Genomic DNA, 57,671 nt, shown 5'->3' on the forward strand with positions numbered 1-57,671 from the left:
GGTGCTGGCGCCGCTGGTGGTCGCCTGGCTGCTCGCCGTGCACCGCTGGATCAGCCGCCCCGGCCCGCTCGCCGCCGTCACCGTCGGGCTGCTGGTCGGCGGCTTCCACCTGCTGCACTCGCGTGGCCTGGTGATCGTGGCGGTGCACGCCGGGCTGGTCCTGCTGCTGTTCGTCCGCCGCCGGATCACTCCCGCCGGGGTGCTCGCGGCGCTGCTGCCGGTGCTCGCCCTGGCGCTGGTCAACGAGGCCGCCATCCGGCATCTCGGCGACACCGTCTACCTGCTGGGCAACAACCCCGGTGGCGGCACGTTCGCGGCGGTCGCCTCCGCGCACGGCGTGGTCCGCGCCAGCGCGGCCGTCACCACCCAGCTCTGGTACCTCGTGGTGATCACGTTCGGGCTGGCCGGGGTGGCCTGGGCCGCCGCCGTCCGCGAGCTGTGGCGGCCACAGCGCGGCGACGCCGTCCGCTGGACGATGGGCGTGGCCCTGGTGGTGACCGTCGGGGTGGCCGCCGGCGCGTCGGTGATCCTGGCCGGCGTCACCGGCAAGCCGTTGGACGCGATCTACGGCCGCTACGTGCAGATGCTGGCGCCGTTCTGGCTGCTGATCGGGGTGGGCGTGCTGTGTGCCGCGGAGCGTCGGGTGGTGCTGCGCCGGCTGGCCGTCGCGGCGGCGCTGCTGGTCGCTGGCGGTGCGGTGATCGCCGCCCGGCTCGCCTACGTGGCCGGTCAGGGGCACTCGCTGCGCTACGGCGGTTTCAGCGCACCGGATCTGATGGTGCTGACCGGCGGCTGGCGGGAACTGCGCCCGGTGGTCGGGACGCTCGTCGGCCTCGCCGGCTGCCTCCTGCTCCTCGCCGCGGGTTGGGCGCCCCGGCTCCGGCTGCCGATCCTCGGTGTCCTGGTGGCGGTCAACCTGGTCACGATGCAGGTGATCGAGCACCGCATCGTGCGGCCGTTCGTCGCGAGCGCCACGCCGACGCCCCAGGTGGCCGACCTCGGGGTACGCCCCGGCGAGCGGGTCTGGGCCTCGACCGGGGTGCCCTACATCCTCCGGTTCAACCTCAGCCACCAGGTGACCTGGGCCGACGTACGGTGGTTCGGCGAGGGGCGGCCGCCGGCCGCGGCGCAGGTGGTGTTCGTCCGGTGGGCGCCCGGCCAGCCGGACGACTGGGACGGCGCGGCGTACGGCTTCGTCCGGCTCGGTGGCAACCCGGAGCAGCGGTGGGCGGCCTGGCGGCGGTCCTGACCCGCCCGTCCCGATGGACATCCGCCGGTTCTGGTGAACGGCGGATGTCCATGAGGAACACGCCTCGTTAATGATTCCCGTCCAGTGCGGAAATCATCTCCGGCAATCAGCGTTGCCGGCGATCGACGCGGGCCAGGGAAATCGGGATGACGGTGATTTCCCGGCCGTCGGACAGCTCCTGTCGCGGGGTGCCCTCGACGAATCGGAAACGCCGGTTCATCTGTCGTACGACGGTATTGTGGCCGAGCACCTCGCCGTCGAGCCGGTCCAGGTGCAGCCCGTCGAAGGCGTACTCGACGGCCTCCCGCATGACCCCCAGCCAGGCGGGCAGGGTCTCGCCGCGCGCGGCCAGCCCGTCGGCGTCCAGATAGAAGCCCCAGGCACCGGTGCGCGGGCCGTCCAGCCGCAGGTCGAAGAAGGTGACCACACCGCAGGGCAGGTCGTCGTGGACGTACACCAGCACCCGCCGGGACGGGTCGTCGCGGACCGCCGACCACCACCGGGAGTGCTCCTCGGCGGTGATCTCGTGACTGGTCTTGCTGACCTGCCGATTGGTTTCCTGATTACGCCAGGACAACATCAGGTGAACGTCGTCCACCGTTGCTTCACGCAACACGTGCGTCTCGCTTTCCTAGCCGTTCATGTCGGGCTCCGGCACTTTACCCGGGCCCCACCGGGAAAGCAGTTATCCATTCCTCGGTTGTAGACTGCCGCGCATGAACGAATTGAGTCGCGCGCAGATCCGCGACCTCATGGCTCAGGTGCTGAAGAACCAGGACAAGGAGCTGCCGGCGGACGACGCGGCGCAGTTGCGGGAGATCGGCTTCCGGTCGCTCGACTTCTCCGAGTTGGCCCTGCGGGTGGAGGACGAGACGGGGGAGGAGCTCAACTTCGACGCCCCCGGCCTGCGCCGCATCGCCACCGTCGGGGACGTCCTCGACTTCCTCGTCGAGCTGCAACACCAGTGACCGTCGCTGCCCCGCGTCCCGACGCCGTCGCCCGCCCGGAGCCCGCCGGCGCCGACAACCGGCTCGTGGTGGGCGGCACCGCCATGACCTGGCGTTCGCTGCCGACACCGAGCCTGCCCGGCCCCGCGGCGGTGCTCGCCCGCTCCGCCGTGCACGCGCTCACCGCCGCGCGGCAGCACGCCGTGTACGGCACCGAGCTGCTGCTCAGCACAGTGAGCCGGGTCGACCCGGCGATGCGTGCCGAGCTGCTGGAGGCCGGGTTCACCGTCAGCGTCCTCGACGACAACGGCGTGCACCCGAGCGCGCCGGCCCGGCCGCGAGACGCCGAGCCCGGCCGGCTGTGGCTGCTGACCTCGGGCTCGACCGGGCGTCCCAAGCGGGTCGGGCACACCCTCGACACGCTGACCACGGTGCGGGCCGACCAACCCGACCGGACCTGGCTGTGCCCGTACGCCCCCGGCACGTACGCCTGGTGGCAGGTGGTCACCCTGTCGCTGACCCAGCCCGGTCAGCACCTGGTCGTGGTGGAGCCCGACGAGCTGGACGACTGGCCGACGATCGCCGCCGCGCACCGGGTCGACGCCGCCTCGGGCACCCCGACCTTCTGGCGACGCACCCTCTACCGGGACGCCGAGGCGCTCGCGCGGGTGCCGCTGCGTCAGGTCACCCTCGGCGGTGAACCGGTGGACCAGGCGATCCTGGACCAGCTCCGGGAGGTCTTCCCGCTGGCCCGGATCTCCTGGATCTACGCGTCCTCCGAGGTGGGGGCGTCCATTGTGGTGCACGACGGCCGGGCCGGGTTCCCGGTGGCCTGGTTGGACCGGGAGACGCCGGGCCGGCCCACGGTCTCCGTCGACGGGGACGAGCTGGTGGTGACCTCTCCCTACCACGGCGCCGGGCTCGGCGGTCCGGTCCGTACCGGGGACCGGGTGCAGGTGTCCGACGACCGGGTGCTGATCACCGGCCGGCTGGACTCCGACGAGATCAATGTCGGTGGCAGCAAGGTCTCCGCGGGCGTGGTCCGTGGCGTGCTCGCCGGGCACCCGGCGGTGGCCTGGGCCCGGGTGACCGGGCGTCGCGCCCCGGTGCTCGGTCGGATGGTCGTCGCCGAGGTGGTCCTCGCCGCGTCCACGGTGGACACCGACGAGGCCGCGCTGGTCCGCTGGTGCGCCGACCGGCTCCCCGAACACGCCGTGCCGCGCCGGATCCGCGTGCTGCCCGACATTCCCGTCAAGGAGACCCTGAAGAGCGATGTCTGACCCCGCCGACAACCCACTCGTCCCGCCCAGCTCCGTCGTCCTCGTCTCCGGCGGGTCCCGGGGCCTGGGCCTGGCCATCGTCACCGACCTGCTCGCCGCGGGCGTACGGGTGGCCGCGTTCGCCCGCACCGTCACCCCGGAGCTGGCGAAGCTCGCGGCCGAGCATCCCGACCGGACGCACGTCGGCGCGGTAAACGTGACCGACCTGCCGGCCGCGCAGAGTTTCGTACGCGAGGTCGAGCAGCGCCTCGGCCCGATCGACGGCATCGTCAACAACGCCGCCATGGGGCAGGACTCCCTGCACGCGCACACCGCCACCGACGACCTCGCGCGGATCATCGAGACCAACCTGACGGCCCCGTTGCAGCTGACCCGGCTGGTGATCCGCCGGATGCTCGCCAAGGGGCTGCGCGGACGGATCGTCAACATCACCTCGATCTGCGGGCAGCGTGGCTTCCCGGGCCTGGTCGCGTACTCGGCCACCAAGGGCGGCATGGACGCCGCCACCCGCTCACTGGCCCGGGAGTTGGGCGGCCGGATGCTCGTCAACTCGGTCGCCCCCGGCTTCTTCGCCTCGGAGATGTCCGCGGTGCTCGGTCCGACCCAGCTCGACCAGATCGTCCGCCGCACCCCGACCGGTCACCTCACCGAGCCGGAGGAGGTCACTCCGGTGGTGCGGATGCTGCTGCGCGAGCACACCAACATCAACGGCCAGGTCATCGTGGTGGACGGTGCCGCCTCCGTCTGACCTCGCCCAGCTGGCCCGGCCCCGTCCGGTGCCGGGCCAGCTGGCCGTCGCCGAGCGGCACCTGCGCGTCGGCGTACCCGCCGACCTGACCGACGCGACCACCCGCAGCCATCTCGACGATGGCCGCTGCGTCGGCTGGTACGGTCCACCGACACCCGGGTGGCGGGTGGCGATCGACGCGGAACGCGCCGACGCGCCGGTGCCGCCGGCGCTGGCCCGCCGGTTCGGCGTGCCGGACTTCTGGGCGCGGTGGACCCGCGCCGAGTGCCACTGCAAGCTGACCGACGTGCCGGTGGCGGTGTGGTGGCGTCGCCACGGCCTGAGCACGCCGGCCGACGGCGCGACGGTCTGGCGCACCCTCACCGTGGCCGACCTGGTGGTAACGGTCGGCTTCGCCCCCGAGCCCGCGCCGCCCCTCAAGCAACAGGACCCGCGTAAAGCCGTCGCCAGCGGTCGGTAGCCCCGGTGTGGCGGGCGCGCTGGTCGCACCGACCGCCCGGGCGGTCGGTGCGGTGGTCACCCCCTGTCGAGCTGCCCCACATCCGGGGCACGCCAAGGCCACTGATCCGCCTGAACCGTGAGTCGCGGGAGTCCGCACAGGCGGGCCTGCCCCCGCTGCCGCGATCTTGCACTTACTGCACCGACGAAAAGGCCTAAATCGCCCATAGTCCCGACTGAAAGTGCAAGATCGCGCGGATGGGGGGTGGGGTGGGGGTGGGGTGGGGGTGGGGTGGGCGCTGCCCCGTTCGCGGGGCAGGTCGACAGGCTCTTGGCACGGCTTTTCCGGGGCTGCCCGGCGGGGTCGCCCCGCAGCCTCGGTAGCGCGACGGTCAGATCAGGTTCCAGCTCAGCGGGGTGCCGCGCGGGACGTCGGTGGCGAAGGTGCGGCCGAGCACCCGGTCGATCTCCACGGGGGCCAGCCCACCGGCCGGACGGATCGAGCGGACGTTCTCCGCCGTCACCGGATCACCGGCCTTGACGTCCTCGACCACGAACAGCGAACGGCGGAACCGCAGCCCTTCCCGTTCGGCGGGGGTCGGGCCGATCGCGGTGCCGCCCAGTGCCTCGTAGGCGCGGCCGGACTCGGCGACCAGGGCCGTCAGCTCCTCCGGGTTCAGGGAGAAGTCCGAGTCCACACCGCCGTCGGCGCGGTCCAGCGTCACGTGCTTCTCGATGAAGCACGCGCCGAGCGCGACCGAGGCGACCGCCACCCCGATGCCGGGCGTGTGGTCGGAGAGCCCGACCGGCACGTCGAAGGCGCCGGCCAGCACCGGCAGCCGGCGCAGGTTGCTGTCCGCCGACGGCGCCGGATAGGACGCGGTGCAGGCGAGCAGGACGATGCCGGCCGCGCCACCGTCGCGGGCGGTGCGCACCGCGGCGTCGATCTCGGCGACCGTCGCCATTCCGGTGGAGATCACCATCGGCTTGCCGGTGCTCGCCACGAGCCGGATCAGCGGAAGGTCGACCAGCTCCGACGAAGCGATCTTGTACGCGGGCGCGTCCAGCGACTCCAGCAGCTCCACCGCCGTCGCGTCGAACGGTGACGAGAAGACGGTCAGGCCACGCTCGCAGGCCCGCTCGAAGATCGGGGCGTGCCACTCGTACGGGGTGTGCGCGCGCTCGTAGAGGCGGTACAGGTTCTCCCCGCCCCACAGCTCGTGGCCCCCGGAGATGCGGAACGCCGGGGTGTCGACGTCGATGGTGATGGTGTCCGGCCGGTACGTCTGGAGCTTCAGCGCGTGCGCGCCGCTCTCCGCCACCGCGTCGACGATGGCCAGCGCCCGGTTCAGGTCGCCGTTGTGGTTGCCGGACATCTCGGCGACCACGAAGGGTCGTGCCCCGGCACCGACCGCGTGCGGTCCGATGGTGATTGTCGCCGTCATTCCGACCTCTGCTCCTGTTGCGGTGGTGCTGTCCTGTGGTGTGGTGCTGAAGGTCACGGCAGGCGACCGCCGGCCAGCGCGTCGTGTCGTCGCGGGCTGGGCCCGGCGTCCTGGGTCGTCGCGGTCACCGCCGCTCGGCTGGGGTCCTCGTCGGTCGTGGCCGAACCGGTCTCGACACCACCCGCCGGCCCGGGGCGACGCAGTCGACCGGCGACGCGGTGAGCCTGGCGCAACGCCGAGTACGCCACCCAGTCGCCCCGCCCGACGAGGCGGTGCTTGAGTCCGGCCACGCCAGCAGGCAGCGGATAGCCGCCGCTGGGCAGGTACCGGCGGTAGTGCGCGGCGGCCCGGTGGAAGAAGTCCCGGCGCAGGTGCGGGTGCAGTCGGCCGTCGTTGCCCACCACCACCAGGTAGTGGCTGATCATCAATTGGAACAGCTCGGCCTGCAACCGCTCGTCCGGGTGCTTGCGCGCGACCCAGTCCATCAGGCGTTCGTACTGGGCGAACGCGTCGAAGTGCCGACCGCTGCGGGTGGAGGTGATCGCGCCCTGCCGACCCTGCCGGTACAGGTAGCAGACCCGGTCCAGGACGGAGATCTTCTCCGCTCCGATCAGCAGCGGGTGGCTGAACGGGATGTCCTCGTACCAGCCGGGGAAGAACCGCAGCTCCAACTCGTCCAGGAAGTCCCGGCGGACCACCTTGTTCCAGGCGGTGTGCTGCACCCGCAGCAGTCGCGGTTGGTCGGCGAGGCGCGTGACACCGGGAATTCCGCGCAGCAGGTGGCTGCTCGCGTCGACCTCCCGCCGGCCGTCCTCGTGCACCCGCAGGTGGTCGAGCATCAACACGTCGGGCTCGTGCTGGCGCAGCCGGTCCAGCACCGCCTGGATCGTGCCGGTCGGCAACCAGTCGTCGCTGTCGACGAACCAGACGTACCGGCCGGTGGCCACGTCCAGCCCGGCGTTGCGGGCCAGCCCCAGTCCGACGTTGCTGCTCAGGTGCACGACGCGGACCCCGTCGCGGCCGGCCGCGTACGAGCGCAGCATGTCGCCACAGCCGTCCGGGGAGGCGTCGTCGACGGCGATCAGCTCGACCGCGTCCGACTCGTCCGCGGGGACGTCGGCGCGGATCGACTCGAGGCACTGGTACAGGTACGCCTCGACGCCGTACACGGGCACGACGATGCTCAGCAGCGGTGCGTGCGTCGGCTGATTGACCACGCCCGCCACCTTCGACGACCCGGGTGGCCAGCCCCGGAACCTGACGTTGCGCTCGATGGTGGAGTCGCTGAACTCCCGCCGAGCGGGAGGTTAACGCCGGCCCCCGGTAGGGTGCCCCGGTGACAGTGCGCAGCTTCGGGAGCCCGGCATGACGAGCGCCGCCGCGACGCCGGCCAGCCCCGCACCGGCCACGCCCGCACCAGCCCGGCTGCCATCACTGACCGGGCTGCGCTGGATCGCCGCGCTCCTGGTCTTCGGGTTCCACGCGGGGACCATGCGGATCATCGCCGAGCCGGACTACAAGGCGGTGGTCGACGCGCTGTTCACACTGGGCCTGTCCGGGGTGCAGTTCTTCTTCATCCTCAGCGGGTTCGTGCTGGTCTGGTCGGCGCGCCCGGGAGACTCCCGGCGTACCTTCTGGCGGCGACGGTTCGCCAAGATCTACCCCAACCATCTGGTGCTGTGGGCGGCGACGCTGGTGGTGGCCTGGTGGTTCGCCGACCCGGTCCTCCCGGCGGCCGCGCTGGAGAACCTCCTGCTGTTGCAGGCCTGGGATCCCCGACCGGGCTGGTTCTACAGCATCAACACGGTGAGCTGGTCGCTCTCCTGCGAGTTCTTCTTCTACCTCTGCCTGCCACTGGCCCTGCCGCTGCTGCGCCGGGCCCGGCCCAGGGTGCTCTGGGCGCTGATCGTCGTGCTGCCGCTGCTGATCCTCGCGCTCTGGCCCGCCCAGCACCTGGTGCCGGAGGTGAGCCGCTGGTGGTTCACGCAGATCTTTCCGCCCGTACGGTCGCTGGAGTTCTGGTTGGGCGCGGTCGCGGCCGAGCTGATGCTCCGGGGCCTCTGGCGCGGCCCCGGGCTGGCGGTGGCCAGCGGGATCTTCGCGGCGACCTGGATCGCCGCCGCCCAGTGGATCGCCGCCGAGTGGTGGACCACGCTGCTCGCCGTCGCGTACCTGTTGGTGATCACCGCCGCCGCGGACGCCGACGTGCGCGGGCGGCGCTCGCCGTTGCGGTCCCGGACGCTGGTGTGGCTCGGTGAGGTCTCGTTCGCCTTCTACCTGGTCCACGTGCTGGTGATGACGAGCGTGCTGCGGTGGAGCGGCGACTGGGGCACCGGGTTCGGCGGTTGGCGCGGCCCGGCCGTGGTGTGCGGCTTCCTGGTGGGCACCCTGATCCTCGCCGCGCTGCTGCACCGCTTCGTCGAGACGCCGATGATGCGCCGACTCGCGCCGCGCCGCCCGGCCCGTCCGACGCCCGTTCCGGCGCAACGCACCCCCGACCGGCGGACCACCTACGTCGACTCGCGCTGAGACCGTCCACCCTGGTCAACGCGGTCGGCGCGGCGCGCTCCGACACGCCCGTGGCCGATGCGCCGGGCCGGTCGCGACGGTAGCGTGGTCGACGTGCTTCCGGTCGCGTTCACCTGTCCGCTGTGGTGGGTGGCGCGCTGGGCGACACGGGTGCTGACCAGCCTCGCCGTCGTCGCGGCCCTGGCGCTCGGCGCAAGCCCGGCCACGGCCGCCGGGCCGACGTCGAGCCCGCCGCCGAGCCTGAGCGTGGCGCCGACAACGGCCGCCTCCGGGCCGTCGGCGTCGGCCGGAGCGGCCACCGGGCCGTCGGCGTGGGCCGGCTGGCACGCTCTCGCGCCCGCAGCGGCGCGCCCGGCCCCGACGCCCACGGCGGAGGCCGCCGAGCGGTCCGCCGCGGCCTGGTCGGTCGACGCGCCGACGGCTCCGCCCGGCCGGAGCAGCATCGCGGCCGGGGTCCTACCGGTCCGCGCGGCCGGCGCCGACCGGCTGCCCCGCACCGACGATGCGGCCAGCCGGGCACCACGGGCGCCACCCGGGCGCTGAGCAACCGGGGCGATCGTCCCGTCTCCGCACCCTGTCGATCCACCAGCTCCGCACCCGCCGACCGGTGACCCGCCCTGGTCCGTCGGCCGGTGCGGTGGCTCCCCAGCGCACTGCTCTTCCTCCGAGGTGCCGATCATGGAGACCGTCGTTTTCTACCAGTTCGTGACCGAGGTGCCGCAGGCCGCCGCCATCTGGTCGACTCTGTTCCTGCTGACCCTGGGGCTGCTCACCGTGCTGGTCGCCCGACCGGAGCGGGAACGGCCGACTGACGACCCACCCCCGGCCGCGCCCACCGCGCGCGAGCTGGCCGAGGCCGAGGCGGCCGACCTGCGCCGGTACGCCGAGGAGGTGTCCGTCGCCGCGGCCGGCGCGGCCACGACCGCCCGCCGGCGACGCGCCGCCTGGCTGACCGCCCAGCAGCGGTTGGAGCAGGTTTGGATCGCCTACGACCAGGCGGACGCCGCCGCCCGGCGCTTCTCCGGCGCCGGCGCGCTGCCCACCCCGCGGACCCCGCACACCCCCGCCGAGTACGCCGCCCGGGAGCGCTATCTGCACCGCACGGCGATGGCGGCGTACTGGCGGGGCGATCTGACCATGGCGCAGCTCGGCGACGTGTTCGGGCACCGCGACGGTTGGGACCCCCGGCGGCACCCGGTGGAGCAGGAGGTGCTGCTCAGCCGCGTCGTCCGGGACGCGCGGCTGGCCGACTACCAGGCCGCCGCCGGTGCTGAGCGGGCCGCCTGGCGCGACGCGGAGCTGGCCGCCGAGTCCGCCCGTACCCTCGCCGAGGAGGCGTACGCGGCGGCCCGCCGGCTACGCCCCGACCCGGCGCCGGCGCGTCGGGCGGTGGCCGGGGCGGGGCGGCCAGCGGTCGCCGCACGGTGGCGTCCGGCCCGCGTGGGTTGAGCCCGATCTGTGACGTGAGCCCGACCACAGGTCGGTGAAAACGGGCGACCGACGCGATCGGCGTGATTGTTCCCGCGATTGTGGTCGTGTTTCCGGCGGCCTGTCCGGTTGTCGCCCGCAGGTGTCCGCGCAACCGCATGTCCCATTGAGTCATGTCATCGGCAATACGCGCAGAAATTGCCGCGCCAATTCGGGTTTACGCAGGTGAACCCGGCTTGGCAGGGCGTTAAACGGCCAGTAGTGTCGTGCCGTCCGATGCGGTTACCGATCGCAACAGGCGACGCCGCGTCGACCCGCTCAATCGTCTTCGACGAACCGGGGACCCATCAGTACGTCCGGGGTGAATCCGCGAGCCACGGCCCGCGGTAGGGCGATCTTCCCGCCCGAATCCGTCAGCTAACCCGGTAGGCGGTGTCGGAAGGAGTTCCCATCTCGTGCAGCACCTCTCCACCCCTCGCTTGTTTCCACGCCTCCACGGCGCGGCGGTGCTCCCGCTCACCCGTCCAGTGACGGTGAGCTGACCCCGGTCACCGCCCTTCCCGCCCGGCCGCGCCGGGCGTTCCCCTGAGCGGTTCACCATCCGCGGGCCACGGTCCGCGCGCTGGCGCCTGCCCGGAAACCGGTCCCGCCCCGGTGTGCCGCTCGCCCCCTGATCCGTGGAGGACCCCGTGAAGCACACAGTGAAGCGCCAGCTCCGCCGTCTCGCCACCGAGCGCCCCTACCAGATCGTCGCCGCCTCCGCGGCCGCCCTCGCGATCGCCACCACCGGTGGCGCCCTGCTCACCGCCGCCGACGACGCCCCCGCCGACCAGCGCGCCGCGACCACCGTCGCCGAGATGCGCAGCGACGTCGCGGCCTCCCGTGGCGACGCGCGCGACGCGTCCCCCTCGGCCAGCGCCGTGCCGAGCACCGCCGCCCCGGCCACCAGCGCCGCGTCCCCCGCCGCGAAGGCCACGAGCAACCCCGATCTCACCCGCCGGCCGACGCCGCCGAAGCCGCCCGCGACGAAGGTGCTCGACTACGACTACGAGGCGCAGAACACGTACTACAACTGCGGCCCGGCGGCCACCCGCAACGCGCTGAGCGCCACCGGTATCGAGCGCACGCAGGAGGAGCTCGGCGCCGAGCTGGGCACCACCGAAATGGGCACCAACTCGGCGTTGGACACCACCCGGGTGCTCAACGCCGAGGTGAAGGGCTCCCCGTACCGGACCCGGATGTTCGCCGGCGCGCCCAGCCCCGCGCAGATGGACCGCCTCCAGGCCGACGTCGTCAACGCGATCACCGACGGCCGGGGTGTGGTGGCGAACGTCGTCGGCGACGCCGTCGACACCGACGGTGGCTACCACTCCTACGGCGGCGGGCACTACATCGCCGTCGTCGGCTACAAGGACAACGGCCGTACCGTGCGGATCGCCGACTCGGCGAACGCCGCCGACCCGTCGTACTGGATCACCACGATCGACCTGGCCAACTGGATCGCGACCCGGGGCTACTCCGCCTGATGCGCATCCGCTGACCGCCGCGGGCGCCGTCCCCCACCGGGGGACGGCGCCCGTGCCGTCGCGGGGGATGTCACCTCTCGTACCTGTCGGTGAACCGTGGGAGACTGCGGCCGTGGTGGAGAAGACGGGTGGTCGAGGGCCGGTTCTGCTGCTCCTGCACGGCATGGGCGCGACCGGGGACGTGTGGTTGCCCTGGGCACCGTACCTGGAGCAGCGCTGGCCCGGCCGCTGGCTGGCCCCGGACCTGGCCGGTCACGGCTGGGCGCCGGCGCTGCCGTCGTACTCCTTCGAGGGGTTCGCCGGCCGGATCGCCCACGGCCTCGCCGCCGCCGACCGGCTCGTCGTGCTCGGGCACTCGCTGGGCGGGGTGGTCGGCCTCGCGCTGGCGGCCCGCACCGCCGGGGTGCCCGTCGACGCGGTGGTCGGCCTCGGCATCAAGGCACTGTGGACACCCGCCGAGCTGGACCGCGCCGCCGAGATCGCGGCCCGCCCGGTGAGCTGGTTCGCCAGCCGCACCGAGGCGGCCCGCCGCTACCTACGGGTCTCCGGCCTCACCGGGCTGATCCCACCGGACGCCCCGGTGGTGGACGCCGGCCTGCGTCAGGTCGAGGGCCGCTGGCGGCTCGCCATGGATCCGGCCGCGTTCGCCGTCGGCGCGCCGGACCTCGCCGCGCTGGTGGCCGCCGTCGACGTGCCGGTGCTGCTGGCCCGCGGCGAACACGACCCGATGGTCACCGACGAGCAGCTCAAGGAGTACGGCGCGCCGGTCGCCACGCTGCCCGGCCTCGGGCACAACGCGCACGTCGAGGACCCGGCGGCCGTGCTGGCGCTGCTCGACGCGTACCGCTGAGCGCCTAGGCCGGTGCGGGCGCGGCCAGGTCGGACGCCGGTGCCAGCTCCCGGCGGGCGGCGGTCAGGAACCCCTCGGCGTACGACTCGGCCGGGAAGTCGCCCAGGTAGCGGCGGCGGGTGGCCCAGCGGGCGTCGGCCAGCGGGTCGGTGTCCAGCAGGGCGGTCAGCACCCCGTCCAGGTTGGACAGATCGCGGCGCAGCACGTAACCCGAGCCGGCCAGCGGGAACCGCTCCACGAACCGGTCGCCCCCGTCGCCCATGTCGGTGACCGCGTACGGCTTGCCGGAGTAGAGGTAGTCCGAGATCACCCCGGACACGTCGGAGACCAGCGCGTCGGAGGCGTTGACGCACTCGGTGAGGCTCAACTCCCGGGCCGCCGTGCCCACCACGTGCGGGCGACCGGTGCGGGCCCGGTCGGCGACCAGCAGCTCGGTCAGGCGAGCCAGCTGACGGGCCGACGCCGGGTTCTGCGTGGTGTACGGGTGGGCCCGCAGGATCACCGTCGCGCCGCGCTCCAGCAGCCGGCGCAGCAGCCCCTCGGCCACCGGCAGCGAGCAGTAGTCGGCGTCGGCGTGGTGCCCGGTCCAGGTTGGCGTGTACAGCACCGTCGGGTGCGCCAGGCCACGGGCCGGCTCGGAGCGCACCTCGATCGCCTCGACCTGCGGGCGGCCCACCACGACGAACTTGTCCGCCGGGATCTGCACCCCGGCGCGGGCGTACCTGTCGATCGCCGCCGGACCGGCCACGAAGATCCGGTCGAAGATGCCCGACACCGGGTTGGCGCTGGGCGCCTTGTCGCTGTCGCCGTGGTGCAGTTGCACGTGGGTGAGCTGGGTGAACCGGATGCAGTGGCTGTTCTTCGCGCCGTGGTTGACGTAGAAGGCCACCCGCAGGCTCGGCACCAGCGCCTCGTCCATGCTCCGCAGGGTGGGGCAGTAGACCACCGGCGCGTCGGTGGCCGCGGCGATCGGCGCGAGGAACTCCGGCTCGCGCACCATCACCAGGAACGGGCGGCCGATCCGTCGCAGGTACGGCAGCCACATGGTGACCTGGTATTCCGACCCGGGCGGCGCGGAGAAGTGCAGCAGGAACTCGGGCTGGTGCCGGCGGAGCGCGCGGGCCACCGGGCTGCCCCCGCCGGTCGGCCGGAACCGTCGCCGCGCCAGGTCCAGCGCGACAGCGCCGGCCACCGCGCCGACCAGCAGGCTGGTGGCGAGCGCCACGACGGCCGGCACGGTGAACGCGGCGGCCAGGGCCAGGACGGCGAGCAGCCCGAGCACCGCGGTGCCGAGCCGGTCGGCGAGCAGCGGGGTCCAGGCTCGTACCGGCAGGTTGGCGGCCCGGATCTCCAGGTTGCCGGCGGTGCGCAGCGGCCCCACCAGCAGAACCAGCCCCACCACGACCACACCGGTGGCGACCAGCGCGGGGTCGAGCCCGTCGTCCAGCCGCCGGGCATAGCCGACCAGCACCGCCGCGGCGATCAGTGTCGTCTCCGCGACGAGGTCGGCGCCGGGACGGATCCGTTGCTCGGCGGCCGCGGCGGCCAGCGCGGCGACGGCCAGCGCCAGTCCCCAACCGCTGGCGCCGGTCAGCGCCAGCACGACGAAGGCCAGCACGGCCAGGCCGGTGGTCAGGCACCGGGCGGCCAGCTTTCGGACCAGGTCGCCGCGCATGTCGCTCCGTTCGTGGTTCCGCAGCCGCCGGTGTCAGTTCGCCGACGCCGCGCCGGCGGGCGCGTCGACGCGACCCGACCCGGCCTGCGCCGGCACGCTCGGCGTGGCCCCGTCACCGGGCGCCCGGCGTACGTCGATCACCTGACCGGTCAGGTCGGAGATCAGCACGTCCAGGGACGACTGGGCGACCGCCTCGGCGGCGAGCAGGGTGTGCTCCGGCTCCTCGCCGAAGGCCCGGGTCCGCATCGGGGTGGCGGTGCGCTCCGGGTTGATGCAGTTGACCCGGACGCCGACGTCGGCCCACTCGTCGGCGAGCGCCTGGGTGAGGTTGACCAGAGCGGCCTTGGTGGCGGAGTAGAGCGCGTACCGGGCCCGCCCCCGGGTGTACGAGCTGGAGGTGTAGAGCAGCAGTTGGCCCTTGGTCTGTTGCAGGTACGGCAGGGCCTGGCGGGCGATGGTCACCGGGCCGACGAAGTTGACGTGCAGCACCCGGTCCATGGTCTCCTCGTCCATCTCGGCGAGGGCGCCCTTCTCCAGGATGCCGGCGGTGACCACGACGTAGTCGATGCGTCCGGTGGCCTCGAAGGCGGTCGTCAGGGCCGCCTCGACGTCCTCGGCCCGCTCCACGTGGGTGCCGGTGCTGGACCGGCTGAACGGGAAGACCTGGGCGCCGTAGCGGCGGGCCAGCTCGGTCAGCTCGTGACCGATGCCGTAGCTGCCGCCGAACACCACGACGGTGCGGCCGGTCAGCTCCTCGCTGTAGCTGCGGTGGTCGGTCAGCCGGGGCGCCTGCGCCGCGGCGAGCTGGAAGAGCTTGTCCGCCAGGTGCACGTCGACCGGGTGGGTGACCTTGATGTTCTCGTCCGAACCGTCGATCACCTTGATCGGGGTGCCGGGCAGGTAACGCAGCACCACGCCGCAGTCGTCGGTGGCGGCGAAGTTCGGGTCGCCCTCGGCGATCCGGTACGCCTCCCGGATGGTGGGGGAGCGGAACGCCTGCGGGGTCTGCCCGCGGCGCAGCCGGGACCGCACCGGGATGTCGGTGATGCAGTCGTTCTCGTCCACCTGGATGATCGTGTCCGCGGACGGGATGGCCACGTCCACGGCGTCGTAGGTCCAGAGCGCGTTGACGCACTCGCGCACGATCCGGCCGCTGAGCAGCGGACGGACCGCGTCGTGGAAGAGGATGTTGCAGTCCGCCGGGCCGACCGCGTCCAGCGCGATCCGGGTGGTGGCGTTGCGGGTGTCACCGCCCTCGATCACCTTGGTGACCTTGCGCAGGCCGGCCTTCTCGACGATCTGCCGGGCGTCGTCGACGTGACCGGCGGCCATCAGCACGATGATCTCGTCGATCTCCGGCGCCGCCTCGAAGACCGCCAGGGTGTGCTCGATGATCGGCTTGCCGGCGATCTTCAGGAGCTGCTTCGGGATGCCGAGACCCAGCCGCGTCCCGGTGCCTCCGGCCAGAACCACCGCCACCGTCCGGGAGGGGCGCCACGGCTCCGGGGTCTCCGTTGCGGCGTCCGGGCCAGTGGTCTGGTCCTGCGTCATTGCCGGATCCTCACTCTCAGGAATGCGTTAACGGAAGGTTCCGCCCGAGCGGCGACGGAATGAACCTTAACGCGCGGACCGCGCCGCCCCAACGCGGGCGACGCGGTCCCGTGGCGCCGTGTCGATGCCGGACGTTCGCCGGCACTCTACTTGCTGTTCGCGTACGCCTCGTAGGCCCGGATGACCTCGTCGGTGGGCCCATCCATGCGCAGGACGCCCGATTCCAGCCAGATCGTCCGTTCGCACGTGTCGCGGACCGAGGAGAGCTGGTGGCTGACCAGGAACACCGTCCCCGCGCCCTCGCGCAGCTCCCGCACCCGTTGCTCGCTGCGCTTGCGGAAGCCCTTGTCGCCGGTGGCCAGGGCCTCGTCGATCAGCAGCACGTCGTGCTTCTTGGCGGCGGCGATGGAGAACCGCAGCCGGGCCGCCATGCCGGAGGAGTACGTCCGCATCGGCAGGCTGGCGAAGTCACCCCGCTCGTTGATCCCGGAGAACTCGATGATCCCGGCCGCCTGCCGGGCGACGTCGTCCGGATGCATGCCCATGGCCAGGCAGCCCAGGGTGACGTTGCGTTCCCCGGAGAGGTCGTTGAGCAGGGCGGCGTTCACGCCCAGCAGCGACGGCTGGCCCTGGGTGTAGATCGCGCCCCGGTTGACCGGCAGCAGGCCGGCGATGGCCCGCAGGATGGTGGACTTGCCCGAGCCGTTGGTGCCGATCAGCCCGATCGCCTCGCCCCGGTACGCGGTGAAGGAGACGCCCTTGACCGCGTGCACCTCCCGGATGTTCGGGGCGTTGGTGCGCTTGACCAGGCGGCGCAGTGCGGCCACCGGCGTGGTGCCACCGCCGGCGCCCTGGTGTACCCGGTAGATGATGTGCGCGTCGTCCACGACCACGGTCGGGATGCGCTCCTCGGTGCGGGTCGTCGTCGCGCCCGCCCCGATCGGGGCGTCGAAGTGCTCAACCACGGCCGTACTCCTGTTCGCCGCGCCAGAAGTAGATGAAACCGCCGATCCCGGCGACCAGCGCCCACCCGCCGCCGACCAGCCAGAGCTGGGTCAGCGACTCGTTGAGCAGCGGCGTCTCCTCGAGCAGCGTGTAGCGGGCCAGCTCGATGTAGACCAGCAGCGGGTTGAACTGGACCAGCGTCGTCGCCCAGCCGGGCAGCCGCTCGAACAGGCTGACGCTGTAGAGGACGCCGGAGCCGTACATCCAGGTGCGCATGATGAACGGCATGACCTGCTTGAGGTCGCTGGACTTCGCGCCCAGCCGGGCCACCACCAGCACCACGCCCGCGTTGAACACCGCCTGCAACAGCAGGGCCGGTACCAGCAGCAACCACTCCAGGGTGAGCGGCTCGCCGGTGACCAGCACGATGCCGATCAGCACCACCATCGACGCGAGCAGCTGCTGGAACTGCGTGAGCGTGGTGGACAGCGGCAGGCTGGCCCGGGGGAAGTGCAGCGCCCGGATCAGCCCCAGGTTGCTGCTGATCGACTGGGTGCCGGCCAGCACCGCGCTCTGCGTGAAGTTGAAGATGAACAGCCCGGTGGTCAAATAGGCGATGTAGTTCGGGATCTGGTTCTGTGCCAGCACCACCCCGAAGATCAGGTAGTAGACCGCCGCGTTGGTCAGCGGGGTGAGCACCTGCCAGAGCTGACCCAGCTTGGCGTTGCTGTACGAGGCGACGAGCTTGGCGTTGGCGTACGCGGCGATGAAGTGCCGGTAGGCCCATAGTCGGCGGCTGTACTCGACCAGGCTGGGGCGCTCACCGGCGACCCGTAGCCCGTGCCGAGCGGCCAGCTGCGCCTGGGTCAGGCCCGTGTCGGGGTCGACCAGCGCGGTGGTGGCCATGGAAATGGCGCTCCGATCTTTCGTGCAGACGGGGTTGCTCGCGACGATCGAATCCTAGTGGGAAAAGTGCGCGGGACGCCGCCTCGCCGCTGCGTGGACAGTAGTCCGAAACACGTCGGGACGCAACCGTACCGTCGTTGCGCTACGCTGATGGGCGTGACCTGCGATAAGAACCCTCGATGACGACCGACAAGAGGCGCGCTCCGGCCGGGGCGGCGGTGCTCCGTGACGAGATCACCACGGCGATCCGCCGGGCCCTGACGCAGGAGCTGGCCGCTGTCGGTTACGGCCGGCTCTCCATCGAGGCGGTGGCCCGGCGCGCCGGCGTCAGCAAGACGGCGATCTACCGGCGGTGGAGCTCGAAGCTCGACCTGGTGCTGGAGGTCGTCGCCGCGGCGGCGCACCGCAAGCTGCCCGCGCTGGACACCGGCACCCTGCGTGGTGATCTCGCGCTGCTGTTCCAGGCGGTGGCGCTGGCGCTGCGCCACCCACTGGCATCGCAGATCATCCCGGACCTGTTGGCCGAGGCCGCCCGCAACCCCAGCATCGACGCGACCCTGCGTCAGGTGCTGCACAGCCGACAGCAGGAGATCGGCGGGCGACTGGTCACCCGCGCCGTGCAGCGCGGCGAGCTGCCCGCCGACACCGAGGTGGACGCGGCCGTCGACCTGATCGTGGGCCCGCTCTACTGGCGGCTCGCCATCGCCCGGCTCCCGCTCACCGACGGCTACCTCGATCACCTGGTCGAGTCGGTGGCCGCCGGCCTCGGCGCGGACAGCGCCCTGCCCCGCCCCCGGGAGGCCCCGGTCGCCGGCTGACCAGGTCCGCGACACCGGCCGTACGGGGATCGAAGCGCGGATGCGTCTCCGCTAGGCTGCCCCCTTGACACTCGGCCGTAACCATGCCGACACGCCCTTCCCGTAATGATCCGCCGGACGACAAGGACGCCCCGTGACCCAAGTGGACGACGTTGTTGTGGCAGCCGCGCCCGCCGACCGCGACGGCGTCGCGAGTGGACCGCGGGCCGGCGGAGGTCACGGCCTGATCAAACGGCTGAACGCCGGGGTGGCCGCGGCGCCCGTCCTCGTCACCGACGCGGCGATCGTCGGTTTCGCCCTCTGGACGCTGCTCTACCACCTCAATCTCGGCCTCGATCTGCGTCCCTCGGTCGTCTTCGTCGTCTGGCTCGTCCTGACGCCGGTCGCGGCGTACCTCTGGTGGACGCTGAACCGCCGCAGCCGCGGCCGGGTCCGCGCGGGCGGTGCGGCGTCGGCCGGGACGCCGACGGCGGACGCCGGCTGGGCGCCTCTGCTGCGCCGGTACGCCCTGCCGGTCGGCGCGGCCGTCGGCGCGGCGCTGCTCGCGTCCCTGGGCAAGGGCACGATCGCCTGGACGCTCGGGGTGCTCCTCGGTCTGGTGGCGATCGCCTCGGCGTACACCTCCTACCGGTTCCGTGACCCGGCGGCCGGCGGGCCGGTCTCGACCGACACGACCACCCCCACCCAGGCGTACGTGGTCATCACGGCCGCGCTGGCCGCCGCCGTGTACGCGACGTTCATCGGCCGGGTCTCGCTCGACGACGTGTTCTACGTGGGCAAGTCGGTCTGGGTGGCGGAACGGGACGAGATCCCCTTCCGGGAGTTCCTGCTGACCGAAGGGGTCCTGCCGGCCGGGTCGGCGAACCCTCCACTGCCCTCGTTCGAGGTGTTCATCGGTGCGCTGGCCCGGCTGCTGGGCGTCCACGCGGCGTCGGCGACCTGGTACCTCCTCCTGCCGCTGCTGGCGGTGTTCGCGATCTTCGCCCTGTGGCGGCTGGTGCAGCGCTGGTCTCCCCGGCGCGCGCTGCTCGCCTTCGGGGTCGCGCTGGCCTACATCCTGCTCGTCGCGGGCTACCCGGACGCGCTGAACACCTACCACCTGCCCAGGCTGACGCAGGGCAAGGGAGTGTTCGTGCACGCCCTCGTCCCGCTCGCCTGGGTGTACCTGACGGACTTCCTGGAGACCCGGTCACGACGGGCGCTGGTCCTGCTCACGCTGCTCTCCGTCGCCGCGGTCGGCCTGACCACCACGGCGGTCATCCTGCTGCCCCTGCTGGCGGTGGCAGCCGTCGTGATGTTGGTGGTGGCCAGGCGGTTCCGGGAGGCCGCCCTGTGCTTCGCCGCCGCCTCGGTCTACCCGTTGCTGTCCGGGGCCCTCGTCCGGCTGCTCCAGGGCGGCCTCGACGAGACGGTGAAGAACTACGTCGAGCCGCCCGCGCCACAGGCGGTCTACCAACTGACCATGTGGCTCGGGCTGCTGGGCGTCATCGCCGGTGTGGCGATCTGGTGCTCGCCCCTGTTCCTGCGCGCGGGCGTGCCACGGCTGTTGAGCGCCGGCGCCGCCCTGGTGGTCACTGTCGCGCTCGTACCCGGTGTGCTGACCGTGGGCAGCAACCTGACCGGCCTGGCGGCGGTGCTGTGGCGGGTGCCCTGGATCGTGCCTCTTCCGGCGCTCGTCGGCATGCTTGCCGTGATCCGCCTCCCCCGGTTGGCGTGGCCGAACCGGGCTCTCGCCGTCGGTCTCCCCGCAGCCCTGGTGCTCGCCTTCTGGACCCAGGGTGTGCCGATGTGGACCGCCGACGTCGTACAGACCAAGCCGGGCTGGCGGATGCCGGAGACCCGCAAGAACGTGGCCTTCTGGATCGTCAAGCAGGACCCGCAGGGGCCGGTGCTCGCCCCGTCGTCGGTCATGCGGGCGCTCCCGCAGGTCACCAGCCGGGTGCGGGTGGTGCTCGCCCGTGACCTCTACCTGACCGACTACGGCATGCAGACCCAGTTCGCGCAGGACCGGATGCTGCTCGCCAAGTTCGCGGACGGCACCGAGCCGGTCTCCATCCCCGACGTGGCCGCCGCCATGGACAGGGTGGACGTCGGCAGCGTCTGTGTGTGGAGGTCGAACAAGGTGGTCGCCGACGCCGCGCCCACCCTGCGCCTGGAGCGCTTCGCCTCCCGGAAGTCCCCGGGTGGGATGGTCTGCTACCGGCGACTCTGACCCGCCGATCCCGCTGACGGGGACGGGGGTTCACCCACCGGGTGAACCCCCGTCGCACAGGTCGGGGCCGCTGAGCCCCGACCGCCGCGCTGCCGCTTCCCTACTCGCCGTCCGTCTTCATGTTCGGCCACCAGCCGTAGGTGTTGCGGGCCGCGTACCACGACTTCACGGGCGCGTTGAACGTGCCCTGTGTGGTGGACGTGAGGGTGTGCGTCGAGATCGCGTCGTCCGGTTCCTGGTAGAGGAACGAGAGGTCGTCCCGCTTGTCGCCGTTGTGGTCGCCGGAGAGCAGCTTGATCCGTGCGAACGGACCGAACGTGCTCGACAGCCAGGACGACACCGGCTCGTTGAACGTGCCGTCGGCCTTGGCAGTCCAGGTGAACGTGCTCAGCCGGCCATCGGCGTAGCCGTAGAGCACGCCGATGTCGCCCCGGCTGTCCCCGTTGAAGTCGCCGTGCGCGAGCTTCATGGACGCGAGCCAGCCGAACGGGCTCTCCTTGGGCCGGAACCACGACTGGAAGGGCGCGGCGAGCGTGCCGTCGGCCTTCGCGAGCCAGGTGCTCACCGACATCGCCCGGGTGTCGAACTCCTGGAAGGCGGCGACATCGTCGCGACCGTCGCCGTTGAAGTCACCGCTGACGACCTTCGCCTTGGCCCAGTTCCCCCACTCGGGCCCGCGCCACCCGTCGGTCGGGTCGCCGAACCCGCCGTCCGGACGGGCGTACCAGTGGATCCAGGCTTCGAGGCCGGTTCCGCCGGCGTAACCGTAGAAGGCGGCGAGATCGGCCCGGCCGTCGCCGTTCCAGTCGCCGGACACCATCTTCATGCTGCCCAGGTGACCGAAGGCGCTGCCGTACGTCCAGGACCGGATCGGCGCGCTGTATCTCCCGTCCGGGCGGGTGATGAAGGTGTCGATGGCGAAGCTGCCGTCGGTGCGGGTCGACATGACCGCCACGTCGTTGACGCCGTCGCCGTCGAAGTCGTCGTTCAGCACCTTGACCCGGTCGGCGGCGTACGCCCCGTTGCCGCCGGCCCACTCGCCGATGGGCGCGGTGAAACCTCCGCTGGAGGTTGCCGGGAGGGTGTTGGGCGCCACGTTTCCGGAGGCGTAGGTGTAGAGGAAGTTGACGTCCACGAACCTGTCGGTCGCCGGGCCCTGCGGGATGGTGGCGCTCAACCAGGAACCGAGGTCGTCGACCCGCGTCTCCACCGCGTCCCGGCGGGTTTCTGTCTCGCCGAGACACCCGCCCTGCCAGGAGGTGCGGTGCAGGGCGACCAGCTGGGGCTGACCGTTGGACAGCCGGTACGCCGGCCCGCCGAGATCGCCACGGCAGATCGCCGCCTGGCCGTTGCCAGTGATGGCGAGGGTGGAGGCGGTGACGCCCTGGACCGAGAAGGCGCCGGTGTGCAGCCGATCCGGCACCCAGGTGTCGGCGGTGCGGCCGAAGCCGGCGACGGTGAGCTGCTCGCCCAGCTGGGGTGTGGCGCCCAGCGGCACCGGCGGCACGTCCGCGCGGCGGGACAGCCGGGCCAGCACGACGTCCCGGTCGGGGTGCGGGACGATCCGGAAGACCGACGCGACCAGCCCGGCCGACGTGGTGAGGTCGGTCCGTCCGACCGTCACCGTGCTCGGCGTGGCGGGCCTACCCTCGACCACCGGTTGACCGTCGATGCTGAAGCAACTCTTCGCGGTGAGGACCCACCACGGGTCCACCAGGGCGCCGCTGCACGCGCGCTGTCCCGGACCCACGTCGATTCGGGCGGCGAACGCGGCTGAGCCGTCGCTGGCGGGGGTCCCTCCGGTGACGGCCCGCGCGGGCGGGACACCGACCAGCCCGGACACCAGGACGATGGCGAGCAGACCGGCGCTGCGGGCTGTTCGCCGACGATGTGACAGTGACACTCATGGCTCCTTGGGATCACACGGCGGAGCACGAGCCTGCCCCGCGACGCCCCGCTGAGGCGGTTGGTCACCGGCCGGGAGCGAGTTGGCGGGGCCTGCAAGCCCTCCGCGGGATACATCGCGGATGGTCACGATATGCAGTGGCTCGTATACGCGTTGCCCCGTTCGGCGTGGGCAAGCTCATATCCAGGACTCGTTGTGTCCCCGGAGCACCTGACCTACGTTGTCTCGCCTGCTCGACCTGATGTGGTGCTCGTCCGGCCCGGCGGTGGTCCGGTGGGCGCGTCCGGGCGCGTACGCGCCCCAGCCGGTAAGCCAGAATAGGTGCGTAAGCGAATATTTGTCCTTGATTGAGGTCGATACCCGAGTGACGCCTCCTCGTCGTCTCGCGTTAAGGTCGCAGTCAGGGAGTGGGGCCCTGCGGAGGTGCATGGCTGCCGGTTCCTGCCAAACTGCGTCGTGCATGTGGGGTGGGAGCACGTGGCCTGCGCGGGAGGCGACAGTTGTCAGCCGATCGGCGAGTGCATCAGACCGGCTGCGGCCCCGTGGTGACAGCGCAGTGCGCCGAGGGTGGCGTCGACCATCACGGGCGCAGCCCGCAACGAATCTCGTAGGGAGCGAACTCGCTTGTTCGGCACGTTCACAGGACGCCTCGGAGTGGCCGCTTACAGTGCGCTGCTGGTGCTCGCCTACCTGGTGATGCTGGTCGGTGGCGGATTCGGCTGGATCGGCCTGTTCGCCGTCGCCGGGTTGGCCGCCATCCTCGGTGAGTTCGCCGTCGCCCGCTGGTCGCCGCCGTCGCACGTGCTGTTGGAGAAGGTCGGCCTGCACTGGTCGTACCGGCAGTTGACCCGCGACCTCGCGGCGGTGCTGCTCGTCGTCGCCGAGGTGCGGCTCAGCGGCGGTGAGCTGACGCTGCTGCTGGTGCTGCCGGCCGCGGTGTGGGTCGTGTCGGTGTTCGCCGGAGCGCTCTCCACGATGATCGAGCGGCGCAACCCGCTCTCCGCGATGGTGCGCAACATCGAGCTGGGTCCGCTGTCCAGCGCCCCCACGCCGCCGGCCTGGGCGGCGGCGGTGGCCGGCGACCGGATGCCCCTGCTCAACCTGCTGCTGGTGCCGGCCGCGGTGGCCGCCGCGGTCCAGCACGACCCGACACCGTTCTTCGTCGCCGCCGCGGTGTCGGTCGCCGCCACCGGTGTGGTCGGCGCGATCATCGCGCTGACCTGGTTGCGGGGTCGCGGCGCGGGGCAGGGCCCGCTGCTGCCGGCCGTGCAGCGCTGGCTGGACAGCTACCGGCCGGAGGTGGCGCTCTACTTCGCCGGCCCGGCCAAGGACGTCTACCAGGCCAACATGTGGCTCGCCCCGACCGAGGCGCTGCACCAGCGCGCGGTGGTGCTGATGCGTAGCCGGGAGGCGTTCCTGGAGCTGGCCGACACCCGGCTGCCGGTGATCTGCGTGCCGGCCGGCGTCGACTTCATGAACCTCGACCTCGGTGGCATCCGGGCCGCGCTCTACGCCGCGAACGTCGGCGCGAACATCCACATGCTCCGGGAGCCGGGCACGAAGCACGTCTTCGTCGGGCACGGCGACAGCGACAAGCAGGCCAGCGTCAACCCCTACAGCAAGGTGTACGACGAGGTCTGGGTCGCCGGTCTGGCCGGTCGGGAGCGCTACGCGCGGGCCGGTGTGGGCGTGCTCGACTCCGACATCGTCGAGATCGGCCGGCCGCAGCTGGCCGGGGTGCACACCTTCGGCGCCGAGTCGGTGGACCGGCCGTTCACTGTGCTGTACGCGCCGACCTGGGAGGGCTGGCTGGACGACGACCCGTACCACACCTCGCTGGTGCTGATGGGTGAGCGCATCGTCAAGGGACTGCTCGCCACCAACCCCCGGCTGCGCCTGATCTACAAGCCGCACCCGCTGACCGGGTCGCGGTCCAAGGCGGCCCGTGCGGTTCACGAGCGGGTGGTCGCGGCGATCCGCGCCGCCGGAGGCGACACCGACGCGTCGTCCCTGGACGGCACCGGGCACCTGGTGGTCACCGGGCGGACACCCGGGCTGTTCGACTGCTTCAACCAGACCGACCTGCTGATCAGCGACGTGTCCAGTGTGGTCTCCGACTTCGTGCAGAGCCAGCGGCCGTACGTGGTGGCCAACCCCGCCGGCCTGTCCGAGGACGACTTCCGCCGGGAGTACCCGACGGCGCGGGCGGCGTACCTGCTCTCCAAGGACTGCGGCGAGCTGGAGAAGATCGTGACGGTGACCCGGGCCGGCGACGACCCGCTGACCGAGGCCCGCCGGGACCTGAAGACCTACCTGCTCGGCCCCGCCGAGGCGAACCCGATGGACCGGTTCCAGGAGGAGATCAGCCGCCTCTGCCGCTGATTCCCCGCGTACACCCGGCGCGCCCGGTCCGAGACTCCTCGGGCCGGGCGCGCCCGTGTTCAGCCCAGCAGGGCGGCCACCGCGTCGGCGGCCGGAGTGTCCGCCGGCAACGCCCGCGCCGCCACCACCGCCGCGACCGGCAGCGGACCGTACACGTGGGGGAAGAGCTGTCCGCCGCGGGACGGCTCCCACCGCAGCGCGTCGCCCAGCCGCTCCTCCGCGACGCTCAGCAGGGTCAGGCCGGTCGCGCCGGTGAAGTACCGCCGTGCCGTCTCCACGACCTGGTCGGCGCCGGAGAGGTGGATGAACCCGTCCTCCCGGTCCACGGCGGAGCCGGCGAAGGCGCCGACGGCGAGGGCGTCGTCCCACTCGGTGCTCGACAGCAGCTTGTAGATCACCACCACAGCCTACGGGGCTGTGGTCGGCGCGCCCGCCCGGTTTTCCCCGGTACCGCCGCGCCCGCCGCCCCTCGGCGGGCATGCTCAGGTCAACGGCCGCGGAGGGATGGGCGATGCAGAGTTACGACGACGACTGGACCGACAGCCAGCGCGCGGTGTACGACGAGTGCTACCGGGCCGGCGGCGAGTGGGCCGAGGACCCGGACACGCCGTCCGACGACGTGCAGCACGTAATCAATTTGGCCGAGGCGGACGACGACGTGTTCGAGGACGCCGAGATCGACTATCCGCCGTTGGTGGACGCGGTGACCCAGGCCAGCGGGGTCACCGTCACCAGCGTGCCGGCCAGCCACGAGGACCCGGGCTTCCGCGGCTTCACCGACGGCGTCCGGGATGCCACCGCCGACGACGTCTTCGGCCTGTAACCCGCTCGCCACGGGTGGGCGGCCTCCCGACACGCGCGTGCTTCTGCCACCATTCGCAGAACAGCGCTGCGAGGAACGGGAGCACGGGTGCGGATCCTGCTGGTGGAGGACGACCGCCGGGTGGCCGCTGCCCTCTCCTCCGCCCTCACCCGCCGTGGGTACGAGGTCGAGCACGCCGCCACCGTCGCCGCAGCGCTCTCCGCCGCCCCGTGTGACCTGGTGCTGCTCGACCTGACCCTGCCCGACGGGGACGGCACGGACCTGTGCCGGGAGCTGCGCCGGCGCAGCAGCCAGCTCGGCATCATCGCGGTGACCGCCCGGGGCGAGGAACGCGACCGGGTGCTCGGCCTGCGTCTCGGCGCGGACGACTACGTCGTCAAGCCGTTCTCGATGGTGGAGTTGCAGGCCCGGATCGAGGCGGTGCTGCGCCGCGCCGCAGCCGCCGCGCCCCAACGGCACCTCATCGAGGTCGGGTCGCTGCGCATCGACGTGGCCGCTCGGACGGTGACAGTCGACAAACGTGTCGTCGCGTTGACCCGCAAGGAGTTCGACGTGCTCCTCTCGCTGGCCCGCCAGCCCGGGGTGGCGGTGCCCCGCGACCGCATCCTGCTCGACGCCTGGGGCACCACCTGGGCCGACCGGCACACCGTCGAGGTGCACGTCGGCTCGCTGCGCGGCAAGCTCGGCGACGCCCGCCTGGTGGAGACCGTACGCGGCGTCGGCTACCGGCTGCGCGACGCGTGAGGGGCTGACGTGCGCCGTCGACTGGTGATCAGCTATCTGCTCCTGATGGTCCTCGTCCTGATCGCGTTGGAGACGCCGCTGGCCGCCACCATGGCCAGCCGGGAGACCGAACGGGTGCGCGCCGACCGGCTCGCCGACGCCACCCGGTTCGCCTCGTTGGCCGGGCCGGCGTTGCGCGACGGCGGGCCGGGCCCGATCGAGTCGGAGCTGACCAGCTACGACGAGCTGTACGCGATCGGCGCGGCGATCGTCGACCGGGACCGCAGGACCACAGTGTCGTCGCCGAGCTGGCAAGCCGGCCCGGGCACCGCGGCGGTCCTGGACGTCGCGCTGTCCGGTCAGCAGACCAGTGCCCCCGAGTCGGTCTGGCCCTGGATGACCGCGCCGCTGGTGGTGGCGGTGCCGATCAACGACGGTGGCGAGGTGCTCGGCGCGGTGGTGATCGTGACGCCCTCCACGTCGATCCGCCGGGCCGTCGTCGTGTGGTGGCTGCTGCTCGCCCTGGCCGGTCTGCTCGCCGTGCTGGCCTGTGTGCTCACCGCCTTCGGGCTGGCCGGTTGGGTGCTGCGCCCGGTCACCGAACTGGACGCGGTCACCCACGAGATCGCCGAGGGCGACCGGAGTGCTCGCGTGCAGCACCGCCTCGGGCCGCCGGAGCTCCGCCGCCTGGCGGCCAGCTTCAACCACATGGCCGACGTCGTCTCCGACGTGATGGACCGGCAGCGGGCCTTCGTCGCGCACGCCAGCCACCAACTGCGCAACCCGCTCACCGCGCTGCGGCTACGGGTGGAGGAGTTGGGCCCCAGCCTCACCGACGCGGACGGTCGGACGGAGCACCGGTTGGCGCTGGAGGAGACCGACCGGCTGGCGTTGGTCCTCGACGCGCTGCTCACCCTCGCCCGCGCCGAACGGGAGGAGAACGAGCGGGTGACGGTGGACGCCGCGGCGGTGGCCGCCTCCCGGGTGGCCGCGTGGGCGCCGCTGGCCCGGCACCGTTCGGTGGCGTTGCGGCTGGCCGCCGCGGACGCCCCGGCGTACGCCCGGACCGTGCCGACAGCCGTCGACCAGGCACTGGACGCGCTCATCGACAACGCGGTGAAGTTCAGCGGGGCGGGCGGCGCGGTGACGGTGACGGTGAGCCGCCGCGACGGCGGGGTGGCCCTGGAGGTGCGCGACTCCGGCCCGGGGATGACCGAGAGTCAGCTCGACCAGGCGACCGAGCGGTTCTGGCGGGCGCCGGACGCGCAGAACGTGGACGGCGCGGGGCTCGGCCTGACCATCGCCGCCGTGCTCGTCGACGCGTCGGACGGACGGCTCACCATGCGGCCGGGGCAGTCGCGAGGGCTGGTCGCCGCGCTGTGGTTCCCCGAACCCGAGCCCGAGCCCGAGCCCGAGCCCGTTCCCGAGCCCGACCCCGGTCCCGAGCCCGACCCGTCGGGCGGGCCCGTGGACGAGGACGCGGCCGCCGAGCTGCGCCCGAGCGCGGCGCGCTGAGGCCGGTCGTCACGGTTTGGTGGCGCGGTACCAGGCGGCGGCCCCGGGGTGCAGCGACAGCGGCGCCGTGACGATCGCCGAACGCGGGCTCATCCGCCCCGCCGCGGGGTGCGCGGCGGCCAGCTCGGCCCGGCCCTCCATCAGCAGTCGGGTCACCTCACGGACCAGCGGCTCGGGCAGGCTGGCCCGGACGATCAGATAGTTCGGGTCGGCGACGGTGGTCACCGCGTCCACCCCGTACACCGAGCGGGGGATGTCCCGGGAGACGTAGACCTGGCCGTAGCGGGAGCGCAGCGGCTCGGTCCACTCGCTGAGGTCCACGATCCGGGTGGCGCTGGCCCCGGCCAACTCCTCGATGCCCCGCACCGGCAGCCCGCCGGAGAAGAAGAACGCGTCGATCCGCCCGGACCGCAACGCCGCCACCGAGTCGTCCAGGCCCAGGCGCTCGCGGCGCACCCGGTCGCCGCCGAGGTGAGCCACCTCCAGCAACCGGGTAGCGGTGATCTCGGTGCCGGAACCGGCGGCGCCCACCGACACCCGCCGACCCCGCAGGTCGGCCACCGTGCGGACCGGCCCGCCGCCGGTGGTGACCAGGTGTAGCTGGTCGTCGTAGACCCGGGCGACGGCGTCGACGAGCGGGCGTCCCGTCGTCTCGGTGGGCAGCACGTCGGCCTGGGTGAAGCCCAGCTCGGCCGCGCCGGACCCGACGAGGTGCACGTTCTCCGCCGAGGCCGCGGTGACCACCACGCTCGCCCGCACGTCGGGGAGTTCCCGGTTGAGGATCGCCGCCAACGACTGCCCGAACGCGTAGTAGACGGCGGTGGGGCTGCCGGTGGCGATCCGGATCGGCATCGGCTCACTCGGGGTGTCCCGACAGCCGCCGACGGTCAGCGCCGCGGTCAGCGCCAGCGTCAGCGCTGCCGCCCACCAGACCCGGTGACCGGACGAGGTACGACTCACGCGCTGCACTGTGCGCTGTCGGCCCGGCGTACGCAAGCCTCTGGACGTCCGCGCTCAGCAGGCGGCGCGACGGGCCGGTGGCGCGGCCGGGCCGCGGGCCGGGGCCAACGCCGCGCTGCGCAGGATCCGCTCCCGGTCCGGACCGTCGGCCACGCTGACCAGGAAGCAGCCCGTTCCCGGATGGAGTCGGGCCGGCACGTCCAGCACGGCGGCACCCCGGATCAGCACCGCGGCGAGTTCCCGGTCGGTGAGGCGTACCCCGAGGATGTGCCGGCGGACGTGTCGGCCGCCGGCCAGCAGCGCCGAGCGCCAGGCCGCCTCCGCCAGCCGGGTCACCAGCCGGCGACGCGCCGGCGAGGCGCCGGGTAGCGGACCGCCCAGCAGCTCCCGCCGCCCCTGCCACCAACCGGCGTCCAACAACCGGGTGTACGGGCCCTGGTGCTCCTGGGGCACCCAGAGCCGGTGCAGCTCGTAGCGGCGGCGTAGGCCGCCGACGGCCATCTCGTGGGTGACCGGGATGTCCAGCCGGGCGAGCAGTTGCCGCATCCGGGCGGCGGCGTCCTCCCGATTGAACTCCACCCCCGGGGTACGGGTGGGGCGTGCCGCGCTCGGCCGGGCCGGCGTCGGCGCCGGCGTGCAGCGCAGCAGGCAGGCGGCCTCGAACGCGTCACCCAGGGTCAGCCACCCCAGCGGGGGTGGCGGCGCGGCGGAACGGGGCCGGTCGAGCAGGGCGGGTTCGCGGGTCAACGGAGGCTCCCTTGTCGGAGTCTGGGTTCCCCTACCGTGGCCCCTGAGCGGTCCTGACGGAACCGCTGCGGCCCAGCCTTGAGCAAATCTTGCGGGTGCCGCGCCGGCTACAGGTCGGTGACGACCAGGTCGACCTGCCGCACCCGGCCGGCGGCGGTGGCGTGCTCCACCACCGTGTGCTTCAGGTCCCGCAGCGCGCCGACCAACTGCCCGGCGGTACGCGGGCGGGCGCCGGCGACGAGCAGGTCACGGACCAGCCGCCCCTTCGTCGCCTTGTTGAAGTGGCTGACCACCGACCGGACCGGCACACCGTCGACCTCCCGCTCGTGCAGCACCCGCACCGTCACGGTGCGCTCGGCCACCTCGCCGCGCGGCGTCCAGGTGGCCGCGTACGCGCCGGAGCGCAGGTCCAGCACCGGACCGCGGCCGGCGGCGGCGTCCACCGCCGACGCCAGCTCCGTACGCCAGTACGCCGACAGCGCCCCGACACCCGGCAACCGGACGCCGATCGGGCAGCGGTACGGCGGAATCCGGTCGGCCAGCCGGACCGCGCCCCACAGCCCGGAGCTGATCAGGATCGACCGCCGGGCCGCCCGGAGCGCCGCCGACGGCAACGTGGCCAGCTCCAGCGCCTCGTAGAGCACACCGGTGTAGAGCCGCTCGGCCGGCGCGGTCGCCGCCTCCCTCAGCCGGGCGTTGCGCCGCAGCTCGCCCCGCTGGCCCTCGCTGAGACCGAGCGCCGTGCGGGCCGCCGCCTCGTCCGGGCCGGTGCTCAGTGTCACCAGGGCGTCGAGCACCCGCTCGCGGGCCGGGTTCAGCTCGGGCAGCGACAGCCGGTCCGGGGAGAACCGTCGACCGGTGCCGGCGTCGGCCTTGCCCTCCGAGGGCGGCAGCAGGATGAGCATGGGTCTCCTCGACGGGCGCGATGGCGGCGCTGCGCGCGCCGGCCGGGCCAGCGTACGACCCGCCGCTACCGCCAGGGCCGTACCGGGGTGTCGGGGTGGTACACGCGATAGTCGCCGACCTCCCGGACCAGCGCGGCATCGGCCCGGTCGCCGAGCAGCGCGCGCAACCGCCGCTCCATCGGCGAGCCGACCTCCACCACGTAGCCCGGCCGCTCGGCCCGCCCCACCTGCCGCCAGTACGGCCGGTAGCGGTTCTGCCCCGGCCGCAGGCCCGCGTCGAGCACCCCGCAGACCACCGTCTCGTCGGTGTTGAAGATCAGCCGGTTGCAGGTCCAGTAGTCCCCGTACACCTCGTGGGGTCCGTCGGCGCGCAGCGCGGCGGCCAGCTCCCGGGCCTGCCGCTCCTCGGTGCGTGACGCGGTGACGCCGGTCGTCGCGAACCGCACGGTGACCACCAGCGTGGTCGCGGTCAGCGCGACCAACACGGCGGTGGAGAGCGCCCCTGCCAACCTACCGAGCAGGCTTCGGGTGCCTCGCCAGGACGTCACCGCCGCAACCCAGAGCGGCCAGAGCACCGCCGGCAACGACAGTTGCAGCACCGACAGGTACCGGGCGTTGTCCAGCGGGCTGGTCGCGGCGAGCGGGCTGCGCACGTACGAGAGCAGCGTCAACGCGGCGCCGGCGAGCAGGGCGAGCTGCACGACCGGCCCGACCCGCTCCCCGCGCGGCGTCGCCGCCGCGCGACGGTACGCGAGCACCGCGAGCGCCGCGCCGGCCACCAGCAGCACCGGGTAGAGCGCGCCGAACCCCTGCTGCCAGCGCCCGCAGCCGTCCACCGGGCAGAGCCCGTGCGCCAACGGCACCCCCTCCAGCAGGCCGCCCCGGACCCGCTCGGCCCACGACGGGAGCGGCCCCTCCTTGGTGCTGACCTCCCGGAACACCGACAACGAGTCGTCGCCGGGCCCGGCCCGCAGGTTGTCCAGGATCATCGGCGCGACACCGACCAGGACGCCCCCGACCAGCAACAGGCCGGACCAGCCGAGCAGCTCCCGCCGGACCGCCCAGACCAGGGCGAGCCCAACCACCGCCAGGTACGGCAGGATCAGCCAGTCCGACCAGACGGCCAACCCGACCAGCAGGCCGAACAGGGCGACCGCCAGCCGGCGACGGCGGACGGTGCCGGCGGCCAGCCCCACCGTGATCAGCAGCATCAGCAGAACCGCCGGCTTCACCTCCGGCCGACCACCGACCACGGTGAGCTGGTCGCGCACCACCCGCTCCGGCCCGAGCGCGAGCAGCCCCACGACGAGAACCGCGAACCACGGCGCGCAGAGCCGACGGGTCAACCGGTGGATCAGGTAGAGAAAGACCGCGTAGAGCGCGAGCATCGGCACCCGCAGCACCGGCCAGCTCGGCCCGAAGACCGCCACCAGGGGAGCGGCCAGGTACGACTCCAGCATGCCCATGTAGTGCTGGCCGTAGAGGAACACCGGAAGGTCCCGGCCCTGCCCGATGTGCAGCGCGGCCAGACCGAAGGTCGCCTCGTCGCTGTTCGACACCGGCACCGTGAACAGCGTCAGGACCAGCCGATAGACGACACCGGCCAGCCCGAACACCAGCGCGACGAGCGCCGGCCGGTCGAGTCGCGGGCGCCACCGCCCACGGTGCTGCTCTGGTTGCGACACGACCAACGCCCCCGTCGTCGTCCCGACCGGAGTGTTTCACGTTCAGCCTGACCGTCGTGGTGGATCGGCGTAGCCGGGCACGGCTCGCGTGGCCGAGGCTGTCGTCGTGTGGCAGGGTTGGCGCGTGTCACCCACTCCCGCTGGCCAACTGGCCGTACCCAACCTGCACCGGGCCGCACGGATCGAGGACGCCGTGCACCAGCTCGTCCAGCGTCGACTGCGGCGCACCGGCTGGCGGGTCAACATCGTGGCGTACACGGGCTACGGTGCGCCGGGCTGGGTGCGGGTGATGTGCCGGGTGCTGCTGGGTCGCCCGGACACCCGCCAGCGGGGCCGGTTGGAGAAGGTCCGCGGCTGGCGCAGCTTCACCACCCTGCCCAACAAGCACGTCACGGTGACCATCGAGGCCGGCGGGGTACGCCACGAGACGCAGGCCGACCGCAGCGGCTTCGTCGACACCGTCGTCGAGGCCGACCTGCCACCCGGCTGGGGTTCGGTGCGGCTCAGCGTTCCGGACGCCGAGCCCGTCGACGCGCCGGTGCGCATCCTCGACCCGGACGTCAAGTTCGGCATCCTCTCCGACATCGACGACACGGTGATGGTCACCGCGCTGCCCCGGCCGCTGCTGGCCGCGTGGAACACGTTCGTGCTCGACGAGCACGCCCGCGCGGCGGTGCCCGGCATGGCGGTGCTCTACGAGCGGCTGGTCACGGCGCACCCCGGCGCGCCGGTCTTCTACCTCTCCACCGGCGCGTGGAACGTCGCGCCCACGCTGACCCGCTTCCTGTCCCGGCACCTCTACCCGGCCGGGCCGCTGCTGCTCACCGACTGGGGCCCGACCGCCGACCGGTGGTTCCGCAGCGGCATGGAGCACAAGCGGTCCACCCTGGCCCGGCTGGCCAAGGAGTTCCCCGACGTGCGCTGGCTGCTGGTCGGCGACGACGGCCAGCACGACCAGGAGATCTACCGGGAGTTCGCCGCCGCCCACCCGGAGAACGTCGCCGGGGTGGCGATCCGCCGCCTGTCCCCGACCCAGTCGGTGCTGGCCGGTAGCCTGCCCGCCCCGGCCGGCCGCCCGTCGTCCGGTCCGCTGGGGCAGAAGTGGCTGTCCGCCCCGGACGGCGCCGGCCTGTGGCAGCTCCTGCGCGACGCCGGCCTGGTCTAACCCCACCCCGCCCCGCGCCCCTCACCCCGCCGATCTTGCGGTTTCGGTCGTTGATTCGTCCCAAATTGCGCCTTATGTCAGGACAGAAAGTGCAAGATCGCGGGGGAGGAGGGGCGGAACTTCCCGCGGGGCGTCGCCTTTGATCTTCGGCTCAGCCCTGCCGCAGCCAGACCACGCCCAGCGGCGGCACCTGGAGGGCGGCCGAGGCCACCATCCCGTGCCACGGCACGTCCTCGGCGCGGACCTCGCCCAGGTTGCCCACCCCGGACCCGCCGTAGTGGTACGCGTCGGTGTTGAGCACCTCCTGCCACGTCCCGCCGGCCGGCAGGCCGATCCGGTAGTCGTGCAGCGGCCGGGCGGAGAAGTTCGCCACGCAGACCAGCGTCGAGCCGTCCGGGGCGATCCGGACGAACGACACGGTGTTGTTGGCGACGTCGTCACCGGCGATCCAGCGGAAGCCGGCCGGCGCGGTGTCCTGCGCCCAGAGCGCCGGGGTGTCCCGGTAGACCCGGTTCAGGTCGCCGACGAGTCGCTGCACACCGGCGCGGGCCGGGTCGTGGAGCAGGTACCAGTCGAGGCCGCGCTCCTCGCTCCACTCCCTGTCGTCGGCCAGCTCGGAGCCCATGAAGAGCAGTTGCTTGCCGGGGTGCGCCCACATGTACGCCAGCAGCGCCCGGACGTTCGCCAGCCGTTGCCAGGTATCGCCGGGCATCTTGCCGGTCAGCGAGCCCTTGCCGTGCACCACCTCGTCGTGGCTGATCGGCAGCACGTAGTTCTCGCTCCAGGCGTACGCCAGGGAGAAGGTGAGCTGGTGGTGATGGTGCTGGCGGTAGATCGGGTCCTTCGAGGTGTAGAGCAGGGTGTCGTGCATCCAGCCCATGTTCCACTTGAACCCGAAGCCGAGCCCGCCCTCGGCGGTGGACCGGGTGACCCCCGGCCAGGCGGTGGACTCCTCCGCGATCATGACGACCCCGGCGTGGTGCTTGTAGACGGTGGCGTTGACCTCCTGGAGGAACGTGATGGCCTCCAGGTGCTCCCGCCCGCCGTACCGGTTGGGGACCCACTGGCCGTGCTCGCGGGAGTAGTCCAGGTAGAGCATCGAGGCGACCGCGTCCACCCGCAGCCCGTCGACGTGGAACTCCTCGCACCAGTAGAGCGCGTTGGCGACCAGGAAGTTGCGCACCTCGTTGCGGCCGTAGTCGAAGACGTACGTGCCCCAGTCGGGGTGCTCACCGAGGCGCGGGTCGGGGTGCTCGTAGAGCGGGGTGCCGTCGAAGCGGGCCAGGGCCCACTCGTCCTTGGGGAAGTGCGCGGGCACCCAGTCCAGCAGGACGCCGATGCCGGCCTCGTGCAGCCGGTCCACCAGGTGCCGGAACTCGTCCGGGTCACCGAACCGGGAGGTCGGCGCGTAGTAGCCGGTCACCTGGTAACCCCAGGAACCGCCGAACGGGTGCTCCATCACCGGCAGGAACTCCACGTGCGTGAAGCCCAACTCGGCGACGTACGCGGTGAGCTGCTCGGCCAGCTCGCGGTAGCCGAGGCCGGGCCGCCAGGAGCCGAGGTGCACCTCGTAGACGCTCATCGGCTCCTGGTGCGGCTGCCGTTCGGCGCGCCGGGCCAGCCAGTCCGCGTCGTTCCACCGGTACGTCGAGTGGTGCACCACCGAGGCGGTGGCGGGAGGCACCTCCGCGTACGCGGCGAGCGGGTCGGCCTTGTCCCGCCACTGGCCGTCGGCGCCGAGCACCCGGTACTTGTAGCGCGCGCCGACCCGGGCGTTGGGGACGAACAGCTCCCACACCCCGCTGGAACCGAGTGACCGCATCGGCCAGCCGTCGTCGGGGGCCCAACCGGTGAAGTCGCCCACCACCCGGACGCCCCGCGCGTTGGGCGCCCAGACGCTGAACGCGACACCCTCGTCGAACACCCGGGCGCCGAGCGCCTCCCACAGCCGCTCGTGCCGCCCCTCGCGGATCAGGTGCAGGTCCAGCTCGCCGAGGGTCGGCGGGTAGCGGTACGGGTCGTCGTGCGCGACGCCGTCGACCTCCACCCGGTAGTCGAGCACCGTGCCTTCCACCTGTGCCTCGAAGACGCCGACGTCGTGCACCCGCTTCATCGGGTGCCGCTCGTCGCCGACGAGCAGCACGACGTCACCGGCGCCCCGCCGCATGGTGCGGATCGTCGTCCACCCGTCGGCGGGGTGCGCGCCGAGCAGCGCGTGCGGGTCGTGCGTCGCGCCGGAGATCAGCTGGTCCATCGGTCGTCCTTCGGGGCGGGAGCGGTCGGCGCGGAGCGGGTCGGGCGGGCGGCAGTCGGGCGGGGCGCCGACGGGCGGGCGGCAGCCGCGCGGGCCGCCGCCCGGGACGCCACGGTGGCCGGTGTCACCGGCGCGGTCGCCGGGGTCGCCGGCGCGGTCGCCGGGGTCGCCGGCGCGTTGGCCGGGGTGGCCGGTGTTTCGGGCGCGGCAGCCGGGGTCACCGGCGCGGTGCCGCCGGACAGCTCGTCCGGCACGTCGGCGACGGTCAGGTCCGCCGGCTCGGCCCCCGCCGGTTCGACGGCTGCCGGCTCGGCGTCGGCCACCTGGGGCGTGCTCGGCGGCGTCGGGCGGCGCACCGTCAGCACGTGCGCGGGTTGCAGGTACGGGTCGAGTCGTACCGCGTTGCGCTGCCCCCAGTCGTAGCTGGTGCCGGTCAGCTCGTCGTGCACGGTGAACCGCTCGTGCCAGTCGAAGCCGAGCGCCGGCATGTCCAGCGTCGTGTTGCCCCACTGCACTGTGTGCGAGTCGAACGAGCAGACCACGATCACCGTGTTGCCGGTCTCCGGGTCGTGCTTGGACCAGCACAGCAGCGCCGGGTTGTCGATCTCGTGGAAGCGCAGGTTGCGGAGCTGGTGCAGGGACGGGTTGTCGCGGCGTACCCGGTTGAGGGTGGTGAGGAACGGGGCCAACGAGCGGCCCTGCGCCTCGGCGGCGGCCCAGTCCCGGGGGCGCAGCTCGTACTTCTCGTTGTCCAGATACTCCTCGGCACCCGGCCGGGCCACGTGTTCGAACAGCTCGAAGCCGGCGTACATCCCCCAGGAGGGGGAGAGCAGCGCGGCCAGCACCGCCCGGATCTTGAACATCGGCGGGCCGCCGTGCTGCAACGACTCGTGCAGGATGTCCGGGGTGTTCGGCCAGAAGTTCGGCCGCATGTAGTCGGCCGCCTCGACCAGCTCCTCGCAGTACTCCCGCATCTCGGCGGCCGTCGTGCGCCAGGTGAAATAGGTGTACGACTGGGTGAAGCCGATCTTGCCCAGCCCGTGCATGATGGCCGGCCGGGTGAACGCCTCGGCCAGGAACAGCACGTCCGGGTCGACAGTCTTCACCTCGGCGATCAGCCAGTGCCAGAAGTCGAACGGCTTGGTGTGCGGGTTGTCCACCCGGAAGATCCGGATGCCCTCGCCGACCCAGTGCAGCACCACCCGGAGCACCTCGGCCCGGATGCCCTCCGGGTCGTTGTCGAAGTTGATCGGGTAGATGTCCTGGTACTTCTTCGGCGGGTTCTCCGCGTACGCGATGGTGCCGTCGGCCCGGGTGGTGAACCACTCCGGGTGCTCGGTGACCCACGGGTGGTCCGGCGCGCACTGCAACGCCAGGTCCATCGCCACCTCCAGGCCCTGCCCGGCGGCGGCCTGGACGAAGGCCCGGAAGTCCGCGATCGTACCCAGATCGGGGTGGATCGTGTCGTGGCCGCCCTCGGCGGCGCCGATCGCCCACGGTGAGCCCACGTCGGTCGGGCCGGCGGTCAGCGCGTTGTTGCGGCCCTTGCGGTTGACCCGGCCGATCGGGTGGATGGGCGGCAGGTAGAGCACGTCGAAGCCCATCGCGGCGACACCCGGCAGCCGCTCGGTGGCGGTGGCGAAGGTGCCGGACCGACCGCCGACCGCCCCCTCCGAGCGGGGGAAGAACTCGTACCAGGCGGAGTAGAGCGCCCGCTTGCGGTCCACCCAGATGGAGTACGTGTCACCGGCGGTGACCAGCTCCCGCACCGGGTGCTCCCAGAGCAGGTCGGCCAGCGCCAGCGCCGGGTCCACCCGCTGTGGCAACGGCAGGTCGGTGTCCGCGAGCGCGGTGAGCGCGTCGGCGAGCCGGCCCCGGTCGGCGGCCGGCACCAGGTCCCGGGCGGCGGCGAGCACCCGGGCGCCCTCGGCCAGGTCGTTGGCGAGGTCGGCCGCGCCCTGACCGGCGGCGATCTTCTTGGTGACGGCGTTCTGCCAGGTCAGGTACGGGTCCTGGAACGCCTCGACGGAGAACGTCCACGCGCCGACGGCGTCCGGTGCGATGGTGGCGTGCCAGCGGTCCTGGCCGGGCTCGCCGGGGCGCATGCGGGTGAACGGCCGGGTCACCCCGTCCGGGCCGGCCCACACCACGTTGCAACCGAGCGCGTCGTGCCCCTCCCGGTAGGCGCGCGCCGACACCGGAACCGGCTCGTCGACCACCGCCTTCGCCGGGTACCGCCCGCACGAGACGACGGGGGAGACGTCTTCGATCGGGAACCGTCCTGTCACCCCGCCAACCTACTGTGCGAGATCCGCTCGCGCGCGGGCAAGCGCCCGGTCCGATCGGCGCGCACGCGGCGGGCGGGGTATCGAGATCCACCCGGGTTGCAGGAATCCGCGGTATCCGCGCGACCCGGATGCGACTGTTTCCGGAAACCTGAGTGGATCTAGGCCGGGTGGGGGACATCGACGTGGCGGCCTTCGCCTGAGCAGGGCTGGTCGTCCTCAGGCCGCGCCGACGGAGCGGTAGACCTCCACCGTCTGCCCGGCGATGGCGTCCCAGGAGAAGTGCTCCACCGCGCGCCGCCGGCCGGCCAGGCCGAACCGCTCGGTACGGGCCGGGTCGGCCAGCAGCGTGTTGAGCGCCGCCGCCAGGTCGGCCACGAAGCGGTCCGGGGCCAGCGGCGTCCCCGACCCGTCGGTGGCCTGCTCGATCGGCACCAGCAGCCCGGTCTCACCGTCGGCCACGACCTCGGGGATGCCGCCGGTGGCGGTCGCCACCACCGCCGTCTCGCAGGCCATCGCCTCCAGGTTGACGATGCCCATCGGCTCGTACACCGACGGGCAGGCGAAGACGGTGGCGTGGGTGAGCACCTGGATCACCTCGGGCTTGGGCAGCATCTCGGCCACCCAGACCACCCCGGAGCGGTTCGCCCGCAGCTCGGCCACCAACTCCTCCACCTCGGCCGCGATCTCCGCCGTGTCCGGCGCGCCGGCCAGCAGCACCAGTTGGGTGTCCGCCGGCAGCTCCCGGGCCGCCCGCAGCAGGTACGGCAGACCCTTCTGCCGGGTGATCCTGCCCACGTACACCACGCTCGGGCGGGACGGGTCGACGCCGAGCCGGTCGAGCACGTCGGTGCCGGGGTCCGGGGCGTACTGCACGGTGTCGATGCCGTTGTAGACCACCCGGACCTTCCCCGGGTCGACCTGCGGGTACGCCGTCAGCACGTCGGCGCGCATCCCGGCGCTGACCGCGATGATCGCGTCGGCCGACTCGTACGCCGTGCGCTCGATCCACGAGGAGAGTGCGTAACCGCCGCCGAGCTGCTCGGCCTTCCACGGCCGCAGCGGCTCCAGACTGTGCGCGGTCACCACGTGCGGCACCCCGTGCAGCAACTTCGCGGTGTGCCCGGCCAGGTTCGCGTACCAGGTGTGGCTGTGCACCACGTCGGTGCCGGCCGCGCCGGCGGCCATCTCCAGGTCCACGCCCATCGTCCGCAGCGCGGCGTTCGCGCCGCTCAGGCCGGGCGGTTCGGGGTACGCGGTGACGCCCGGCTCGGTGCGCGGCGCGCCGAAGCAGCGGACCCGGACGTCGGCGAGGCGGCGCAGCTCCCGGGCCAGGTACTCGACGTGCACGCCCGCGCCGCCGTAGACCTCCGGTGGGTACTCGCGGGTGAGCAGGTCGACGCGCAGCGGGCTGGGTTCCGTCATGACCCCGCACCCTAGTCCGTCATGTCCCCGCGCCCTAGCGCAGAAGACTCCTCGTACGAGTGGTGAAGTGGCACGCGGGTGGATAGCGTCGGGGCATGGCTGCCAAGGTGCTCGCGATCGTCCTGGCGGGTGGTGAGGGCAAGCGCCTGATGCCACTCACCACGGACCGGGCCAAGCCGGCCGTCCCGTTCGGCGGGATGTACCGCATGGTCGACTTCGTCCTCTCCAACCTGGCCAACGCCGGCTATCTCAAGATCGTCGTGCTGACCCAGTACAAGTCCCACTCCCTCGACCGACACATCACCAAGACCTGGCGGATGTCCACGCTGCTCGGCAACTACGTCACTCCGGTGCCGGCGCAGCAGCGTCGTGGTCCGTGGTGGTTCGCCGGCTCGGCCGACGCCATCTACCAGAGCTTCAACCTGATCAACGACGAGCAGCCCGACTACGTGATCGTCTTCGGCGCCGACCACATCTACCGGATGGACCCGCGGCAGATGGTGGAGGACCACATCGCCTCCGGCGCCGCGGTGACCGTCGCCGGCATCCGGCAGCCGCTGTCGATGGCCGACCAGTTCGGCGTCATCGAGGTCGGCGAGGACGGCCGGAAGATCCGCGCGTTCCGCGAGAAGCCCACCGACGCTGTCGGCCTGCCCGACGCGCCGGACGAGATCTACGCCTCGATGGGCAACTACGTCTTCACCACCCGGGCGCTGTGCGAGGCCGTCGAGCGCGACGCCGCCGACAAGACCAGCAAGCACGACATGGGCGGCAGCATCATCCCGATGCTCGTCGAGCGGGGCGAGGCCAACGTCTACGACTTCCGCGACAACGAGGTGCCGGGCAGCACCGACCGCGACCGGGGCTACTGGCGCGACGTGGGGACGCTCGACTCGTTCTACGACGCGCACATGGATCTGATCAACGTGCACCCCGTGTTCAACCTCTACAACTTCGACTGGCCGATCTACACAGAGCAGCCACCGTGGCCGCCGGCGAAGTTCGTCCACCAGTGGGGTGAGCGGGTCGGGCGCGCGGTCGGCTCGATGGTCTCCCCCGGGGTGGTGATCTCCGGCTCGCTGGTGGAGAACTCGATCGTCTCGCCGAAGGTGCGGGTGCACTCCTGGGCGCACGTCGAGGGCTCGGTGCTGATGGAGGGTGTCGAGATCGGCCGGCACGCGGTGGTCCGGCGGGCCATCCTGGACAAGAACGTGTTCGTCCCGGAGGGCGTCGAGATCGGCGTCGACCTGGAGAAGGACCGGCAGCGCTACACCGTCTCCGACAACGGCATCGTGGTGATCGGCAAGGGCCAGAAGGTCGAGCCGTGACCGACCCGCACAGATCGAGGAGGATTCCGCAGTGACCCACCCCCGTGCCGGCCAGCCCGCCCAGCCCGCCGACCTGGTCGACGTGCCGCGCCTGGTGACCGCCTACTACGCCGAGCATCCGGACCCCACCGACCCGGCGCAGCAGGTCTCGTTCGGCACCTCCGGCCACCGCGGTTCCAGCCTGCGCAACGCGTTCAACTCCGACCACATCGTGGCGGTCACCCAGGCGCTCTGCGACTACCGGCGCGAGCAAGGGCTGGACGGTCCGCTCTTCCTCGCCCGGGACACCCACGCGCTCTCCGCGCCGGCCGCGGTGGACGCCCTCGAGGTGCTCGCCGCCAACGGGGTCACCGTGCTGCTGGACAGCCGCGACGGCTACACCCCGACGCCGGCGTTGTCACACGCGATCCTCACGCACAACCGGGGCCGGACCAGCGGGCTCGCCGACGGCATCGTGATCACCCCGTCGCACAACCCGCCGGACGACGGCGGTTTCAAGTACAACCCCACCAACGGCGGGCCCGCCGACACCGACGTGACCCGCTGGATCCAGGACCGGGCCAACGCGATCCTGGCCGGCGGGCTCAAGGAGGTCCGCCGGGTCACCCACGCGCGGGCCCGGGCCGCCGACACCACCGGGGAGTACGACTTCCTCGCCCACTACGTCGACGACCTGCCCACGGCGATCGACATCGACGCCATCCGCGACGCCGGGGTGCGCATCGGCGCGGACCCGCTGGGCGGGGCGAGCGTGGCGTACTGGGGTGAGATCGCCGAGCGGCACCGGCTGGACCTGACGGTGGTCAACCCGACCGTCGACCCGACGTGGCGGTTCATGACCCTGGACGGCGACGGCAAGATCCGGATGGACTGCTCCTCGCCGAACGCGATGGCGTCCCTGATCAGCGCCCGCGCCAACTACCAGATATCCACGGGCAACGACGCTGACGCCGACCGGCACGGCATCGTCACCCCGGACGCCGGCCTGATGAACCCCAACCACTTCCTGGCCGTGGCGATCGGTCACCTGTTCCGTACCCGTACCGAATGGGGTCCGGACGCCGCGGTGGGCAAGACGCTGGTCTCCTCGTCGATGATCGACCGGGTCGCCGCCGACCTGGGCCGACCGCTGCTGGAGGTGCCGGTCGGCTTCAAGTGGTTCGTGCCCGGCCTGCTCGACGGCGCCGTCGGATTCGGCGGCGAGGAGAGCGCCGGGGCGTCCTTCCTGCGCCGCGACGGCTCCACCTGGACCACCGACAAGGACGGCATCCTGCTCTGCCTGCTCGCGTCCGAGATCCTGGCCACCACCGGGCGCAGCCCGAGCGAGCACTGGGCGGAGCTGGCCGAGCGCTTCGGCGCGCCCGCGTACGCCCGGATCGACGCCCCGGCCACCCGGGAGCAGAAGGCGGTGCTGGGCAAGCTCTCCCCGGAGCAGGTCACCGCCACCGAACTGGCCGGTGAGCCGATCACCGCGACGCTCACCACCGCCCCCGGCAACGGCGCGCCGATCGGCGGCCTGAAGGTCAGCACCCAGTCCGGCTGGTTCGCCGCTCGGCCCAGCGGCACCGAGGACGTCTACAAGATCTACGCCGAGTCCTTCCAGGGCCCCGACCACCTCAAGCAGATCCAAGAGGAAGCCAAGAACCTGGTAGACAAGGCCCTGACCCAGTCCTGACCCCCCGGCTTTCCCACCCCCTGCCCTGCACCACCCTGCCCAGGGCCCCACCCCTGACCTCGTTGATCATGAAGTTATTGTCACGACACGCCGCGGCGGATGGTCATAACTTCATGATCAACGGGGCCGGGGTGGGCCGGGGTGGGGTGGTGGGGTGGGGTTAGCAGGGTGGGGGGTCGGCGGACGGGGGGAGTTGCTGGCCGCGCCGGCGTAGCTCTTCGGGGAGCAGCTCGCGTAGCTGCTCGGGGAGGAACGGCAGGTCGAGCAGCGTCATCTTCAACTGGTTGCGCTCCTGGTAGCGCAGCGGGTCGAAGCGCACCACCAGCCCGGCGTCGCGGCGGTAGGAGATGTCCACCGCCCCCTCCGTCGCGGCGTCGCGGAACACCAGCCCGTCCATCTCCACCACCACCGGTGACGAGTTGGGTTGCAGCTCCAGCCTGATCTTCTCGTCCGGGGAGAGCACCACCGCCCGGGAGATGCCGGCCATCGGCGCCGCCGGCGTGATCACCACCGAGTCCGCCGCCGGGGAGATCAGCGGGCCGCCGGCGGCGTAGCTGTACGCGGTCGAGCCGATCGGGGTGCTGACCACCACGGCGTCGCTGCGGTAGTAGCCGTACTGCTGGCCGTCGATGGCGAGCGTGACGCTGACGAAGCCGGCGCCCGGCTGGCGGACCAGCGCGATGTCGTTGAACGCCACCACGTCGTCGCCGCACACGTCGCAGGCGAGGCAGGCGTGCGACTCGATGGTGAAGTCCTTGGACAGCAGCCTGCTCAGCGCCTCGGGCAGGTCCGGCGGCTCGATCTCGACGAGAAAACCCAACCGACCCAGGTGTACGCCGAGCACGGGCTTCGGATCGAGGATGGCGGAGCGGAGCGCGCCGAGCATGGTGCCGTCGCCACCGATGGAGATGAGCGCGTCGGCGCGGGCGGCCACCTCCGCCTCCGGCACCGCTTCGACGCTGGACGGGACGCGGCGCTGGTCCTCGTCGCGCACGTACAGCGTCTTGTGGTGACGAGTCGCCCACCGTTCGATGATTCCGACCACCTCGGTGACATCCCGGGTGGGGTGCAGCACCAGTCCCAGCCCCGACACCCGTACAGCTCATCACATCGGTGGCGGGCGCACCCGGCGTACGCGGAAGGTGCGCCGACGGCCCGTGGGCCGCCGGCGCACCTTCGCCGCCGTCAGCGACGGGGTCGACCGGTGAGGTGGGTCAGTGAGCGGGCGACCAGGTCGTCGCGGGCCGCCGGGGAGAGGCCCTCCAGCCCGAAGCCCAGGTACACGGTGTCCGCGGTGACCACCACCGAGCCCTCCTCGAACGCCTGCTGGCTGCGCGACCAGTCGTTGGCGTTGCCACCGGAGCCGGCCGGCGGCCCGGCCACCGTCCAGCCGCCGAGGTCGGTGGTCTCGAACGAGGTCTCCGCCACCGTCGACCCGTCGACGATGACCCGGGCGTCGTCCAGGAACACGCCGAGGCCCTGCGTGCCCCAGTCCGAGGCGTACGTGATCGACACCTCGACCTGCTTGCCGGCGTACGCGGTCAGGTCGACGGCGAACTCCTTCCAGCCGCTGGACGTCCCGGTCGCCGCGTTCCAGCTGCCGGTGCTTCCGGTGGGGGAGCAGCCGGCGCCCTGGTAGTGGGTGATGAACGGGTGCAGCTCGTCCCAGCCCGAGGCGCAGCTCTCCCCGGTCTCGGTGGTGGTCTTGCCGTTGAGGTCCGGCAGCGTCGTCCAGGTGTCGCTGCCCACCTCGTGCGCCTCGACGAAGAGGAAGTCCCAGTTCTGCTCGATCTCGTACGAGGTGAAGAAGCGCAGCTCGCCGCTTGTCGCCCCGGTGAGGTCGACGGTGCGGGTGAGCCGCTTGTACGACTCGTCGGCCTGCCCGCTGTGCAGATACCACTCGCCGGTGCGCGGGTCGAACGGCGCGCCGCCCGGTCGGGTCCAGCCCACCGGCGAGGAGCTGGCGAACTGCGGGAACTCGTCCGGCGGCAGGAAGCTCGACGTGGTCAGGAACGACGCGGTGTGCGCCTGGTTCTGCGCCGAACCGGGCGCGTTGAGCTGCCCCTCGAAACCGGCGAACGCGCCGTCGCGTCCGGCGACCGGGAACGGCTCCCCGTCGGGCGAGGTGCCGCCGTCGCTGACGTACGTGTGCGCCCCCAGCCAGTACTGCTGGAAGTCGTTCAGCAGCGGCAGGCAGGTGGGGTCGTCGGCGTTGGTGCACTCCGGCGGCGCGTCCGGGTGGTAGACGTAGGAGCCGTTGGCACCCTGGGCGAACAACGCGTACTGGCCGCCGACCAGGAGTTTGCCGCCCTCGTTGAGGTAGTCCCGGACGGCCAGCTCGGTGTCCAGCGCGGCCTTGGCCGCGGTGCCCGCCACCTGGCCGGGGGAGCGCATGATCACGTCGTCGCCGGTCTCCCACACCACCGCCTTGTAGTGCGACAGCACACCGAGCGGGTGCGGCGCGCGGCGGCCCATCGCGTCGAAGTCGTACACGTCGCTGCTGCGTCCGGCGGCGGTGAGCGACGCGGCGATCTCGTCGGCGTACTTTGCTGTGGTGCCGGTCTGCGTCGGGCTGAGACCGGTGACGTCCTCCGCGGCGAGGATCAGCACGTCCCCACCGATGTCGGCGTTCACCCGGTAGGTGAAGTGGTCGCTGGCGACCACCCCGACGCGGGGTTTGCTGCCGGTGAACCACACCTCCACCCGGTCGCCCGGCTTCGCGCCGCGGACGGTGCCCCGCAGCTCCGCGTAGTAGTCGTCGTGCGTACCGCCGTACCGCTCGCCGCCACGCCACTCGCGGGCCGCGACGGTCTTCGGCCGCGCGCCGTTGATCACGTAGTGCATCTTCACGTTCTTCAGCGCCCGCCGGGTGATCGCGGCGACCTGCTGGTCACGCCCGTACGAGTCGTCGAAGGCGTCCACCACGAAGTCCGGGGTGCTCCGTCCGACCACCGAGACCGGCTCGTCCGGGTCGGCCGCCGACTTCGCCACGGCCAGCGCGAACGGCAGGTTCTTGCTCACCTCTCCCGCGATCAACGTCTCGTCGTCGGGGAAGATGAAGCCGCTGACGCAGTCCTCCGGACGCCACTCGTCGTCGGGGTCGACCGCCGAGGCGGCCTCACACGTGGACATCTCCGGGGTGAAGCCCAGCGTGCCGTACCGGACGGTGGCGTGGCTGTCGGTGTCACCGTTCGTCGTGTACAGCTCGGCCGAGATGTCCGGGTCGTAACCGGGCACCGCCGGGTTCGCGTCGTCCCCGGCCATCGCCTTGTAGATCTCGTCGTCCGGGGTGGGGGTGCTCACCTGCCAACCGAGGCCGTAGAGCAGCAGCTCCGCCGCCGAGTGGTAGTTGACGAAGAACTCGAACCCGACCCGCTTGAAGAGCTGGTCCAGGGCCTTGGTCTCCGGCTCCGAGTTGGGCCCCGGCCCCCGGTAGGTCTCGCTGTTCGGCTCCGGTGACGAGCCCTCGTTGTCGTACCCCCACTTGTAGCTGAAGTTGCGGTTGAGGTCCACGCCGTCGCCGGAGGTGATCTGTCCGTCGCCGTTGTTGTCCCGCAGGTTCTTGCGCCACAGCCGGTTGCCCGGCGTGAAGGTGAAGTCGTATCCGTCCGGGTTGGCCACCGGCAGGAACCACAGCTCGGTCGTGTCCAGGAGCCTGGTGATCTCCCGGTCGGTGCCGTAGCTGTCCAGCACGTGGTGCATCAGCCGTCGGGTCATCTCCGGCGTGATCCACTCCCGGGCGTGCTGCGCGCCGGCGTAGAGCACGGCGGGCCGCTTCCCGTCGGCGACGGTCCGCGCGTTCTTGGTGACCTTCACCGCGATGATCGGCTGACCCTGCTGGGTGCGGCCGATCGTCTGCACCTTGGTCAGTTTGGGATACCGGGCCGCGGTGGCATTCATCTCGTCCCGGAGGCCGCCGGGCGCGCCGTAGGGCCGGAACGCCGTCCAGCCCGCCGCCGCCTGCTCTCGCAGCGCCTGCGACGCGTCCTTACCGCGCACCTTCTTCACCGACAGGGGGACACCCTGGTCGGTCAGCCGCTTCGCCTGCCGGCGGCTGAGCACCGTCTCGACAGCCGTACGCCCGGTCGAGTCCACCTTCGCGTCGTGGCCGAGGTCGACCCCCGCCGCGCGTAGCTGGTCCCGCTGTTTGGCGTCGACGGTGCCGACGTACACCTCGAGGCCGTCCCGGGCGCCCGGTTCGGATGGTGGCCGCGCGCTGGCGGGTGGGGTCAGTGCCAGTGCGCCGAGCAGGGTGACCACGCTGGCGATCGCCAGTCGTCTCGGTCTCATCGCGCCTCCTTGGGTCAAGGACCTTAGGCGCGAGCTTTCGGCGTGAACTGATCTCTGTCAATCGGTCGATGGGTGGGTCGTTGCTGCCCGTGTCGACGTCGGTGCCGGTTGTGACAGTCCGGCCGGGGGTGGACCGCAGGTGGGTGGCGGAGTTCCGTCACCTCAGCTGGGCGGGATCGTTACGGGAGGTGTTCTGTCCGGTAGCGGTGGGTCGTTGCCGCCGATGCTCCGTAAGTGAGGCTTTCAGGTGCCCAGTCGTATTCGCACCATGATCCGCAGGGTCCGGGGCCACCTCGCCGGCTCCCGGCGAAGCACGAGGCGATCGACAAGATCGACGGCCTGACGGTCTGCCGCCGCCGGGGTCCGTCCACCGCGGATTCCGCCGTCACTGCACCCTGGCCTCGCTGGATGTACAGGTGGCCGGATCCACACACCGAGGAGTTGTCCATGCGCATTCTGATCACCGGCGGGGCCGGTTTCATCGGTTCGAACCTGGCCCGCGCCGCGTTGGTCGATCCCGCGGTGAAGGAGGTGACGATCCTCGACGACCTGTCGGTCGGGCTGCGCGGCAACCTCGACGGGCTGGACGTCAACCTCGTCGAGGGGTCGATCCTCGACCCGGCCGCCCTGGACGCGGCGATGGCCGGCCGGGAGGCGGTCGTGCACCTGGCGGCGCTGCCCAGCGTGCCCCGCTCGTTGCGCGACCCGCTCGCCTCCCACCACGCGAACGCCACGGGCACGCTCATGGTCCTGGAAGCGGCACGACGGCACGACGTCGGGCAGGTCGTGGTCGCCTCCTCCTCGTCGGTCTACGGCCTGAACCCCGCGCTGCCCAAGGAGGAATTCGCCTGGACCCGACCGATGAGCCCGTACGCGGCCAGCAAGCTCGCCACCGAGGCGTACGCCCTCGCCCATCAGGCGTCGTTCGGCCTGCCGACGCTCGCCTTCCGGTTCTTCAACGTCTTCGGCCCCGGGCAGCGGCACGACCACGTGTACGCGGCTGTCATCCCCCGCTTCGTCCACGCGGCGCTGCGCGGGGAACCCGTCGTGCTGCACGGCGACGGCACCCAGTCCCGCGACTTCACCTACGTCGGCACGGTGTGCGAGGTCATCCTCGACGCGCTCCGTCGGCGGGTGCACCACCCGCACCCGGTCAACCTCGCCTTCGGCGAGCGGGCCAGCCTGTTGGAGGTGCTCGACGAACTCACCGACCTGTTGGGCCGCCCGATCGCCCGCGAGTACGCTCCGCCCCGCGTTGGCGACATGGCGCACTCGCTGGCCGACAACACGGTGCTGCGGGAGCTGTTTCCGGCGGTCGTGCCGATCGCCCGTGTCGACGGCCTCCGGGCGACGATCGAGTGGATGGCCGGGTTGTCGCACACCGACCACGCCATACCGCGGTGACGCAGAAGGCGACCAGCCGGGCCCCGCTCACCGCCGACGAGCCCTTTTCACCCGCCGTCACCGAAGCGTCGGCCGCCCCGGAGGCCGAAACCCGGCGCGGCCGGTCGCGGCTCCGGCCGGCGGGGCGGGACCGTCGGCTCAGCGTGGACATCGGCACCTCGCTGGTCGCCAAGGGCGTCGGTCTCGCCGCGCCGCTGGTCATCACCCCCACCTGCTTTCGGTACCTGGGCGACCAGCGGTACGGCCTCTGGATGACGGTCACCGCGCTCACCGGCATGGCCTGGTTCGCCGACCTCGGGCTCGGCAACGGTCTGCTCACCCGGCTGAGTCTGCTCTCCGACGACCCCCGCCAGCGGGCCCGGGAGATCTCCAGCGCGTACGCCACGCTCGGCGTCGTCACGCTTGCCCTGCTGGCCGGGCTCGCCCTGGTCGAGCCCCTGGTGCCCTGGGCCCGGGTGTTCGGCGTCACCGACCCCGCCATCGCCGGGGAGGCGTCGACCCTGGCCCTACTCTGCTTCGGCGCGTTCGCGGTCAACATCCCGCTGTCGTTGATCCAGCGCATCCAGTACGCCCGTGCGCAGGTCACCCAGACCAACGCCTGGCAGGCGGCCGGCTCCCTCACCTCGATGGTGGCAGTGCTCGGTGCGATCGCGGCCGGGAGTGGCCCGCTGACCGTGATCGCCTGCGCCGTGCTGACCATCCCGGCGACGAACCTGGTCAACACACTCGTCTATTTCTGGCGTCAGGAGTCCACCGCCCGGCCCCGCCCGCACCTGGTGCACCGGGCTACGGCGGTGGGCCTGCTCCGACTGGGCCTCCAGTTCTTCGCGCTCTCCGCGATGTCGTCCATCGCGCTCAACATGGACAACCCGCTGGTCGCGCACGTCCTCGGCCTCACCGTCGCCGCGTACTACGCCGTCGTCGGGAAGCTCTTCGCCGTCCTGTCGCTGTTCGTCGGGCTCGTCGGGATGACGATCTGGCCGGCCAACGGCGTTGCCCTCGCCCGGGGCGACACCGCCTGGGTACGCCGGATCACCCGGCGGATGATGCTGCTCAACGGCGTGATCGTGGGGACGGCCGGGCTCACGATCGTCGTCGGCGGTCATCGGCTGCTCGATCTGTGGGTCGGTGGGGTCGACCCGGCGGTGGTGCCGGTCGCGGTCCTGGGCGCGCTCGCGCTCTGGGCGGTGCTGGTGGCGACCGCCTCGCCACTGCTGATGGTGCAGAACAGCATCGGCCTACTGCGCCCGCAGTTCGTCGGTTGGGCCGCGTTCCTGCTGCTCGCGACCGGCCTGAAGATCGCTGGCCTGCGCGAGTTCGGGCTGGTCGGCCTGCCGGTGGCCGGCTGTCTGGCCTACCTGCTCACCCTGTGGCCCGCCGCCGTCGTCGGCTACCGGCGCGCGCTGGCCACCTCCCCGTCCGCTGCGCCGCGCAGCGCAGCCGACGTGACCGTTTGACCACCGGGAGCGGCGGCCAGCCGGCCCCCGGTCAGCAACCTTGGAGAGTGTGTCGATGAAACAGGCGCAAATCGTCGTCGACGCCGCCGGCGGGGCGGGCGGGGGGGCCGGCCGGCTCAAGACCGAACTCGACGCCTTCCTCGCCGAGCGCGCCGCCCCGATCCGGGTCGTCGGTCGGGACCGCCAGCTCACCGCGTCGTGGCTGATCCGACGTGAGGTGGTCGCCGGCGACGTCCCCGTCGTGGCGGCGCTGAACAACGTCTCGTTCGCCTGGCGGGGCATCGAGCGGCGGGTGCTGGTGCACAACGCGCTGCACTTCCTGGCACCCGCCGAGGGGCACCTGTTGACGGTGCAGCCCCGGTCGCTACGGGCGCAGATCCCCGTGGTCCGGCGCCTGCTGCACCGCGCGGACGTGATCGCCGTCCCGTGCTCGGCCATGGCGCAGCGGGTCGTCGACCGGGTGCCGGCGGTTCGCGACCGACTTGTGGTGCTCGCGAATCCGGTCAGCCCGGTCGGCCCCCGGGTACCCACCGGCGAGGTGTCGACGATCCTCGTCCCGGTGGTGCCGTCGCCGTTCAAGAACGTGGTGGCCGAGCTTCGCGTGCTGCTCGCCGCGCTCGACCGGCGTCAGCAACCGACCCGGGTACGGATGACCGCGTACCCGCACGAACTGCCGGACGACCTGGCCCGACACCCGCGCCTGGACCTGCTCGGGCAGCTGACGCACCACGAGCTCAGCGAGCACTGGCGACGGACGACAGCCGTCTTCTTCCCCTGCCAGGTGGAGTCCTTCGGATATCCGCTCGCCGAGGCGCGCGTCTACGGCCTGCCGGTGTTGGCGCCGGACACCGCCCAGTCGCGGGAGGTCGCGGGCAGCGCGCTGACCCCGTACCGGTTGGCCGACGTGGACAGCCTCGCAGAGGCCCTGGACGGCATCCACCGGACGGTGGTTCCGGAACCCGACGCGTTCGAACGGGGGGCGTACTTCACCCGGCTGTTGGGACTCGACCGGGGGCGTCCGGGCCACCAGGCCGACCGGTCGCCGGCTGCCGAGGCGCGGGCGGTGCGCCCGTGACGAGCGGCCGGACCGCGACGAGCGGCGCTGTCGGCGACCGGACCGGGGGTGACGGCCGGTGCCGGGTGCTGCGGGTCGTCGGTGAGCTGAATTTCGGCGGCACCGAGATGCGGACCGCCGAGTTGCTGCCGCGTCTCGCCGCAGCCGGAACCGCGGTGCACTTCGTGACGCTCAGCGACCGGATCGGGCCGGGACCGCTGGCCGAGGCGGCCGTCCGGCACGGCGGATCGGTCACCCCGATCCCGCTGGATGCCCGGCTCCCGCTGCGCTTCCTCCGGCTGCTGCGGCGGCTGCGTCCGGACGTGGTCCACGTGGACTGCGCCAACTTCTCCGGCGCGGTGCTCAGCCTCGCCCTGCTCGCCCGGGTGCCGACTCGCGTCGCTCACTTCCGCGGCGACGACAACCAGCACCGCAGCCTGCGCCGGCGGGTGCAGCGGTCGGTCTGGCGTACGTTGTTGCGGGCGTCCGCCACCGACATCCTCGGCGTCTCGCCCAGCGCGCTCACCTGCGGCTATTCCCCGTCCTGGCCGAACGACAGGCGATGCCAGGTCGTCCTTAACGGGCTGGACCTGGACCGGTTGCACCAGCCGACCGGCCACCACCTGCGCGCCCTGACCGGGGCCGGCCCGGACGAGCTGCTCTGCGTCAGCGTGGGACGGGCCTCGCCGGAGAAGCGGCGCTGGCTGCTGCCGCCGATCCTGGCCGCTCTGCGCGACCAGGGCGTCGACGCCCACGCGGTGCTCGTCGGCCCCTCCGACGACGGCGACGACGCCCGGGTCCGCGCCGCCGCTGCCGAGCACGGGGTCGCCGACCGGGTGCACCTGCTCGGCCCACGCGACGACGTGGGCGGGCTGCTCCGCCAAGCCGACGTGGTCGTCCACCCGTCCTGCCTGGAAGGGCTGCCGGGCGGCGTGCTGGAGCCCGTCGCCCTCGGGATCGGCACGGTGGCCGCCGACCTGCCCGGTGTGCGCCTCATCCAGCAGCACCTGCCCGGCGTCACCATCGTCGACACCGACGCGGCACCGGCGGCCTGGGCGACCGCGGTGCAGACCGCCGCCGGCCACACCGTGGCGACGGACCCCGCGGCGGCCCGCGAACGCTTCCAGGCGAGTCCCTTCGCGATCGAGGAGGCGGTGACGACGCACCTGGCGATCTACCGGCGGCGGTTACCCGGAGGGCCGCCGACCGCACCCGTTGTCGAGAACAGAAACCGGCTGTCGGCCACTTCGGAACGGTGAGAAGGACGAACGAGCAGACGACGATGCTCGGCAGCGTGCCCCCCGGGAGGCAGGACGTCGCGGTCGGTTCCCGTACGGGAACGTCACCTCGTGACGGTCGCTGACCCGCCGGCCCCGCGAACCACCGACGGCCGCCCGGCTCGGGGCGGCCGTCGGTGGTTCGCGGTCGGAGTCGTTACCGCACGGACACCCGCTCCCGTCGGCCCGGCCCTCCGGTCGGCTGTCGCCGACCGACCGGGCTGTGCGGGTGCGGCCTGCCATCGGGACGTGCCGTGATGAAGACGGTCGCCGGAACCCCTGTCGCGTGCCGCCCCGCGCGGGCCCGCACCAGGGCGCCGGCCACGGAGAGCCAGAACACATAGGGGTACGGCTGCCCCATGCCGAACATCGTCGACTCGGTGACCTGGATCAGCAGGCCGGTGACGATGAGCCAGAGCAGCCCGGAGTTGAGCGCGCCGACCGGGGCCAGCAGCACCACCCGTATCGCGACGAACAGGAGCAGGAGGATCGGCGCGAGGCCGATGACGCCCAGCTCCAGCAGCCACTGCAGGTAGCTGTTGTGCACCAGGTTGACGCTGACGTCGAAGAATCCGTCCTGCCGGGTCTGCTCGAACAGGTGGATGCCCGACGCGTAGCCGAAGCCCAGCGCCGGGCGGCTCTGCCACAGCTCGACGGTCGCCTGCCAGGTCTGGGAACGTCCGTTCGAGAGGTCGCCGTTGTCCGGGTCGGTGAACCGGGCGGCGAGGGTCTCCAACCAGGTCGAACCGAGGACGCTGGGCAGCATACCGAACAGGTACGCCAACCCGACGGCCCCGACCGTCACCACCAGCAGGCGCGCCACCGGCCCGGCCCCGTGCCGCAGTAGCACCCAGAGACCCCCGACGACGACGGCGATCAACGCGGTGCGGGACTCGGTCATCGGCAGGAGGATGATCGCCGGCACGATGCCGATCAGCTGGACGCGCCGGTGCGACTGCCGGTAGAGCGCCCACCCCAGTGGGATCGTCAGAGCACAGATGATGCTCAGCATGTTGGGGTTGGAGTACAGGCCCTGGAACCGGTCGCTGAACGAGGTGGCAGCCGCGACGCCGGTGATGCCGTAGCCGAGACTGACCACCAGCGACGTGCTGAGCAGCACGTAGACCACGTGCAGATCAGCGGCGGTGGCCTTGCCGTCGACCCACCGCCTCCACAGCAGCACGTGGGCCAGGGCGGCCAGGAGCACCAACGCGATCGCCTGCTGCAGCGTGTGCAACGGGCTGACCGACCACACGCTGCTCAGCGTGGCCAGGCCCGCAGCCGCCCAGAGCGCGCCCACGAACAGCCTGGTCGGGTGGTCCGGCTGTCGGATCTGGCGACGTCGTTCCGCCAACGCCCAGAGGACCAGGCAGCCGACCGCGACGTAGCGCGCGTAGAAGCTGAGGCTGACCAGCGCGGGCATGTTCGACGAGGCGCAGACCAGCAACACCGTGGCCACGGCCAGGATCCGCTGGAAGCCGTCGAGCCGCCGGCTGAGATACAGGGCGACGAGCAGCAGGCCCACCCCCGCCGCGATCATCGGTTCGCCCACCGCGAGGGCGGTCGTGACCGCCGTGAGGCATGCCGCCCCGACGACGAGGGCGACGAGGCCAAGGCGCTCTACCACGTGATGTCCTGTCAGAAGAGGGGTCGCCGTGCCGCCGACCCCGGCGTACGTGCGGTCAGACCCCGGTGGTGTGTCGGCTGGTCAGGGCCTCGGGCGCGCTCCACCTGGCCCGCGCGTCGTGCAGCTGCCGGATCAGGTCCGGCCAGGACGGCGGGCGGTACCCGGTGGTCTGCGCCAACGCGTCGGCGCACATCGACCGGTCCAGCACCACGTCGGCGTTCGGCCGCAGCTCGCCCCGCCAGCCGTACACATCGGCGACCAGGTGGAGAAGGTCGTACTTCGAGATGGGCTCGGTGGCGAGGTGGTACAGCCCGGTCAGGTCCTCGCGGGGCAGGACGACCTCGCGCAGCAGGCGGGCGAACTCGACCGTCGTCACGCCGCTGTAGATCGCCCTGGTGTACCCGCCCACCGGGCCCTGCTGAGAGAGGAACCAGTCCAGCAGCGACCGGTTGGTGGTCAGCTCGTGCCCGATGATCGACGTGCGGAGCGTGAGCGCGGGCGCCATGGTGGTCTCGCCGAGCAGCTTGGAGCGCCCGTAGAGGTCCGGCGGGTCCGGCAGGTCGCTCTCCCGGTAGCCGCCGCGGGCACCGGAGAACACGCAGTCGGTGCTGACGTGCACCAGACGGCTGCCGCGGCGCGCGCAGGCGTCGGCCAGCAGGTGCGGGAGGAGCGCGTTGAGGTGCACCGTCTGGACGGCGTCCCGCACGTCCGGACGCTGCTTGATGACCCCGACGCAGTTGACGACCACGTCCGGCCGGATGTCGTCGAGGACCTGTCGTACCTGGTCGAACCGGCTGACGTCGAGGGCCGGGGTGATCCGGGCCAGCAGGTCGGGCGGGAACAGGTGGGCGCGGTCGTCCATGCTCCGCGCGGCGCCGTACACGTCGAGGCCGGGGTCGACGCTCAACTCCCGGACCAGCGCGTGGCCCAGCATCCCGGTCGCGCCGAGGACGAGGACGCGTCGCGTCATCGTGACTCCTTGTCCCGGCGGCTTCTGGCCCGCCGTGCCGCATCGGTGAGCAGGTCGGAGAGGACCTGCACATTCGTCGCTTGACTCAGGTGGGTGAGGTAGTGCTGGCGACCGGCCCGCCCCATCGCCCGCAGGCGTGACCGCGGTGTCTGCCGGGCCCGGCGGACGACCTCGGCCAGGCCCGCCGGGTCCTCCGGCGGGGCGTCGAAACCGGCGCCGGCATCGCGGACGACCCGGGCGGCGTCGCCGGGCGCGCAGACCAGCACGGGTTGGCCGCAGGCCAGGATCGTCTGGACCTTGCTGGGCACGGTGATGTGGAAGAGCGGGTCGTTCGACAGGGACACCAGGTGCAGGTCGGCCGCCGCCATCCGGGCGGCCAGGCGATCCGGCGGGATCGGGTCGAGGAAGTGGACGTGGCCGGGCCGGGCCTGCGCCGCCCGGGCGATCAGCGCGGCCTTTTCCACCCCGTCGCCGACCAGGACCAGGTGGACGTCCGGCAGGTCGTGTAGCCGGGCCATGGCGTCGACCACGGTGTCGAGTCGCTGTGCCGGGCCGTGGTTGCCCGCGTACAGCAGGACGAAGTCGTCGTCGCGCAGGCCGAGCCGGGCGCGCAGCCCGGCCTCGGGCTCGGTCGGCTGCATGATCTTCTCGTCGGCCCAGTTGTAGACGACCGACACCTTCTCGGCCGGCACGCCGCGGGCGATGAGCGTGTCGCGGAGGCCGGGGGCGGGCACTGTGACGTGGTCGGCCCAGCGGTACGACCGGTGGGTGAACCAGCCGAGGCTGGCCTCGGCGAGGCGGCGGGTCACCCCGTCGGTGAGGAAACCGGTGGCGAAGACGGAGTCCGGCCAGAGGTCCAACACCATCGTCACGTACGGGGTGCCCCAGCGTCGCCGCGCCGTCATGGCCGCCGTGGTGGCGGTCACCGGCGAGGAGTAGACCAGGGCGACGTCGGCGCTGCGCAGGACGGACCCGCCGAGCAGCGTCGAGGAAGCGGCCCAGCTCAGGTAGTTGGCGGCCCGGCCGAGGGCGGACCGGTCGTGGCTGGGGTGCAGCGGGGTACGCACGATCCGGCTGCCGTTGCGTACCTCGACGGTCCGCCGCCGGGCCGAGTAGCCGTCGTACACGACGCCCTTCGGGTAGTTCGGCACGCCGGTGAGCACGTCCACGTCGAATCCGCGTCGGCGCAGCGAGTCGCCGATGCCCTCGGCGAACGGCGCCGGCTCCGGGGGGAACCACTGGCTGACCAGTGCGACCCGGTCCGGGCGTCCGTTTCCGGTGGGGGCGCTCACGCCGCTACGGCGTCGAGGTGCGCGCGCACCTCGGGCAGGCCCAGCAGCAACGACTCGATCTCCGGTACGACGAGACGCCGGGTGTTGTGCGAGTTGAAGTCCTGGGTGCCGCGGTCGACGGTGCCCTCGTCGAAGTAGAGGGCGTAGTTGAGGTCCCGGCTGTCCACCGGCACCCGGAGGAACTCGCCGAAGTCCTCGGCGCGGGACAGGTCCTCGCGGCTGGCGAGGGTCTCGTAGAGCTTCTCGCCGTGCCGGATGCCGAGGACGTTCATCTTGACCGGGACGGCGAACAGGTTGCACAGCGCCGTGGCCAGGTCGCCGATGGTGCAGGCGTCGGCCTTGCGGATGAAGATGTCACCCGGCTGGCCGTGCCGGAAGGCGTGCTCCACCAGGTCCACCGACTGCTCCAGCGACATCAGGAAGCGGGTCATCGTCGGCTCGGTGACCGTCAGCGGCGTCCCCTTGCGGATCTGGTCGATGAAGAGCGGGATCACCGAGCCCCGCGAGTACATGACGTTGCCGTAGCGCACACAGCAGACCCGCGTCCGGGCCGCCGGGTTGTTGCGCGCGTGGGCCTGCGCCACCTTCTCCATCAGCGCCTTGGTCATGCCCATCGCGTTGACCGGGTAGACGGCCTTGTCGGTGCTCAGCAGCACCAGCGCCTCGACCCCGTTGCGCTCGCAGGCGTCCACCACGTTGGCGCTGCCCAACACGTTGGTCCGCAGCGCCTCCAGCGGAAAGAACTCGCAGGAGGGGACCTGCTTGAGGGCTGCGGCGTGGAACACGAACTCGGTGTCCCGGCTGGCCTTTGCCACCGAGTCGTAGTCGCGCACGTCGCCGACGTAGTAACGGACCCGGTCGTCACGGAGCCGGTGCCGCATCGCGTCCTGCTTCGACTCGTCGCGGCTGAGCACGCGCACCTCGCTGGCGCCGGCGTCGAGCAGGCGCCGCACCATGGTCTGCCCGAAGGAGCCGGTGCCACCGGTGATCAGGAAACGTCGCTCCGACAGCGAGGACATCACATCTTCTCCCGCGCTCTGCGCTGTTTCAGGGGGACTCGCAGTAGTCATAAGTCCGGACCATACCGTCCTAATCAGACCACTATCCGCGAAAACCAATAATGGTGAGCAATTTTGATATGCGACTAATTTTCATCGAAAATGCCGCTACCGCCGACTATCTCGGCTCGTTTGTCCAACGATCGAATTGGCGGCCCGAGACGGATCCCGGCGTACGCGTCGGCGGAGGGTGGAGACATGACACGGGTGATGACTGTGGTGGGGACCCGACCGGAGATCATCCGGTTGTCCCGGATCATGGCCGGGCTCGACCAGACGGTGGAGCACGTGCTCGTCCACACCGGGCAGAACTGGGACCCGACCCTCTCCGAGGTCTTCTTCAAGGAGTTGGGCCTGCGCGAGCCGGACCGCTTCCTGCGGGTCGACACGTCCTCGCTGGGACGGGTGCTGGGCGGCGTGCTGATCGGCATGGAGACCGCCATCGCCGAGGCGCGGCCGGACGCGCTCCTCGTCCTCGGCGACACGAACAGCAGCATCGCCGCCCTGATGGCCCGACGGATGCGGGTGCCCGTCTACCACATGGAGGCCGGCAACCGGTGCTTCGACCTCAACGTGCCGGAGGAGACCAACCGGCGGCTGGTCGACCACATCTCCGACTTCAACCTGGTCTACAGCGAGCACGCCCGCCGCAACCTGCTCGCCGAGGGGCTGCACCCGCGCCGGATCCTGCACACCGGCTCGCCGATGCGGGAGGTGCTGAACCACTACGCCACCGACATCGAGGGTTCCGGCGTCCTCCGCCAGCTCGGCCTCGAACCCGGCGGCTACTTCGTGGTCAGCGCGCACCGGGAGGAGAACGTCGACCAGCCGGCCCGGCTGCACCGGCTGCTCACCTGCCTGCACGCCGTACGGCAGACCTTCGGGTTGCCGGTCCTGGTGTCCACCCACCCGCGGAC

At 72.2% G+C, this 57,671-nt stretch carries 45 protein-coding genes, 1 pseudogene and 1 riboswitch (2 of these 47 running past the window's edge); of the genes and pseudogenes, 24 read left to right on the plus strand and 22 right to left on the minus strand.

The window, feature by feature from the left end:
* A protein-coding gene (locus tag O7634_RS19700; protein ID WP_278151586.1) for a hypothetical protein crosses the window boundary here: on the plus strand, positions 1-1,249 show its 3' portion. 488 nt of this gene lie to the left of the window's left edge; only the last 1,249 of its 1,737 coding nucleotides appear in the window; the start codon falls outside the window, past its left edge; it ends in the stop codon at positions 1,247-1,249.
* A gap of 106 nt (positions 1,250-1,355) precedes the next feature.
* Here O7634_RS19700 and O7634_RS19705 read toward each other — a convergent pair whose 3' ends face one another.
* Positions 1,356-1,847 carry a GNAT family N-acetyltransferase gene (locus O7634_RS19705; RefSeq protein WP_278151587.1) on the minus strand — a complete coding sequence of 164 codons (492 nt, stop codon included), beginning with the start codon at positions 1,845-1,847 and terminating at the stop codon, positions 1,356-1,358.
* 118 nt (positions 1,848-1,965) lie between these two features.
* Here O7634_RS19705 and O7634_RS19710 point away from each other — a divergent pair, with 118 nt between their 5' ends.
* The 4 genes from O7634_RS19710 to O7634_RS19725 are packed head-to-tail and all read left to right on the plus strand — an operon-like array spanning position 1,966 to position 4,684.
* Positions 1,966-2,217 carry an acyl carrier protein gene (locus O7634_RS19710; RefSeq protein WP_091401397.1) on the plus strand — a complete coding sequence of 84 codons (252 nt, stop codon included), beginning with the start codon at positions 1,966-1,968 and terminating at the stop codon, positions 2,215-2,217.
* Positions 2,214-3,476: an AMP-binding protein gene (locus tag O7634_RS19715; RefSeq protein ID WP_278151588.1), complete on the plus strand. Its 1,263-nt coding sequence runs from the start codon at positions 2,214-2,216 to the stop codon at positions 3,474-3,476. Before O7634_RS19710 ends, O7634_RS19715 begins: the two co-directional genes overlap by 4 nt.
* Positions 3,469-4,224: an SDR family NAD(P)-dependent oxidoreductase gene (locus tag O7634_RS19720; RefSeq protein ID WP_278151589.1), complete on the plus strand. Its 756-nt coding sequence runs from the start codon at positions 3,469-3,471 to the stop codon at positions 4,222-4,224. Before O7634_RS19715 ends, O7634_RS19720 begins: the two co-directional genes overlap by 8 nt.
* Entirely contained in the window at positions 4,208-4,684 is a 477-nt protein-coding gene (locus tag O7634_RS19725; protein ID WP_278151590.1) for a hypothetical protein, read from the plus strand. Before O7634_RS19720 ends, O7634_RS19725 begins: the two co-directional genes overlap by 17 nt.
* Positions 4,685-5,054: 370 nt before the next feature.
* Here the strand turns inward: O7634_RS19725 and pseI are convergent, their stop codons facing one another.
* Positions 5,055-6,107 carry a pseudaminic acid synthase gene (gene pseI / locus O7634_RS19730; protein ID WP_278151591.1) on the minus strand — a complete coding sequence of 351 codons (1,053 nt, stop codon included), beginning with the start codon at positions 6,105-6,107 and terminating at the stop codon, positions 5,055-5,057.
* Positions 6,108-6,160: 53 nt separating this feature from the next.
* Positions 6,161-7,324 (minus strand): glycosyltransferase, encoded by a 1,164-nt coding sequence (locus O7634_RS19735; RefSeq protein WP_278151592.1) that lies wholly within the window; start codon positions 7,322-7,324, stop codon positions 6,161-6,163.
* A gap of 148 nt (positions 7,325-7,472) precedes the next feature.
* On the opposite strand from O7634_RS19735, the gene O7634_RS19740 reads away from it, so the two are divergent.
* The 5 genes from O7634_RS19740 (at position 7,473) to O7634_RS19760 (ending at position 12,440) form a co-directional block, all read left to right on the plus strand.
* A complete protein-coding gene (locus tag O7634_RS19740) occupies positions 7,473-8,636 on the plus strand; it encodes an acyltransferase (RefSeq protein ID WP_278151593.1) in 1,164 nt (387 codons plus the stop codon).
* 93 nt (positions 8,637-8,729) lie between these two features.
* Positions 8,730-9,179, plus strand: coding sequence for a hypothetical protein (locus O7634_RS19745; RefSeq protein WP_278151594.1), 450 nt, complete (start codon positions 8,730-8,732; stop codon positions 9,177-9,179).
* Positions 9,180-9,314: 135 nt separating this feature from the next.
* Complete coding sequence (locus tag O7634_RS19750) at positions 9,315-10,085, plus strand: hypothetical protein (RefSeq protein ID WP_278151595.1); 771 nt, start codon at positions 9,315-9,317, stop codon at positions 10,083-10,085.
* Positions 10,086-10,369: 284 nt separating this feature from the next.
* Positions 10,370-10,511, plus strand: a riboswitch (cyclic di-AMP (ydaO/yuaA leader).
* A gap of 230 nt (positions 10,512-10,741) precedes the next feature.
* A complete protein-coding gene (locus tag O7634_RS19755) occupies positions 10,742-11,590 on the plus strand; it encodes a C39 family peptidase (protein WP_278151596.1) in 849 nt (282 codons plus the stop codon).
* Between the two features lie 112 nt (positions 11,591-11,702).
* Positions 11,703-12,440 (plus strand): alpha/beta hydrolase, encoded by a 738-nt coding sequence (locus O7634_RS19760; protein WP_278151597.1) that lies wholly within the window; start codon positions 11,703-11,705, stop codon positions 12,438-12,440.
* 4 nt (positions 12,441-12,444) lie between these two features.
* Here O7634_RS19760 and O7634_RS19765 read toward each other — a convergent pair whose 3' ends face one another.
* The 4 genes from O7634_RS19765 to O7634_RS19780 all read right to left on the minus strand — a co-directional run bounded on the left by O7634_RS19765 (position 12,445) and on the right by O7634_RS19780 (position 17,517).
* Positions 12,445-14,115: a CDP-glycerol glycerophosphotransferase family protein gene (locus tag O7634_RS19765; protein WP_278151598.1), complete on the minus strand. Its 1,671-nt coding sequence runs from the start codon at positions 14,113-14,115 to the stop codon at positions 12,445-12,447.
* A gap of 33 nt (positions 14,116-14,148) precedes the next feature.
* Entirely contained in the window at positions 14,149-15,666 is a 1,518-nt protein-coding gene (locus tag O7634_RS19770; protein WP_278151599.1) for a bifunctional cytidylyltransferase/SDR family oxidoreductase, read from the minus strand.
* A gap of 146 nt (positions 15,667-15,812) precedes the next feature.
* Positions 15,813-16,631 (minus strand): ABC transporter ATP-binding protein, encoded by an 819-nt coding sequence (locus tag O7634_RS19775; RefSeq protein ID WP_278151600.1) that lies wholly within the window; start codon positions 16,629-16,631, stop codon positions 15,813-15,815.
* Positions 16,624-17,517, minus strand: a complete 894-nt coding sequence (locus O7634_RS19780) for an ABC transporter permease (protein ID WP_278151601.1) — start codon at positions 17,515-17,517, stop codon at positions 16,624-16,626. Before O7634_RS19780 ends, O7634_RS19775 begins: the two co-directional genes overlap by 8 nt.
* 179 nt (positions 17,518-17,696) lie before the next feature.
* Between O7634_RS19780 and O7634_RS19785 the strand changes: the two genes are divergently transcribed.
* Together O7634_RS19785 and O7634_RS19790 are read left to right on the plus strand one after the other, a co-directional pair.
* On the plus strand, positions 17,697-18,335 hold the full coding sequence (locus O7634_RS19785; RefSeq protein WP_278151602.1) for a TetR/AcrR family transcriptional regulator: 639 nt from the start codon (positions 17,697-17,699) through the stop codon (positions 18,333-18,335).
* 133 nt (positions 18,336-18,468) lie between these two features.
* Entirely contained in the window at positions 18,469-20,547 is a 2,079-nt protein-coding gene (locus O7634_RS19790) for a DUF6077 domain-containing protein (RefSeq protein ID WP_278151603.1), read from the plus strand.
* Between the two features lie 100 nt (positions 20,548-20,647).
* Here O7634_RS19790 and O7634_RS19795 read toward each other — a convergent pair whose 3' ends face one another.
* Positions 20,648-22,450, minus strand: a complete 1,803-nt coding sequence (locus O7634_RS19795) for a trypsin-like serine protease (protein ID WP_278151604.1) — start codon at positions 22,448-22,450, stop codon at positions 20,648-20,650.
* 699 nt (positions 22,451-23,149) lie between these two features.
* On the opposite strand from O7634_RS19795, the gene O7634_RS19800 reads away from it, so the two are divergent.
* Positions 23,150-24,835, plus strand: coding sequence for a CDP-glycerol glycerophosphotransferase family protein (locus tag O7634_RS19800; protein ID WP_278154020.1), 1,686 nt, complete (start codon positions 23,150-23,152; stop codon positions 24,833-24,835).
* A 59-nt stretch (positions 24,836-24,894) separates the two neighbouring features.
* On the opposite strand, the gene O7634_RS19805 is transcribed toward O7634_RS19800, so the two are convergent.
* Positions 24,895-25,233, minus strand: coding sequence for a DUF952 domain-containing protein (locus O7634_RS19805; protein ID WP_278151605.1), 339 nt, complete (start codon positions 25,231-25,233; stop codon positions 24,895-24,897).
* Positions 25,234-25,346: 113 nt separating this feature from the next.
* On the opposite strand from O7634_RS19805, the gene O7634_RS19810 reads away from it, so the two are divergent.
* From O7634_RS19810 to O7634_RS19820, 3 genes are all read left to right on the plus strand, one after another.
* Complete coding sequence (locus O7634_RS19810) at positions 25,347-25,658, plus strand: hypothetical protein (protein WP_278151606.1); 312 nt, start codon at positions 25,347-25,349, stop codon at positions 25,656-25,658.
* 87 nt (positions 25,659-25,745) lie between these two features.
* The gene (locus tag O7634_RS19815) at positions 25,746-26,402 is read left to right on the plus strand and encodes a response regulator transcription factor (protein WP_278151607.1); all 657 of its coding nucleotides are present in this window, start codon (positions 25,746-25,748) and stop codon (positions 26,400-26,402) included.
* Between the two features lie 9 nt (positions 26,403-26,411).
* Positions 26,412-27,896, plus strand: a complete 1,485-nt coding sequence (locus O7634_RS19820; RefSeq protein ID WP_278151608.1) for a HAMP domain-containing sensor histidine kinase — start codon at positions 26,412-26,414, stop codon at positions 27,894-27,896.
* A gap of 9 nt (positions 27,897-27,905) precedes the next feature.
* On the opposite strand, the gene O7634_RS19825 is transcribed toward O7634_RS19820, so the two are convergent.
* The 4 genes from O7634_RS19825 to O7634_RS19840 form a co-directional block, all read right to left on the minus strand.
* A complete protein-coding gene (locus tag O7634_RS19825; protein WP_278154021.1) occupies positions 27,906-28,811 on the minus strand; it encodes a TAXI family TRAP transporter solute-binding subunit in 906 nt (301 codons plus the stop codon).
* A 99-nt stretch (positions 28,812-28,910) separates the two neighbouring features.
* On the minus strand, positions 28,911-29,603 hold the full coding sequence (locus tag O7634_RS19830; RefSeq protein WP_278151609.1) for a hypothetical protein: 693 nt from the start codon (positions 29,601-29,603) through the stop codon (positions 28,911-28,913).
* A gap of 107 nt (positions 29,604-29,710) precedes the next feature.
* On the minus strand, positions 29,711-30,508 hold the full coding sequence (gene yaaA, locus O7634_RS19835; RefSeq protein ID WP_278151610.1) for a peroxide stress protein YaaA: 798 nt from the start codon (positions 30,506-30,508) through the stop codon (positions 29,711-29,713).
* Between the two features lie 65 nt (positions 30,509-30,573).
* Positions 30,574-32,193, minus strand: a complete 1,620-nt coding sequence (locus O7634_RS19840) for a hypothetical protein (protein ID WP_278151611.1) — start codon at positions 32,191-32,193, stop codon at positions 30,574-30,576.
* Between the two features lie 124 nt (positions 32,194-32,317).
* On the opposite strand from O7634_RS19840, the gene O7634_RS19845 reads away from it, so the two are divergent.
* Positions 32,318-33,358: a phosphatase domain-containing protein gene (locus tag O7634_RS19845; RefSeq protein WP_278151612.1), complete on the plus strand. Its 1,041-nt coding sequence runs from the start codon at positions 32,318-32,320 to the stop codon at positions 33,356-33,358.
* A 151-nt stretch (positions 33,359-33,509) separates the two neighbouring features.
* Here the strand turns inward: O7634_RS19845 and glgB are convergent, their stop codons facing one another.
* From glgB to glgA, 3 genes and pseudogenes are all read right to left on the minus strand, one after another.
* Positions 33,510-35,612, minus strand: coding sequence for a 1,4-alpha-glucan branching protein GlgB (gene glgB, locus O7634_RS19850; protein ID WP_278151613.1), 2,103 nt, complete (start codon positions 35,610-35,612; stop codon positions 33,510-33,512).
* A 209-nt stretch (positions 35,613-35,821) separates the two neighbouring features.
* Positions 35,822-37,900, minus strand: a pseudogene (locus O7634_RS19855) (maltotransferase domain-containing protein); the annotation flags it as partial.
* Between the two features lie 216 nt (positions 37,901-38,116).
* Positions 38,117-39,322 (minus strand): glycogen synthase, encoded by a 1,206-nt coding sequence (gene glgA, locus O7634_RS19860; protein ID WP_278151615.1) that lies wholly within the window; start codon positions 39,320-39,322, stop codon positions 38,117-38,119.
* Positions 39,323-39,417: 95 nt separating this feature from the next.
* Here glgA and glgC point away from each other — a divergent pair, with 95 nt between their 5' ends.
* Positions 39,418-40,650, plus strand: coding sequence for a glucose-1-phosphate adenylyltransferase (gene glgC / locus O7634_RS19865; RefSeq protein ID WP_278151616.1), 1,233 nt, complete (start codon positions 39,418-39,420; stop codon positions 40,648-40,650).
* A 31-nt stretch (positions 40,651-40,681) separates the two neighbouring features.
* The gene (pgm, locus tag O7634_RS19870) at positions 40,682-42,325 is read left to right on the plus strand and encodes a phosphoglucomutase (alpha-D-glucose-1,6-bisphosphate-dependent) (protein WP_278151617.1); all 1,644 of its coding nucleotides are present in this window, start codon (positions 40,682-40,684) and stop codon (positions 42,323-42,325) included.
* A gap of 160 nt (positions 42,326-42,485) precedes the next feature.
* Here pgm and O7634_RS19875 read toward each other — a convergent pair whose 3' ends face one another.
* Both O7634_RS19875 and O7634_RS19880 read right to left on the minus strand, forming a co-directional pair.
* A complete protein-coding gene (locus O7634_RS19875) occupies positions 42,486-43,418 on the minus strand; it encodes an NAD(+)/NADH kinase (RefSeq protein ID WP_278151618.1) in 933 nt (310 codons plus the stop codon).
* A gap of 92 nt (positions 43,419-43,510) precedes the next feature.
* Complete coding sequence (locus tag O7634_RS19880; protein WP_278151619.1) at positions 43,511-46,615, minus strand: M14 family metallopeptidase; 3,105 nt, start codon at positions 46,613-46,615, stop codon at positions 43,511-43,513.
* A 447-nt stretch (positions 46,616-47,062) separates the two neighbouring features.
* Here O7634_RS19880 and O7634_RS19885 point away from each other — a divergent pair, with 447 nt between their 5' ends.
* The 4 genes from O7634_RS19885 to O7634_RS19900 are packed head-to-tail and all read left to right on the plus strand — an operon-like array spanning position 47,063 to position 51,789.
* Entirely contained in the window at positions 47,063-48,019 is a 957-nt protein-coding gene (locus O7634_RS19885) for an NAD-dependent epimerase/dehydratase family protein (RefSeq protein WP_278151620.1), read from the plus strand.
* Positions 48,016-49,476, plus strand: coding sequence for an oligosaccharide flippase family protein (locus tag O7634_RS19890; protein WP_278151621.1), 1,461 nt, complete (start codon positions 48,016-48,018; stop codon positions 49,474-49,476). The genes O7634_RS19885 and O7634_RS19890 overlap by 4 nt, the downstream gene beginning before the upstream one ends.
* Before the next feature lie 55 nt (positions 49,477-49,531).
* Positions 49,532-50,551 carry a glycosyltransferase gene (locus tag O7634_RS19895; RefSeq protein ID WP_278151622.1) on the plus strand — a complete coding sequence of 340 codons (1,020 nt, stop codon included), beginning with the start codon at positions 49,532-49,534 and terminating at the stop codon, positions 50,549-50,551.
* A complete protein-coding gene (locus tag O7634_RS19900; RefSeq protein WP_278151623.1) occupies positions 50,548-51,789 on the plus strand; it encodes a glycosyltransferase family 4 protein in 1,242 nt (413 codons plus the stop codon). Before O7634_RS19895 ends, O7634_RS19900 begins: the two co-directional genes overlap by 4 nt.
* Positions 51,790-51,964: 175 nt before the next feature.
* On the opposite strand, the gene O7634_RS19905 is transcribed toward O7634_RS19900, so the two are convergent.
* The 4 genes from O7634_RS19905 to O7634_RS19920 are packed head-to-tail and all read right to left on the minus strand — an operon-like array spanning position 51,965 to position 56,715.
* Complete coding sequence (locus O7634_RS19905; RefSeq protein ID WP_278151624.1) at positions 51,965-53,434, minus strand: O-antigen ligase family protein; 1,470 nt, start codon at positions 53,432-53,434, stop codon at positions 51,965-51,967.
* Positions 53,435-53,489: 55 nt separating this feature from the next.
* Positions 53,490-54,404 carry an SDR family oxidoreductase gene (locus O7634_RS19910; RefSeq protein WP_278151625.1) on the minus strand — a complete coding sequence of 305 codons (915 nt, stop codon included), beginning with the start codon at positions 54,402-54,404 and terminating at the stop codon, positions 53,490-53,492.
* Entirely contained in the window at positions 54,401-55,696 is a 1,296-nt protein-coding gene (locus tag O7634_RS19915) for a glycosyltransferase family 4 protein (RefSeq protein WP_278151626.1), read from the minus strand. Before O7634_RS19915 ends, O7634_RS19910 begins: the two co-directional genes overlap by 4 nt.
* On the minus strand, positions 55,693-56,715 hold the full coding sequence (locus O7634_RS19920; RefSeq protein ID WP_278151627.1) for a polysaccharide biosynthesis protein: 1,023 nt from the start codon (positions 56,713-56,715) through the stop codon (positions 55,693-55,695). Before O7634_RS19920 ends, O7634_RS19915 begins: the two co-directional genes overlap by 4 nt.
* A gap of 237 nt (positions 56,716-56,952) precedes the next feature.
* On the opposite strand from O7634_RS19920, the gene wecB reads away from it, so the two are divergent.
* Positions 56,953-57,671, plus strand: the 5' portion of a protein-coding gene (wecB, locus tag O7634_RS19925) for a UDP-N-acetylglucosamine 2-epimerase (non-hydrolyzing) (protein WP_278151628.1). It continues 406 nt past the right edge of the window; only the first 719 of its 1,125 coding nucleotides appear in the window; the start codon lies at positions 56,953-56,955; the stop codon falls past the right edge of the window.

It is taken from the genome of Micromonospora sp. WMMD1120 (assembly GCF_029626235.1).
GTDB lineage: Bacteria > Actinomycetota > Actinomycetes > Mycobacteriales > Micromonosporaceae > Micromonospora.

Coding starts and splice junctions, on each gene's coding strand:
- O7634_RS19770 (WP_278151599.1), bottom strand. CDS start 15,666: ATGACGCAGGACCAGACCACTGGCCCGGACGCCGCAACGGAGACCCCG.
- pseI (WP_278151591.1), bottom strand. CDS start 6,107: ATGACGGCGACAATCACCATCGGACCGCACGCGGTCGGTGCCGGGGCA.
- glgB (WP_278151613.1), bottom strand. CDS start 35,612: ATGGACCAGCTGATCTCCGGCGCGACGCACGACCCGCACGCGCTGCTC.
- glgA (WP_278151615.1), bottom strand. CDS start 39,322: ATGACGGAACCCAGCCCGCTGCGCGTCGACCTGCTCACCCGCGAGTAC.
- O7634_RS19780 (WP_278151601.1), bottom strand. CDS start 17,517: ATGGCCACCACCGCGCTGGTCGACCCCGACACGGGCCTGACCCAGGCG.
- O7634_RS19740 (WP_278151593.1), top strand. CDS start 7,473: ATGACGAGCGCCGCCGCGACGCCGGCCAGCCCCGCACCGGCCACGCCC.
- O7634_RS19810 (WP_278151606.1), top strand. CDS start 25,347: ATGCAGAGTTACGACGACGACTGGACCGACAGCCAGCGCGCGGTGTAC.
- O7634_RS19750 (WP_278151595.1), top strand. CDS start 9,315: ATGGAGACCGTCGTTTTCTACCAGTTCGTGACCGAGGTGCCGCAGGCC.
- O7634_RS19720 (WP_278151589.1), top strand. CDS start 3,469: ATGTCTGACCCCGCCGACAACCCACTCGTCCCGCCCAGCTCCGTCGTC.
- O7634_RS19880 (WP_278151619.1), bottom strand. CDS start 46,615: ATGAGACCGAGACGACTGGCGATCGCCAGCGTGGTCACCCTGCTCGGC.
- O7634_RS19765 (WP_278151598.1), bottom strand. CDS start 14,115: ATGCGCGGCGACCTGGTCCGAAAGCTGGCCGCCCGGTGCCTGACCACC.
- O7634_RS19895 (WP_278151622.1), top strand. CDS start 49,532: ATGAAACAGGCGCAAATCGTCGTCGACGCCGCCGGCGGGGCGGGCGGG.
- yaaA (WP_278151610.1), bottom strand. CDS start 30,508: ATGCTCATCCTGCTGCCGCCCTCGGAGGGCAAGGCCGACGCCGGCACC.
- O7634_RS19885 (WP_278151620.1), top strand. CDS start 47,063: ATGCGCATTCTGATCACCGGCGGGGCCGGTTTCATCGGTTCGAACCTG.
- O7634_RS19920 (WP_278151627.1), bottom strand. CDS start 56,715: ATGTCCTCGCTGTCGGAGCGACGTTTCCTGATCACCGGTGGCACCGGC.
- O7634_RS19910 (WP_278151625.1), bottom strand. CDS start 54,404: ATGACGCGACGCGTCCTCGTCCTCGGCGCGACCGGGATGCTGGGCCAC.
- O7634_RS19800 (WP_278154020.1), top strand. CDS start 23,150: ATGCTGGTCGGTGGCGGATTCGGCTGGATCGGCCTGTTCGCCGTCGCC.
- O7634_RS19710 (WP_091401397.1), top strand. CDS start 1,966: ATGAACGAATTGAGTCGCGCGCAGATCCGCGACCTCATGGCTCAGGTG.
- O7634_RS19785 (WP_278151602.1), top strand. CDS start 17,697: ATGACGACCGACAAGAGGCGCGCTCCGGCCGGGGCGGCGGTGCTCCGT.
- glgC (WP_278151616.1), top strand. CDS start 39,418: ATGGCTGCCAAGGTGCTCGCGATCGTCCTGGCGGGTGGTGAGGGCAAG.